This window comes from Bradyrhizobium cedriense (assembly GCF_054602315.1).
Window position 1 is genome coordinate 165,511 of the sequence record NZ_JBTSWB010000011.1, and the last position, 42,934, is coordinate 208,444.

A 42,934-nucleotide genomic window follows, 5' to 3' on the forward strand; every position below is an offset into this window, starting at 1 on the left:
GACAGGCGGTGGAAAGCTGCCCATTTTTGGCCTTTTCGGGATGCTTAACGAATTCCCCACACAAGTATGACCAAAGAGTATTGGGTTAAGAATCCTGCCGCCGTCCCCCGGGATCACTTGCGGGTCCTTCGAGGTCGGTGCATTCCTGAAGGCCATCGCCGTCATCTCACCATGCGCATCACGCTTCTGAGTCTGCTGTTGCTCTCCGTCGCCGCCGCCACGCCGGCGCGCGCCGAGTTGCACATCACCCGCGACCATGGCGGCTATGTCGAGGAATACAAGGCCAAGTACAAGCGCGTCCGCGAGAAGGGCGAGCGCGTCATCATCGACGGCATCTGCAACTCAGCCTGCACGCTCGTGCTCGGCATCGTGCCGATGAACAAGATCTGCGTGACGCCGCGCGCCAGCCTCGGTTTCCACCAAGCCTATTACGACAAGGCGTTCACCTTCGGCATCAAGGTCACCAGCGCCGAAGGCACCTCCGATCTCATGTCCTACTATCCGGACAAGGTGAAGGACTGGATTCGCCGCAATGGCGGGCTCACGACCGACATGAAGAAGATCAAGAACGGGGTCGAGCTCTGGAAGATCGTCGATCCCTGTCCGGAAGAATGGTAAGCGGCTGAGCTGCCATCCGTCGCAACGCAGCATCGCCCGTCCGGAAATTCGCATTGCCGCATAAGCTCCTCATCAGGCAAGAGGGGGGCAATGAATCATAATCAAGAAGCCCTGACTCCCCGTGCCGCGCCGGTCCTGTTCGTCCTGCTCTGGAGCACTGGCTTTATCGGCACCAAATACGTCGTCGACAACGCCGATCCCTTGACCTATCTCGCCATCCGCATGGCGATCGTGGTCGGGCTGATGGCGATCATCGCGGGCATCGCGCGGCCCAAATGGCCGGATCGTGCGGGCATCGCGCATAGTGCGGTCGCCGGCATCCTCGTCCACGGCTTCTATCTCGGCGGCACCGCGATCGCGATCGCGCATTCGATTCCTGCCGGCCTTTCCGCGTTGATTCCGGGCCTTCAGCCGATCCTGACCTCGACCATTGCCAATCGCTGGCTTGGCGAACGGGTGACGCCGGTGCAATGGGCCGGCCTCGTCCTCGGCCTCGGCGGCGTGGTGCTGATCCTGCACAATCGTCCCATGACCGGCGAAGCGGGGCTCGGTTGGCTGGCGTCGGTGGTCTCGCTGATCAGCATCACGCTCGGCACACTCTATCAGCGCCGCTACTGCAATCATATCGACTGGCGTGCCGGCAATCTCGTGCAATATCTCGCCGTCACCGTCTTCTTCGCGATCGGCGCCTTCCTGTTCGAGGACCGCGTGGTGCACTGGACGAGGGAGTTCGTGCTCGCGCTCGCCTGGCTTGCCGTAGCCCTCTCGATCGGATCGATCGGGCTGTTGTATTGGCTGATCCGCCACGCCGCAGCGACCTCGGTCGCGAGCCTGTTCTATCTGGTGCCGGCCGTGACGGCGCTGATGGCCTATCTTCTGTTCGGGGAAAAGCTGGACGCAGTTGCCATTGCCGGCATGGCGCTCTGTGCCGCGGCGGTCTTCGTGGTCAATCAACGCTCTTGGCAGCGTACACAGCCCTGACGTGTGTTGACCGTTTCGTGCGAGGCTGGAGCTTTCAACCCGTTTCTTTTCAGCACAGAGCGGCGGCGCCTCAACGCCGAGGACCGGCGCGTCCATCGCAGTGAATTCCGCGATCCCGACGGCAAGCACCACCCCGGCCGGCGTGCGGCCAATCGAGGGTCGGCTGCCGACGTCTCCGGGTGCGTCCGCAGCCGGAGACGTCTCTCAGCATTGCGTTCAGCGCTTGGCCTTTTTGGCCTTCTTCGACTTGGTGGCTTTCTTGGCGGCCTTCTTCGTGGCCTTTTTCGCTTTTTTCTTGGACGACTTCTTTGCCGCTTTCTTCGGGGACTTCTTCACAGCCTTCCCGGTTTTCTTTTTGGCAGCTTTCTTCGGCGCGACTTTCTTCGCGACCTTCTTGGCTGCTTTCTTCACCTGCTTGACGGCGGTGACCGCGGCGTCCTTGGTCGCTTCCACCGCATTGGTGATCGTGTCCATCGCCTGCTCGGTGATCGGCTTCTCGTCGTCCATGTCGTCCCCCATTGTTTGAACGGAGCGATGACGATAGCCGGTTTCGAAATTGTGTCAAAGCAACGCTCAACCTTTGCGGATCTTCGCGTAGGCCGCGAGCGCGCGCTCGCGCCCCCTGGCATGATCGACGACCGGCGGCGGATAGGTCTTGCCGATCGTGATGCCCGCGCTCGCAAGCTCGATCGGCGTCGCCTTCCACGGCTGGTGGATCAGCTTCGCCGGCAGGTTCTTCAGCTCCGGCACCCAGCGTCGAACGTAGGTTCCATCCGGATCGAACTTCTCGCCCTGGAGTTGCGGATTGAACACGCGGAAATAGGGCGCGGCGTCGGCGCCGCAGCCGGCGACCCACTGCCAGTTGGCGGGATTGCTCGCGGCGTCCGCATCGACCAGCGTGTCCCAGAACCAGGCTTCCCCCTCGCGCCAGTCGACGAGGAGGTGCTTGACCAGGAAGGAGGCCACCACCATCCGGACGCGGTTGTGCATCACCCCGCTGTGCCAGAGCTCGCGCAGGCCGGCATCGACGATGGGATAGCCAGTGCGCCCGCGCTGCCAGGCGGCGAACGCCTTGCTATCGCGCGTCCACGGGAAGCCATCGAAGTTGGTCTGCAGGTTTTCGCTGGCGAGGTTGGGGTGATCGTGGAGAAGGTGGCGGCAGAATTCGCGCCAGCCGAGCTCGCTCAGGAATTTTTCGACGCCGGGCCCGCGTGCGGGATCCTCGGCCGCGGCGAACCGTGCGGCGTGCCAGACCTGGCGCGGGCTGAGCTCGCCGAACCTCAAGTGCGGCGACAGCCGTGAGGTACCGTCTCGGTCCGGACGGTCGCGGTCGTCGACATAGGTCCGCGCTGTGTGCCTGAGGAAGTCGCGCAGGCGCCCTCGTGCGGAGGCTTCGCCGGGAATCCATGCCTGCCGTAGGCCACCCGCCCAATCGGGCTTGCTCGGCTCGAGCTTCCAGCTCTCCAGCCGATCGCTGGCGATCCTCGGTGCTGGGCGCAGCGCCTTCGGCGCGGGCAACGGCTTTGGGGGATCGCCGAGCGACAGCACGCGCCGCCAGAATGGCGTGAACACGCGCAGGCCCCGGCCCTCCTTGTTGCGGATTGCCGAGGGTGGGACGAGCAGATCGCCGGGAAGGATTTGCGAGTCTGTGCCGAGCTTTGTCAGCGCCGATTCGAGCGCTCGCTCGACCGACCTATGCGACGCCTGGGCGATCCCATTCCAGTAGACGGCGCGGGCGCCGCTCTCGCGCGCCACCTCGGGGATGACCCGGGCGGCCGGCCCCCTGCGCAGGACCAGCGATCCGCCGCGCTCGGCGATGTCGGCCCCGAGCGCCCGCAGCGACTGCGCCAGCCACCAGCGCGCCGCGGCGCCCGGCGCCCGCGCGACCGCATCGTCGAGGACGTAAAGGCAGACCACCGGCGCTGCAGTCTTCGAAGCAGCGTGCAGGGCGGGGTGGTCGGACAGGCGAAGGTCATCGCGAAACCAGACGATGACAGGCGGCGGGCTTGGCATGATCGGGCGTGTATCTCGCTGAGCTGATCCTCAATATACGAGACACACGCGCAGAGTTTCAGCAGATCATCCCGAGGAATATGAGCTAGGGGATGACGCTCGCCCAATTACCGAAGTTACTTCGGCTGCGGCACGATGCGGATGTAGGGCTTCGGCTCCTTCCAGCCCTGTGGATAGATCGTCTTCGCCTCGTCATTGGAGACCGAGCCGGCGATGATGACGTCGTCGCCCTGGGTCCAGTCGGCCGGCGTCGCGACGCGATGCTTGGCGGTGAGCTGGAGCGAGTCGATGACGCGCAGGATCTCCTGGAAGTTTCGCCCGGTGGTCATCGGATACACCAGCACCAGCTTGATCTTCTTGTCGGGCCCGATGATGAAGACGTTGCGGACGGTCTGGTTGTCGGCGGCGGTGCGGGTGAGGGGATCGCCCGAGATCGCGGCCGGCAGCATGCCGTAGAGCTTTGAGACGTTGTAATCGGTATCGCCGATCATCGGGTAGTTCGGCGCGGCGCCTTGGGTCTCCTTGATGTCTTCAGACCATTTGGCATGGTTGTCGACCGGATCGACCGAAAGTCCCATCAGCTTGACGCCGCGCTTGTCGAATTCCGGCTTCAACCTTGCGAGCGCACCGAGCTCGGTCGTGCAAACCGGCGTGAAGTCCTTGGGATGCGAGAACAGCAGCGCCCAGCTGTTGCCGATCCAGTCGTGGAACTTGATCTTCCCTTCGGTGGTGTCGGCTTCGAAGTCGGGGGCGGTGGCGCCGATCGGAAGTGTCATGGTTCTACCTCATCGCATTGAATTTGCTTATGAATTCGTCTCTGACCCGTCGCCGCCAGTATAGTGGTTCAGAGAGGTCATGTGAACGGCGACTGAACCGCTTCAAGTAAAATACGAATTCCTTCTCGGAAGAGCCGATCTCCTAGCACTTTTTTGTTACAGCGGCGCCTGCGACGAAACATCTCCACCGGGGCCGCACGGGCTCGCTTGCCCCGATAATGCCCTTTATGACCTCCATCACGCTCGCCCGAAGCGCCTAGAACCAGGTTGGTGCTTACAGCGACCAATTGGCAACCATCTCGAAAAGTCGCGATCCCCGTATCGAATCGTTAACCACCTCTTTACGCCGGCATGAAAATGCTGGCCGGTCAGAAGAAATCTGGAAGTGAACTATGTCTGCCGCCGCTCCCAAGTCTGTTGAGTCGCCGTCTCTCGAACCTTCCTGCCGCGATACTGCGGCTCACGCACTCTCCATCGTGCGCGACGGCGTGATCACGGGCGAAGGCCCGACTACCAAGGGAAGAGTCCACTTCTCCCGCTCGCTCGATGCCGATGACACCGCCTGGTGCATGCGCATTCTCACGGCCACTGCGGTCAACGAGCAGCCGGTCAGCCGCGCCGAGGCCGAGGCCCTGTTCGAGATCAACGAGGCTGCGACCGAGCGCACCGACGGCGGCCGGTTCGACGACCTGCTCGCCAAGGCGGTGGCCCATTATGCCGCCAGCGCCTCGGGCCTGAAGGTGCCGCCGCGTAGCGTGGCGCTTTCGGCCGACACCGAGATCGAGAGCTGGGCGCCGTCCTATGCCTCCAAGGTCAACAGCGAGATGCTGGAGTGGATTGCCGGCCAGATGCGCGGCAAGCGCCAGAACAATCGGCGCCTGATGGCGATGGTGGCGACTTTCGTGGGTGCCACCGCCCTGCCTCTGGCGGGCCAGTTGCCGAACGTCTTCGACATCGGCATGTAAGATTGACGCGCCCCTGATGAGGACGCGGTGAGGCGGCGGGGTTATTTCTCCGCCGCTTTTTGTTTGCCACCGTCGGGCTCGGGCCCCAGCGTGCGGCCGGGGAGGCCGGCGGCATCGAAATAGCGCTGGCTGCGGACGCGCTGGAAGTTCAGCAAGGTAGGTCACCTCGGCGGGGTTCGCACTTCGAAGTGCCGAACATCGGTTTTCGGCACGACCGTTGGGCATGACCTCGGACATCACACGTCTTGTTTTGTTACGACCACGGAAGGTCTGCAAAGAGGGCGGTGTGCATACCGAGCGTGGGGTGCGGCGTTGTTCGTTTCACATCTTCATTGAAGACACACGGGCGCATCCTCGCGGCTCATCTCGCCCGAGCTTTGCGTCGATGCCTCACCCTCGGTGAAAAGGGCGCAGGGAAGGCCGGGAGCCGGTTGGCTCCCATCGACCGCCATGCCGGACGCAAACTGCGTGCGCTTCGATGCACAGCGGGTAACAGGGCAACCGGAGACATCCCGGCCTTCCCTGCGCAGTGGTTGGAACGGCTTATGTCGTGCTCTCCTCGGGGAGCGATGCACTATTGCCCCCGTCGCCTTGCGGAGGGTTGATGTGCGTATCCGGTTGGAAAGCACACATCACCGCAAGACTTGGCGCACAGACCCCGGGCGCCAGGACCACACGATTTTGCCGTACGCCGATGACACCGGTCGTGTGCGCGACGCCTTCGCTCACGGTTGCCCGCCCTGCGATGCCTTCGCGCCGGTGTCACCTGCGTCCACCGCCACCCGGCCCGCGTGTCGTGACGATCGCGATACGCCCCTCTTCCTCGGGCCGGGTTGCGGCGATAAGTACGCCGTTTCCGAAATTCGGTAAAGTGGAATATTTTCGTCGGCGCCTCTTGACCGATGTCTCGGGTGTTTTGCCCGACGGCTACACCAGGTCCAGGACGAGAACGGATGTCGTTCATTGCGCGCAGCGGGGGGCGGAGCGCAGCGGAAACCCGCAGGACATGCTCGAGCGGCTGCGTAAGCAGCAGGGCAGCCGACGAACGAAAGCCCACCGCCCGTTACGGACGGTGGGCCTCACGTCAAGCATCCTTACCAGCGATATCTGCCCGTCAGCGTGCCGTTGTTGTTTCCGCCAGGGCCGACATCACCCTGCGTTGAACTCGGAGTTGGATGGTTGCTGCCGTTGAGTGCGCCATACGGCCCGGGAGCGTCAGGATAGTATGCGCGCGGCTGAACCGGTTCATAGGCGGGCGCCGTGCGGTCCCAGCCAACGGACGGTCCGTTCCAGCCGTAGCCCTGCGCCGAGGCGGCCGCGGTGCCGGCCACAAGCGATGCGGCAATCAGGCAAAGGAGTTTCGACTTGTTCTGCATTGGAGATGCTCCTTTCTTTTGTCGGGAGCCAACGGTCGCAGCGCGGGAGCGTTCCGGAACCCATTTACGAAGCACGATCAAATCCGATCAACTGGATATGAGCCGTTGCCCCGGAACAAAATGATCGAACGAGGGAAGTCCGGGCGTTCTGCCACACCCTTTTTTCCGGCTAATCCCGTGCCTTAACCAACAATTAATAATACGTTTGCCGGCGGGCGACAGCCCGGCCTAGCGTGCGGTGGGGAGCCGTTATTCGCGAAGCCAAACGAGTTGGTGCGTATCATGATGTCCAGATCATCCGGGGCGTTGTTTGCCTCGCTCAGCGCAGCCGCGCTTCTCCTCGCTGCCAGTGACAGCTCTGCCAGACCCGCCGGCGCCACAGCGCCCGGCGTCGTTTCTGTCGGCGCACCGCCGGCAACCGCACGTCCGCCGATCGGTCCAGGCGCCCGGTTCCACCGCCGTGGCGCTCCGTGGGTCTATTGGCCGGGCGGCGGCGGATTCTTCTACGATGGCGCCGGCTACAGCCAGCCCTTCGTCGATGCCGGCCAGCAGCTCCCGAGCGACGTGCGTTACACCTACACCTATGATGTCCCCTGGGACTGGACGCATCGCTATCCGCCGAACGTCGTGCCGTCCAACCGGCCCTATGTGCCGAGTTGCCCGACGGAGCAGGTAACGGTGCCCGGCCGCGGCGGCAGCGAGCACACTGTCAACATCATGCGCTGCTACTGAGCGCGTAATCGGCTGGTCGAGCATGATCTGCTCGGAAAACCGTTTCACGCCTTTCCGGAGCATGCTCTAGCCCAGCTCGAAGCTGGTGACGCCGAAGACGCGATCGAGCCGCAGCTCCGGGATCGGCCCCGTGTACATCCGCGCCGTTTCGAACACCGGCTTGAGGCCGAAAGAGACCGCGAGCGCAAGTGCCTCGCGATTGATGGCGGGGACATCGAGGAAGATTTCGCCGCCGCCCACGCTTTCGAACAGGGCCCGCAAGACCGCATCCGCCGTTCCGCGATCGTCGGCGACGAGTGGGCCGATCTTGTGTCCCGTGCGGCACGGACGGATCACGCCCCATGCGGCGAGCCTGCCGTCGCGGACGAGCGCGCGGCCGGCATGACCTGACGTATTGATCCATGCGCGCAGGAAGGCGCTGCGCCGGGCCGGGAAGACGGTGGCGTCATCGGCTTCGACGGCTGCAAACGGGATCTTGTCGAGGCCGATGACGTCGTCAATAGGCTTCGCTGGCACGGTCACGACGCCGCCGTAGCGGATATTGGCGTAAGCGAGCTTGAAGCCGGACTTCTTGTAATTGTCCTGCTGCGCCACGACGCCGTCGAGCCCGATCGCGCGCGCGCCCGCATGGGCGATCGCCGCGTTCCATATGCGCAGGCCGTGGCCCGCACCGCGAAAGCGCTCGCGCACGATGTAGAAGCCGAGGAAGGCGAAGCGGTCGTCGTAGTTGACGCAGGATACGGTCGCGACCGGCTCGCCGTCGATCTCGCCGACGAAGAAGCCCTGCGCGTCGGGTATCGCGAAGCAGGCGGCGTCCGTCAGGCCCGGATTCCAGCCCTCGGCCGCGGCCCAATCGACGGCGAGGGCGATCTCGTCGCGGCGCAAACTGCGGATATGCAAATCACTCATCTCGAGTCGCTCCTGACGGAGGCCGTCGACCATGGACCTGCCGACAGGTCTGGCTGTAGAAGGCCTGATGATAGGCCGAGCCTGCGGCTCGCCTCAATACAGGGATGATCGGTCATGGCAGCAGAGAAGGTTGCGCTCGTTACCGCCGGCGGCAGCGGCATGGGGGCTGGGGCCGCGCGGCGGCTGGCAGCGGATGGGTTTCGCGTCGCGATTCTATCGTCCTCGGGCAAGGGCGAGGCCCTGGCAGCCGAGCTCGGCGGCTGCGGCGTCACCGGCTCGAACCAGTCGAACGACGATCTGAAGCGGCTCGTTGATGTCGCGATGGCGAAGTGGGGACGGGTCGACGTGCTCGTCAACAGTGCCGGGCACGGGCCGCGTGCGCCCATCACCGAGATCACCGACGAGCAGTGGCATACCGGCCTCGACACCTATCTGCTGAACGTGATCCGTCCGACGCGGCTGGTGACGCCGCTGATGCAGGCGCAGAAGGGTGGCGCCATCATCAACATCTCGACGGCCTGGGCGTTCGAGCCGAGCGCGATGTTCCCGACCTCGGCGGTGTTCCGCGCGGGTCTTGCCGCCTTCACCAAGATCTTCACCGACACGTATGCCGCGGACAACGTTCGCATGAACAACGTCCTGCCGGGCTGGATCGACAGCCTGCCGCAGCTGGACGCGCGTCGCGACAGCGTGCCGATGAAGCGCTACGGCAAGGTCGAAGAGATCGCGGCGACGATTTCGTTCCTGGCTTCCGACGGGGCGGCCTACATCACCGGCCAGAACATCCGCGTCGATGGCGGATTGACGCGCTCGGTCTGAGGCGGCGACTGCGCCTCCAAGATTACTTAGCTTCCGAGCTAACAATCATTGACGCCGTATGGCAGCGGCGCTATAGTTAGCTTCATGGCTAACCAATCGTCCCGTCTCGACCATGTTTTCGCAGCGCTCGCCGATCCCACGCGGCGCGCGATCGTGATGCGGCTCTGCGCGGGCGAGGCGTCGGTCGGCGAGCTCGCCGATCCCTTCGACATGGCGCTCCCGAGCTTCATGAAACACATCCACGTGCTGGAGACGAGCGGGCTCGTTCTGTCGGAGAAGACCGGCCGCGTGCGCACCTGCCGTCTCAGCCCGGATGCGCTTCTCGGCGCGGAGGATTGGCTCCAGCAGCAGCGCGCGGTGTGGGAGGCGCGGCTCGACCGGTTCGAGGCCTATGTGATGAAGCTCAAGAAGGAGAGGGCGGGCGCCAGGCGGCCGTCCCGAACAACCAAACGGAAAGGTTCCTGACGATGACGAGTTCTGTCAATCCCGCTCTGTCGCAATGGTCTCTCGACCGCGAGATCGTGATGTCGCGCGTGATCGACGCGCCGCGCGAACTGGTTTTCGAGGCATGGTCCGACCCGAAGCATCTGCCGCAATGGTTCGGGCCGAAGGGATTCAAGATCGAGACCTTCGAGATCGACGTGCGGGTCGGCGGCGTCTGGCGCTTCAACATGATCGGGCCCGACGGCACGGTCTACCCGAACCGCATGCGGTTCCGCCGCATCGAGCGGCCTTCTCTGATGGAGATGGATCACGGCACCGACCAGGACGATGATCCCGGCATGTTCCGCTTCACCGTCACCTTTGCCGAGCAGAGCAACGGCAAGACCGTTCTGATGCTGCGCCAGCTGGCCTCGAGCACCGAGCAGCGCGATGGCATGATCGGCTTCGGCGCCGTCGAATACGGCTACCAGACGATGGACAAGCTGGCGGCGTATGTGGCGGGGATGAAGGGATGAAGACCGCCGTCATTCCGGGACGCTCACCAGGCGGTCCCGGAATGAGGGAGTAGGCAGACGTATCGGGCTGGCTGAACCGCAGGCAGCCGTGCGAATACCAATGCGGCCCCGGCGGAGGGAGGATCCGCCGAGGCCGCTTTCGCGCGCACCATCAGAAGAAGATCGAGCGCGAACTGAACGCGATCGCCGCTGTCCTCAGCGCCGCGTCGTACCGTCCGATCGTGGGGTGGTCTCGTTGCGCATGCCCGGAGGACTGGAGGCGCCTTGTCCGCCACGCTCCACATGCGTGATGCCGCCGCCACCGCCAGCGCTACCTCCTGCGCCGGAACCGCCGCCGTCACCCGAGCCGCCGCCGGCTCCTGCGCCGCCCGCTCCTGCGCCGCCCGCACCACCTGCACCTGCACCTGCACCTGCTCCGCCGCCAGCACCGCCACCGGCACCACCGCCCGCGCCTTGCGCGAACGCTCCGCCGGCCGAAGCGCCGGCCAGTATCGCGGCTGTGAAGATCGTGAGAATTGTCTTACGCATGTCGTTTCTCCTTGGGGTTCTCTCGTTAGGGTTTACGACGGTGCAATCGCGCATGAGGCCAAGCGTTCCTACGCTTGTTGATGGAAAGGCACGGCAACCTCGTCGAACCGCTCGGCGAGAGCATCGAGCGCCACGCGCATCTCTGGTCCCTGCATCGCCGCACCATGGCCGGTCACGACGATCTCGGGAGCAAGCGCGGCAAGTTCGCGCACCGATCTTTTCGCGCTCGCCCAATCCGGCGTGAAATACATGGGGGGCCCATGCATCTCCGGCGTTTGGGTCATTGCCGCGTAGACGGACTCTTGCCGCGTGGTGATGAAGGCATCGCCGGCGATCAGAACGCGGTCGCGCTCACGCCAGAACGAGACGTGACCGGGCGTGTGGCCGGGGGTTGGTATCCATCGCCAGTCCTGCATGAAGGGCACGCTGTGGTCTGACGGAAGGTCATAGAGGTGGGATGCGACGTTGACCGGGCTTGTCGGAAACAGCGGGGATAGCCGGGCGAGCAGGCCGCCACCGACGTTGGGATCGGCCGGCGGGTAAGATCGGGTGCCTTCGAGATAGGGATGTTCGGCATGATGCGCATAGACCGGCACGTCCCATGCGCTCGCCAGCGTCTCGAGCGCACCGACGTGATCGAAATGAGCATGCGTCATGATGATGCAGGCCGGACGGCCGTGTCCGCCGAACCGCGCGCCGGCCGCGGAGCGGATGGCCTGAGCGGAGCCGGGAATGCCGGCATCCACCAGCACCCAATTGCCGTCGCCAGCGCCCTCGAAGCCGACGAAGGTCACGTTGACGATGGCGAGTTGTCGGTAGGCGACGTCGGCGACGATCTGCCGCGTGTTGTCGTTGCGCTCGATATCGGATTCGGGGTGTTCCGCTTCTGCTGCGAAGGAGAGAGGAATTTGTGTCATGCCGCTTCGGCCTGGCCAGTCTGGAGCCTCATCTTTCGATCGTTCCGATCCGCCGGATCTTCTGCTGGAGCAGCAGCACCCCGTAGAGCAGCGCTTCCGCGGTCGGCGGGCAGCCGGGGACGTAGATGTCGACCGGCACCACGCGATCGCAGCCGCGCACGACGGAATAGGAGTAATGATAGTAGCCACCGCCGTTGGCGCAGGATCCCATCGAGATCACGTAGCGCGGCTCGGGCATCTGGTCGTAGATCTTGCGGAAGGCCGGAGCCATCTTGTTGGTCAAGGTGCCTGCCACGATCATCACGTCCGATTGCCGCGGCGAGGCCCGCGGCGCGAAGCCGAAACGCTCGGCGTCATAACGCGGCATCGACATCTGTATCATCTCCACCGCGCAGCAGGCGAGCCCGAACGTCATCCACATCAGCGATCCGGTTCGCGCCCAGGTGATCAATTCCTCCGCGGTGGCGGTGAAGAAGCCCTTGTCCGCGAGGTCGTCGCGGATCTGCATGAAGTACGCGTCGGAGGAGTTGTCTGGCGGTCCTTGTCCGGGACTCGAGGAAGAGAACTTGCCCGCTGCTAAGGTGCCGTCCGTCATCAGATCACGTTGTCGCTGGGGCGAAGCCGCAACTCCCGGTATCGCCATGTGCTGTGAATCGAACCGCCCGGCGGGCGTCACGTTCCTGCCGCCTCGTATCTTTTGCGTCCTGCTATCGCAGGTTAGCGCCGGGTCCTTCGGCCGGAACACTCGTTGAGATACTCAGGTCTCCTGCGGCAATCAGCGCGGCCCTCCTAGGAACAATCGCTCGTGCTTCCCTGTTGCGCGAACGAAGCCAGTCAAAACGGAGGACAGGAAATGGCCAATGCAGCCCGCGATACGTTCGTGGTGGGATTACGCAACGCGCATGCGATGGAAGTGCAGGCGCGAGAGTTGATGGAGCGCCAGTCGGAGCGGCTGGACGACTATCCGGAGGTCAAGGCGAAGGTCAGCGCTCACCTTCAGGAGACCAACGAGCAACTGCGCCGGCTGGAAAAATGCCTGGAAGCCTGCGGTGAGAGCACGTCGACCTTGAAGGATACGGCGCAATCGGTGATGGCCAACATGATGGCCATGGCGCATTCGGCTGCCGGCGACGAGATTCTCAAGAACACTTTCGCGAACAACGCGTTCGAGAATTTCGAGATCGCCGCCTACAAGTCGCTCCTCGCGCTCTGCAGCGCCGCCGGCATGCCGGAGGCCAAGGAACCGCTCGAGACCTCGTTGAAGGAGGAGCAACGCATGGCCGCCTGGATCGACTCCAATGTCGAGAAGGTCACGATGGAGTACCTGACGCATCAGCGCCAGGCCGCGTAGCTTCGCACGCCTCTCGGCTGATATCGAACCACCGGCGCGCCGAAGCGGCCGGTGGTTTTTTCGCGCCTTCGGCTTGGGCGCGTTGACCGACAGGAACGATCATGGCTCTCGGGCTTTTTTCGGTGATGACCCACATCATCTTCAACGACTACCGTAATCCCGCCGCGGAGCAGGCCTACGAGATCGCCTGGGAGTTTCTCGCGCGCACGGGCGCCATCCGCGACGAGTTCGAGGCCTGCGTCTTCCTGGCGCAGCGCATCACCATGATGGTCGAGGAGGGGCAGACGAACCGGATCCGCATGGCAAACCGTGCGATCTCCGAATATCAGGAGCATGTCGACGATAGCGACGACTTGATCCGCCGCGGCGGCCGTCGCGCCGAAGGGCGTTGAGCGCCGGCCAGGCGGCCTTTCGCCGTCTCACTCCCTGACCTCGTCCGTCACGATGTCGCCGAGCTTCTGCCAGCGCTGGCCGTCGAACTGTACCATCTGAAACTGCTTGTTGACCCGATAGTCGGTCGGCGTGGTCGTGACCGAAATTCCGGGGAGCGTCAGGTCGAGCTCGACGTTCTTGAGGTTGGCTGCCTGTCGCATGACGTTGTCGCGGGTGAGATCGTCGCCGCACTGCTTCAGCACCTGCACCAGCAGCTGCGCGGTGATGTAGCCGTAGACGTTCAGGTTCGAGTCTCTGTCGCCCTCCGGGTAGTACTTCGCCATGAAGGCGAGATATCGTTTCATGCCGGCATCGTCCTTCCACTCGGGATCGGCGGCGTCCTTGACGTAACCGACGCTCACGATGCCCTTGGAGTTGTCGAGGCCTGCCGGCTTCAGCACGGCGCTGACCGAGGAGGCGTTGATGTCGATGATGTGCAGCGGCTTCCAGCCGATCTCGGCGACCTTCTTGATCCCCTGTGCCGCCTGCTTCGGCGTGGTAGCGCTGAACAGCACGTCGGCGCCCGCATCCCTCAGGCGCAGGATCTGCGAGTCGATCGTCGGCTCGGTGATCTCGTAGGACGTCTCGGCCACGACCATCTTCGCGGCCTTGTCGCCGAGGCCGGCCTTGAGGCCGGCGAGATAGTCCTTGCCGAGGTCGTCGTTCTGGTAGAGCACGCCGATCTTCGCGTTCGGGTGATTCTTCAGCAGGTACTGCGCGTAGATGCGGCCCTCGACGAGGTAGGACGGGTTGAAGCCCATGGTCCAGGGGAAGTTCTTCGGGTCGGTGAAGCGCGCCGCGCCGGTTGCGGCGAAGAGCTGCGGGATTTTCTTGGTGTTGAGATATTTCTGTACGGCGACGTTCGGTGCCGTGCCGATGATCTGGAACGTCAGCAGCACTTCGTCGCTTTCGACCAGACGGCGGGTCTGCTCCACCGTTTTCGGCGGCGAGTAGGCGTCGTCATACTGGATCAGCTCGACCTTGCGGCCGTTCACGCCGCCCTGATCGTTGATCATCCTCATATAGGCGGCCTGGGTCTTGCCGATCACGGCGTAAGCCGAGGCCGGACCACTGAGCGGCACGGTCTGACCGACCTTGATCGCGGTATCGGATGCGCCGGGATCGTACTTCTTCTGGGCCTGCGCTGCCGCGCTCGAGAGCGCCAGAAGCAGCGCGGAAGCTGCGATGCGTTTGAGAAGAATGCTTTTCATGTTTCCTGTCCCTCCTGCTTGTTATTCGCCCTTGAGCCCGGCTTCGCGGATCAGCTTGGTCCACTTCTGTGTCTCGTTATCGATGAACCGGCCGAACTCGGCCGCGGTGCCGGCGCGCACTTCGAGACCCTGGGCGGTCAGCTTGTCCTTGATCGCGGGTTCAGCGAGCGCGCGCAGAACTTCGGCCTGGAGCTTGTCGACGACCGCGCGCGGCGTCGTGGACGGCACCATGAAGCCGTACCAGCCGGCAGCGGCCACGTTGGGAAAGCCCTGCTCGCGCAGCGTCGGTGCCTGCGGGTAGAGCGCGCTGCGCTCGGCCGAGGCGACACCGAGCACGGTGAATTTGCCGCTCTGGATGTAGGGCAGGGCGGTCGGCAGCGCCGTCAGCGTCGCATCGACACGGCCGGCGAGCAGCTCGGTGTAGGAGGCCGCATCGCCCCGGAACGGGATGTTCAGCCCCTTGACGCCGGCATCGCGGAACAGGAGCTCTCCGGCAAGGTGCGGCTGCGAGCCGGCGCCGGGAGAGGCGAAGGTCAGCCCGTCCGGTTTTGATTTGCCGTAGGCGATCAACTCGGGCAGCGTCTTGAACGGCGCGTCGGCACTGATGATGAGGAACAGCGGCGCGATCACGGCCATCGCGACCGGCTGCAGATCCTTGCGGTCATAGGTCAGCTTGCCGAACAGCGCCTCGGCGGTCGCATAAGGCGCCGCGACGTACAGGATCGTATAGCCGTCGCCCGGCGCATGGGCGACCATATCGTTGGCGATGCGCGTTCCGGCACCCGGCTTGTTCTCGACGATGAACTGCTGGCGCAGGCTGCGGCCGAACTCCTCGGCCAGCAAGCGCAGCGAGATGTCGTTAGAGCCGCCGGGGCCGTAGGGCGAGATCAGCCGCACCATGCGCGACGGCCAGGCGTCCTCGGCATGCGCTGCCAAGCCTGATCCTGCTGCGACGCCGCCTGCGATTGTGCCCAGCAGGGTTCGGCGTGTGACCTTGAATGATGCCACCGTTTTCGTCCTCCCTCTTGTTGTTGGTCTTCTTGTGTTGTTGATCTTCGACGTCAGATCACCTTTCGCTGGGTGAGCTGTTCGATCTCGTGGTCCGAAAGGCCGAGCCAGTTCCGGAAGACCTCGTCATTGTCCTGGCCGACGTCGCCCGCGGCGTGGCGCAATCGCGCGGGGTCGACGGTGAAGCGAGGAACGGCATTGGTCATGGCAACCGTGCCGAAATCCCGGTCGGCAACGCGGGTGATCACCTCGCGCGCCTGCACTTGCGGGTCGCCGGCGATCTGATCGATCGAATAGATCGGGGCGAGCGTTCCCTGCGCGGCGTTGAATCTCGCGAGGACCTCGTCGAGGGGATGCGCGGCACACCAGGCCGCGAAGACGTCGTTGAGCTCGGCGGCGTGCTTGACGCGCTGGCCATTGGTGGCAAATCGCGGATCGTCGAGAAGGTCGGGCCGGCCGATTGCTCGGCAATTCGCGGCAAAGAGGGCGTTGGTCGAACCTGCGAGCGTCACCCAGTGATCGTCGCTGGTGCGAAACACGGCAGCCGGCGCCGAATAGCCGTTGGCGTTGCCGATCCGCTCTCGAACAGTGCCGAGTTGGTCGTGCTCGATAGCGAGGACGTCGAGCAGGCGGAACACGGCTTCTGTCAACGCGAGATCAATCTCCTCGCCCGGCGCATGCGGGTCGCGCGCCCGCTTCCACAGCGCCGCGAGCACGCCGACGGCGCCGAACAGGCCGCCGATCGAATCCCCGATCGGGTAGCCCGGATGGGTCGGCTCGCCGTCGCGCTCGCCCGTGATGTAGGTGAGGCCGCCCATGGCCTCGAAGATGCGGGCGAAGCCGGGGCGCTCGCGATAGGGGCCGTCCTGCCCGAAGGCGGTGGCGCGCAGGATCACGAGGCGCGGCTGGATCGACCACAGCACCTCCTTAGAAAGGCCCCAGCGATCCAGCGTTCCCGGACGAAAATTCTCGATCAGCACGTCGAAGCGCGGAAGCAGCTGCTTGAACAGCGCAAGTCCTTCCGGCGTGCGCAAATCGAGCGTGGCAAACTTCTTGTTGCGGTTGGCGGCCTTCCACCAGAGCGGCTTGCCATTCTTGAACGGCGGAAAGGACCGGACGCCGTCGCCGGGCCCGGGCATCTCGATCTTGAGCACGTCCGCGCCGTAGTCGGCCAGAAGCGTGGCAGCGAACGGCGCGGCGATGATCGTCGCGATGTCGAGAACCTTCAATCCTTCGAGCGGCCCAGCCATGTCATGTTCCGGCGCTTGTGATTTTCTTGGTTTTGCGCGTCGGCGCCGCGAGTTCGACCTGCCCGACGATGGCGCGGATGCTGTCGGCTAGCGCCGCGATGCGCGGACCGATCTCGCCCTCGAGCTGCCCTGGCTGGAGCCGGAAGGCGGGGATGCCGCAGTTGATCGAGAACGACTGCTTCGATTCGCTTGCATGAAACAGCGGCGCGGCGACGGCATGGATGGAAGCCATGTACTCGCCCCAGCATGTGCAGAAACCGCGATTTCTACATTGCGCGATCCCGGCGCGGTATTTGTCGCGCATCACTGACCACAGCTCAGCGTCTTCGGCAGCGATGTTCCGTTCCAGCCGGTCTGCATCGACCGGCGGCAAGGTCGACGCCGCGGCGCGGCCCATGGCGGTCATCACGACGGGAATGGGCATGCCGATGTCGGGCGCGTGCGGTCCGACATCGCCGGAGCGCGCGGTCTCCACATAGATCATCGAGGTAGCGTCGAGCAGGCCGATCGAGACCGTGCCGCGGACGCTGTGCGCCAGCTCCTGCATCATGGGCCGCGCCAGCTGGCGGAATTGCATTCCGGCGAGCAGAGGATGCGCCATCCGCAGCGCCCGCGCGGCGACGCGGTACTTCGCCCGCTCGGCGTCGTAACGGAGGTAGCCAAGCTCGGCCAGCGTATGGGTCAGTCTCGCCACCGTCGGCCGAGGGATGCCCGTCAGCGTCGACAGCTCCATGTTGCCCAGCAGCGTGCTCCCAGCCTTGAACGCCTCCAGCACGACGAGCCCTTTTGCCAGCGTCGTGGCGAAGGCCGCATCGTCGGCGCTCTCCGCCAGCACTGCGGCGGCGGAGGAAAGAGGATGTCGTGGCTTGGATGAGCTAGTCGGGGCCATTCCTAATTATCAGACAGGCGGAGCTCGTATGTCCAATAGATTCGCAATATCCTGTGACTTGTCCCTGAGAGGCAGCTCTTCAAACGACCGAGAACACAGATTTTTGTCGTGATTGCATGCCGTCCTGTGACAAGATTATTACGACGACATGTCAGATCGATTATTTTGCGGAGCGGCTCATGTTGCAGTGGCAGGCGCGGTCAAATCCCCTCGCGTGGTGGTGGGGATCCCTTACGCTTGTGAGCAGCGCCAACATCCTCGTCTGGTTCATGCTCTATCGGGAATTCTATCCGACGGTCGCGGGCAGCCTCGGTGGCGGCTCGGACATCGGGCTGATGTTCCTGCTGTGCGCCGGCTATGTGTTCGGCTGTGCCTTCCGCTCGGTGCTGCCGCGCGCTGACGTGCAGCGCATCTGCCTGTTCGACACCTGGCTATCGAGCGTCGTCGTCGGACGGTCGGTCGCGACCGTCGCCGAGGTCTGCTTCGCGGCGCAATGGGCCATCATCCTGCATCAGCTCGGCATCATGACCGGCGCCGAAACGGTGGTGAACATCGCGTGGGTGATCGTCCCGGTGATCATCATCGCCGAGTGCTTCTCCTGGTACGCGGTGGTGACCACCAACTATCTCTACAACGCGATCGAGAATTCGCTGTGGGCGGTGACCTTCTTCCTCGCCGGCATTGCGCTGTGCCGCCTGATGCCGGAATTCCAGGGCGTGGTGCGCTGGGCGCTGATGTCAGGCGTCGTCGGGATCGCCTGCTTTCTCGCCTTCCTCATCACCGTCGACGTGCCGATGTATCTCAGCCGCTGGCGCGCAGGGCATGAAGAAGGCAACAGGTTCCTCGGGTTTCTGGAAGGCCTGCACGACGTCTCGACGCGCTGGGTCGTGACCCACGACATCGCGCATTGGAGGGGCGAGCTGACCTGGATGTTCCTGTATTTCAGCGCCGCCGTCTGGTCGAGCCTGGCGCTCTGTGCGCTCTACGCCATGGAAGGCTATCTCACGCGTTATCTGGCCTGACGATCGGAACGGCGCTCTGGATTGCTTGACGCGCTTTCTTGACGCGAAGCGGGACACACTTTGAAAAACATTACTTGCCGACCAGGCTGCACTTGCTGCGGTCGAGCGGACGAAAGGCCTGGTCGGGCGGGATCGTCGCGACCAGCTTGACGAAATCCCATGGGCCTTTCGATTCCTCCGGCGTCTTGACCTGAACCAGATAGAGATCGTGCACCATGCGCTGGTCCTCGCGGATGCGGCCGTTGTGCGTGTAGGCATCCGACACCGGGGTCGCCTTCATCTTCGCCATCACGGTCGCGCTGTCGTCGGAATCGGTGTCCTTGATCGCTTGCAGATAATGGCGCACGGCGGAGTAAACGCCGGCCTGGATCTGCGAGGGCATCGCCTTGCGCCGCCCATAGAATGCATCCGAGAACTTGCGGGCGGCGGGCGAGACGTCCTCGAAGAACGAGGTGACGATGAGATCACCGCGCGTCGCCTTCAGCCCGACCGATTCGATGTCGACGTTCTGGAACGACATCGGCACGATCTTCATGCCTTGCGCGGCCAGGCCGAATTCCTCGGCCTGCTTGATCGCGGTGGCATTATCGCCGGCGACGTTGATCGCGAGGATCTTGGCGCCCGACGACTGCGCCTGGAGCAGGAACGAGCTGTAGTCGGGCGTGCCGAGTTGCGCTTTGACGCTGCCGGCGACCTTGCCGCCGAGCGCGGCGATGCGGTCGCGGGCGGTCGCCTCGATCGAATGGCCGAAGGCGTAATCGCCGGTGATGAAGAACCACGGCTCCTTGCTGGTCTGCATGATGCCGGAGACCACCGCAGTCGCCGTGGAGAAGGCGTCCTGGGTCCATTGCACACTGGTCGGCGCGCAGGCTTCGTCGGTGAGCTGGTTTGCGCCAGCTCCGGAGATGAGGAATATCTTGCCGTTGCCGCGCACCAGCTCCTGCACCGCCAGCGCCGCGCCGGAGCTGCCGCCATCGGCGATGGCCTGGACCCCGTCGCTGAACCACTTTCGCGCGAGGGACGCCGCAAGGTCCGGCTTGTTCTGGTGATCGGCCTGCAGGATCTCGATCGGCTTGCCGTTGATCCTGCCGCCGAACTCCTCCGCCGCCATCCGCGCCGCCTCGACCGAGCCCGGGCCCATCGCGGTCGCGAACACGCCGTTCATGTCGGTGAGGACGCCGATGCGGATGGCGTCGCCCTTGATTTCCGCCCGCGCAGCGGAGCCCGCGAGCGTGAGTGCAATCAGCAGGGTGGCGGCGGAGGTGGTGCGGGTCGTGCCCATGGCGTTTCCTGAGATTATCGTTGATTGATCGGTCTTGACGGTCAGGCCGGTTCGGCGACCACCGTGTTGCGCAAGGTGCCGATGCCCGAGATCTCGACCTCGACGGTGTCGCCGGGGCGCATCCACAGCGGCGGCGTGCGCTTGGCGCCGACGCCGCCCGGCGTGCCCGTGACAATGACGTCACCGGGCACGAGCGGGCAGATGGTGGAGATGTAGGCGATCAGTTCAGGAACGGCGGTGATCAGGAGATCCGTGGTGGTGTCCTGCACCACCTTGCCGTTGAGGCGGGTCTGCAAGGTGAGCCTCGACGGATCGGGGATCTCGTCCGCCGTCACCAGCCACGGACCGAAACTGCCGCTCTCCGCAAAGGACTTGCCCGAGAGGAACTGGCTGGTGTGGCGCTGCCAGTCGCGCACGCTTCCTTCATTGTAGCAGGAATAGCCTGCGATATAGCCGAGCGCGCGGCTGGCGGGGATGTGGCGGCCTTCCTTGCCGATGACGAGGGCGAGCTCGCCTTCATAATCGAAATCGTCGCTGACCTTCGGCTTCACGATGGGCTGGAGATGGCCGACCTGGCTGCATGGGAAGCGAACGAACAGAGCCGGCTTCTCGGTCACGGTGCGGCCGGTCTCGGCGACATGGTCGCGGTAGTTCAGACCGACGCAGATGATCTTGCCGGGATCGGGAATGACGGGGGCGAAGGTAATGCTGTCGAGCGGATGGTCGGGCGCGGTGGACGCCACCAGCTCGGTCGCCTCGGCAACGCGACCCGCTTCAAGCAATTGCCGCAGCGTGGTGCAGGGCGCCAGGCGCGCGCCGAGATCGACGACGCCATTGGCCTTGAGGGCTCCGAAGGAGGCGCGTCCGCCGGCGATGAAAGAGAGAAGCTTCATGAGATGTCCTCGAGATTTTCGGTCAGGCCGCGGACGGCACGTTGGTCGGAGGCGTAAGGGCGGCGACGAGCCGGTCGAGCTCGGCATCGTTACGGGCGGTGCCGCGGATATAGCGGTCGGGGCGAACGAGGGCGGCCGTGAGGCCGTGCTCACGGAGCCAGTCGCCGACGCCGTCGGCATCGTCGCTGGTCAGGATTCTGACTCCTGCTTGCGAAAGAACGAGACGCGAGGGAATCGTGGCTGCGCTGTCGACGACGAGTACATGGCTGTAGCCGATCCGGTCGTCGCCGCGGCTGCCGTCTCGCAGCACGAACTGCGGCGCGAGATGTCCGGCGAGAGGCACATCGCCGAGCGCAAGCCCGGGGCCGAGCAGGGGCTTTTTCACCTCCAGCTTGACCGGCGCATTGTCGCGCGCTTGGCCGGCGGCAAGGCCCGCCTCGATCGCCTTGGTGTTGATGACGCCGCCGAGGCGAATGGCGAGCTCGATGAACTCGCGTACATGCGGCTGGCGCTCGCTCTGATAGGTGTCGAGCAGGTGGGGCGGGGCGCCGCCGCGGATCACCGCGGCGAGCTTCCAGGCCAGATTGGCGGCATCGCGAATGCCGGCGCACATGCCCTGGCCGAGAAAGGGTGGCGTCTGGTGTGCGGAATCACCCGCGAGCAGCAGTCGATCGCTCCGCCATTGTTGTGCGATGACGGAATGAAACGTGTAGACCGCGGCGCGCTCGATTTCGGCGTCGTCAGAGGTGATCCAGCGCGACAGCAGCTCCCAGACCGTCGCCGGCTGTGCGACGTCCTGGGAGTCTTCATCGGGAAGCACCGTGATCTCCCAACGCCGCCGCGTGCCGGTGCCGCGCACGTAGGTCGCCGGGCGGCGGGGGTCGCAATGCTGAAGGCTGTAGTCGCCGAGATCGTCGCGGTCGCGCTTGAGCAGAACGTCGATCACCAGCCAGCGCTCGTGGAAGCCGAGATCCTCCATCCCTGAGCCGATGAAGCGGCGTACCAGCGAGCGGGCACCGTCGCAGCCGATCACATAGCCGGCGCGGACTTCGGTGAGTTTTCCGTTCGACAGGTCTTCGTAGCGGACGCGCACGCCATGCTCGTCCTGGTCGAGCGCAAACACGTCGCAGCGGTTGCGCAGGGTGACGTGTGGCCAGCGGGCGAGACCTCCGATCAGTACGTCCTCGAGGTCAGGCTGGTGAAAGCGGTAGCTGAGATTCCAGCCCATCGGCGTCAACGTCTGCGGCCGTGACCAGTCCAGCAGCATGCGGCCGTCGGCATCCAGAAAGAGCATGCCGGGGCTGAGAATGACGTGCGGCAGGATCGCGTCGGCAAGGCCGATGGTCTGGAACACGCGCATGCATTCGTCGTCGAAATGCACCGCGCGCGGGAGATGATAGGTCCGCGCCTCGCGCTCCAGCACCAGAGTCCGTACGCCGCACAGGCCGAGCAGGTTCGCGAGTGTCGCGCCGACCGGGCCGCGGCCGACGATCACGACGTCGAAATGGTCTTGGTCGGATTTATCTTGCATCGTCTCTCTCTTCCCCAGACAGGCCATCGCATCAACGCTTCCGCGCCAAGTGTCCACACAGCGGACGCCCGGGGGCGCGAGCGGGTAGCCCGGCGCCGCACCACCAGTCATGAGACTCAGCTGTCCGCCAGCCGGACACCTCGTCGATATCGCTACGCGCCGGAGCTTCCGTTGCTTAGGGAGGAGTCAAAGGAAATAAGATTCAGGTCGCCGGCAGGCGGTCCAAGGAGGAAACGACGATGCTGCGATCTTTGCTTGGCGCGTGCCTTGCGCTGCAATTGTTTGGGGCGCCACTCCTTGCCGCCGACCTGAATGTCGGGATCATCCTTTCGGCCACGGGGCCTGCGGCTGCGATCGGCATCGCCGAGCGAAACGGGGCGGCCTTTGGTCCGGCCGAGATCATGGGCAGGAAAGTCAATTATCTGTTCCTCGACGAGGCCTCCGACAGCACGGCAGCCGTCGCGGCACTGCGCAAGCTCTATCAGGAAAGCAGGATCGATATTCTGGTCGGCCCCACCACGACGCCCGGCTCCTTCGCGGTGATCGACCCGGCCGTCGAGTACAAGGTGCCTGTGATCACGCTCGCGCCGGTGAATGCGCTGGTCGCACCGGTCGACGCGCGGCGGCGCTGGATCTTCAAGACCACGACCAATGATGATCACGAGGCGGTACCTCTGTTCGCAAACATGAAGAAGACCGGTGTCAAGAAGCTCGCGCTGATCGGATTTGGCGATTCGTATGGCGACGCCTGGAGCAAAGTCAGCGCCGACTTGTCCGCGAAATCCGGAATCGAGATCGTCGCAGACGAGAAATATGCGCGGACGGATACGACTGTCGTCGGACAGATCCTGAAAATCATCGCAGCGGGTCCCGATGCCGTGCTGATCGCCGCTTCGGGTGCGCCGGCAGCGCTGCCGCTGCTGCAACTGCGCGAAAAGGGCTATTCCGGGCAAATCTACGGGACCCTCGGCGCGACCTTCGGCGATTTCCGAAAGCTGACGGGGACGCAAGGCGACGGCATCTTCGTCCCGCTCAGCCCGGCGGTCGGGGCCGCGTCTTTCCCGGACGAATACTCCGCCAAGAAATCAGCGCTTGATTTCATCCAGCGTTACGAGACCAAGTTCGGGCCCGACAGCCGAAATATCTTCGCGGGCTCCGCCTACGACGCGCTTCTCCTGATCGAACGCGCGGCGCCCACGGCACTGAAGACGGCAGAGCCGGGGACCGCCGAATTTCGTGAAGGCCTGCGCAGCGCCATTGAAGGATTGAAGGGCATCGCGGGCTCCCGCGGCATGTACAATTACGGTCCCGACGACCACACCGGCCTGGACCAGAGTGCCTTGATCCTCGGCAAGCTTGAAAAAGGCCAATGGGTGGCAGTGCGCTGATCGGGAGACGGAAGATGATCTCACCGGAAGCGGGCTGCCCGGTCTACGATGTCGATCTCTATGAGGACGACGTCCTCAACGATCCCTATCCGCATTACCGTGCGATGCGCGATCTCGGCGCTGTGGTTTGGCTGCCGCGGAACGGGCTGTTTGCGCTCGCCCGTTTCGATGACGTACGGGCGGCCTTGCGCGCTCCGGGACTGTTCTCGTCGGCGCAGGGCGTGGCCGCCAACGACCACGTCAACGAGATGTCGCGCGGCACGACGCTCGCGAGCGACGCGCCATTGCACGACCGGCTTCGCGCGATCATCGCCGCGCCGCTGCTGCCGCGCGCGCTCGAGGAGATCGGCCCGCAGATCAGGGCCGAAGCGCGGCGGTTGGTCGATGACCTCGTGGATCGCCGTGAATTCGACGCCGTCACCGACCTCGCGCAGCACCTGCCGCTCACCATTGTCTCCAAGCTCGTGGGACTTGAAGACTACGGCCGCGGCAGCATGCTGCGCTGGGCTTCGGCCACCTTCAACGTGCTGGGTACGATGAACCCGCGCGGCTGTGCCGCCTTGTCCGATGTCCATGAAATGCGCAGCTATCTCGGCGGCCCTGCGATCCGTGAGCGGTTGCGGCCCGGCAGCTGGGGCGACCGCATCTTCGCAGCCGCCGATCGCGGGGAGGTCGAAGCAGAGCGTTGCCCGGTGCTGATGCGCGATTATCTCGGGCCGAGCCTCGACACCACGATCTTCGCAACCGCGAACCTGATCATGCTGTTCGGCCGCAATCCCGAGCAGTGGGATCTCGTTCGCGAAGATCCTGCGCTCATACCCGGCGCCATCAACGAGGCGCTGCGGGTGGAGTCGCCGATCCGGGGCTTTACGCGCCATCTCACGGCCGCGGCAAAGATAGGTGATGCAACCATTCCAGCCGGCAGCCGCGTCCTGTTGCTCTATGCCTCGGCCAACCGCGACGAGCGAAAATGGCATGATCCGGAACGCTTCGACGTGCGTCGCCGCGCCAGCGACCACCTCGGCTTCGGCAACGGCGCGCATATGTGCGCCGGGCTGCATCTGGCCCGGCTGGAGATGACAGCGTTGCTCGAAGTGTTGGCGCAGCGGGTTGTGCGATTCGAGATCGGCACGCCCGTATTGGCGCTGAACAACGTGCTGCGGGGCCTTGCCTCGTTGCCGGTCCGGGTGGGCTGAGGCATATCCGGACCCGAACGGCCATGTTGAAGAATGATCCGGAAAGTGCGTAGCAGTTTTCCGAAAGATCATGCTCAGGCAACAATCTAAGGGCGCGATGACGATCCAGCCAAATCTCGTCGCACGTTAGTCGACCACCTGAATGGCCGCAGCCGCCTCGTGCAACGGCGCGACGAAAGCGGCAATTGCCTCGTCCAGGTCGAGCGCCGAGCGGATCCAGATGATGGATATGCAGCCGAATACGGCGCCGTTCCGCACGATGGGCACGGCAATCGAAGCCGTCTTCGGATTGTACTCGCCCTCGCTGCGGATCGCGTAGCCGCGCTCCTGCGTTTCCGCGATCATGCGGTCGAGACGGGCTCGATCCAGGAAGGGCCGGTCGTCGGCCTCGTCGATGCGGCGGAGATGACCGACGATGAGATCGCGTTCGCGCGCGGCGCAGGCGGCGAGATAGGCCCGGCCCGCGGACGTTCGCAGCATCGGCAGGCGCTTGCCGATCATGCCGCGATCGATCGAGAGGGGGCTGCGCGAATGCGTGGTTTCCTGCACCACCATGGCTGCATTCTCGTACGTCGAGAGATCCACCGGCCAGACCAGGCTTTTGCCGAGCTCGGCGAGAAAGGGCGCCGCCGCCTGACAGATCACCACGCCGGGATCGTAGCCGTCTCCGAGGCTCAGCGCTCGTCTGGTCACGCGAAAGCGGTCGTCGCTGGCACTCCGCGCGATGTAGCCGAGTTCCTCCAGCGTTTCGAGCAGGCGGTAGACCGTAGGGCGAGGCAGGTCGAGCGCGCGGGCAACGTCGCCGGCGCGGATGCCGCCGGAGCGGTTGACCTCCTGCAGCACGTCCAGCCCTCGCTTGAAGGCGCGGACACCCTCCGACTGCCGCGGCTGGCCGTTCCGCGTCCGCTCCTTGGACACTTCGTATTTCCTCCCTTGTAGCCGATGGCCCCGCGATTATCGTCCTTGCGACCGCGAAGCGATAGCATGACGGCACCGTAGGATCGTGCGCGGCCGGTATCAAGTTCACCGCGCTGCGGCGGGCACGATGCCCTCGGGAGGATGTCGATGGAAATCACCGCGCTCGGCTATATCGGGATCAATTCATCCCAGCTCGACCAATGGGGCCGGATGGCGACCGGGCTGCTCGGCATGCAGCAGGTCGACCGCGGCGGCAAGATGCGAGCCTATCGTATGGACGACCGCAGGCAGCGCCTGATCGTCGACGGCAGCAGCGATGCCGGCCTTGCGATGATGGGCTGGGAGGTTCCTTCGACCGCCGAATTGGACCAGTTGGCAGGACGGCTGGAAAGCCATGGCATCAAGGTGGTCCGAGGCTCGCGCGCGCTCGCTGACGAGCGGCATGTCGCCGAGCTCATCGCGTTTGCGGACCCCGCCGGCAACCGCTTGGAGGCGTTTTGCAAGCCGGAGCTTGCGAGCGAGCCCTTCAAGCCGGGACGACCGATCTCGGGCTTCCGCACCGGAGCGCTCGGCATGGGGCATGTCGTGCTCAATGTGGAGGATGTCGAGCCTCTGTTGCCGTTCTATCGCGACGTGCTCGGCTTTCACGTCTCCGACTTCGGGCTGAAGCCGTACGGGCTCTATTTCTTTCACGTCAATGGCCGCCACCACTCCTTTGCGATGGTCGGCTCCGGGCGGAAGGCGATGCATCACTTCATGGTCGAGCTCGGCAGTCTCGACGATGTCGGACAGGGCTATGACCTCGCGCAGATGGAGGAGGGGCGCATCGCCTATACGCTGGGCCGGCACACCAACGACCACATGACGTCGTTCTATGTGAATACGCCCTCCGGCTTCTTCATCGAATATGGTTGGGGCGGGCGCGTGATCGATCCCCAGACCTGGCAGCCGCACGAGACCTTCGACGGGCCCTCGCTGTGGGGTCACGAGCGGCTCCATATGCCGGAAGAGCAGCGCAAGCGCCTGCGCGACATGCGGCTCGATGCGGCCGCCCGGGGCGTCCGCGTCGCCGATCCGCGTGTGCCGCCACTCAACTGCGCGTGGCTGGACCAGGTGGTTGCGCGCGAATGATCCGCGGCCAGGCAGCTCAGGCCTCGCCGAGATCGACCTCGGTCAATATCCCCTGGCGCAGCGCCAGCCGGACCAGCTCGATGTCGGAGCCGACGCCGAGCTTGTCCTTGATCAGGGAATGCAGGTTCGCCACCGTCTTCGGGCTGACATGCAGCGTCTCGGCGATCTCCTCCGTCGTGTTCTCGGCGAGCAGCAGCCGCAGCACCTCGAATTCGCGCGGCGTCAGCACGTCGGCGGCCGAGCTCTCGCCGCTGATGCGGCTGAGCGCAAGCTCGTGGTCGATGTCGGGGCTGATGGCGATCTTGCCGGCGAGCACGTCCTTCACCGCCTGCACCAGCGTCTCGGGCGGGCTGGTCTTGGTGACGTAACCTCTCGCACCGGCCCGGATCGCCTGCACGGCAAAGCTTGCATTCTCGTGCATGGTGAAGACGAGGATTCGGGCCGCCTTGTCCCACTGCCTGATCCGCCTGACGGCCTCGATGCCGCCGATGCCGGGCATGCTGAGGTCCATGATGACGAGGTCGGGCGCCTCGGATTTGTACAGCCGGTAGGCTTCCGCGCCGTCGGCCGCCTCGGCGACGACGCGCAAGCCGGGCTGCTTCTGGAGCACGGAGCGATAGCCCTCGCGGACGACGGAATGGTCGTCGACCAGCAGGATGGTGGCGTCGGCCGCGCTCATGCCGCGTGCTCCAGCGCGTGCCGATCGGCGGCCGCGAGCGGAATGAACACGCGCAGCGCGGAGCCGTGGGGGCCGGTCTCGAAACTCAGCCGGCCGCGCAGCGCGGCGACGCGCTCGCGCATGCCGAGCAGGCCCATGCCGGATTTGACGGCGGCATCGTTCGGCCGGCCGTCGTCCTCGACCGCGAGTGCGATCTCGCTTTCGGCCATCGTCAAATGCACGCCGACCTTCGTTGCGTCGGAATGCTTGGTCGCGTTGGTGAGCGCCTCCTGCACGATGCGATAGAGGTTGGCGCTGACGGAGGCGGGCACGCGCTCGAAGGCGCCATCGAACCGGATCTCGAACCGGGTCTGGCCGCGGCTGCGGCCGTTCCACCCAGACACCAGTCCTTCGAGACTCGCGACCAGGCCGAGCTCCTCGACATCGGGCGGCCGCAGCCGGAACAGCGCGCCGCGCAGCGTCTCCATCATGCCGGTCGCGGTCCGGGCAATGCCGTCGCACTCTCCCAGCAATCCGGGACAGTCCTGCGCCGCCGTCTGGCGAGCGGACGCGGCGAGCGCGCGGATGGCGGCGAGCGACTGGCCGAACTCGTCATGCAGCTCGCGCGCGAGATGGCGGCGCTCCTCGTCCTGGAGCGCGATCAGCTTCCGCGTCAGCTCGCTGCGCTCGGCGAGCGCGGTGTCGAGGCTTTCGGCGAGGTGGTTGAAGACGTCGCGGATGGCGGAGAGCTCGGCGAGGTCGAACGGCGGCAGCCGCGCGGTGAGGTCGCCGGCGGCGATCCGCTCCAGGCCGTTTCCGATCATGCGGGTGGAACGCAGTGCGCGCGCCAATGCGGCGTAGACCAGCGCACACAACAGCGGCAATGCGATCGCAAGCGCGATCATCAGGCGGCCGGCCTCGTGCCAGGCCTCGGCGGTCTGGACGGCGGGATCAACCCAGACCACGGCTTCGCCAAGCTTCGCCCCGCGCGCGATCACCGGCCGTGCCGCCTCGCGGCCGGGATCGAACAGGCTGCGATAGAACGCCGCGAAGGCCTGCGGCGGCGGGCTCGCCGGGTTCGGCGCGCCGCTACAGAAGCGTTGCTGCATCTCGCCGCTCGCGCCGCGAAACGCCAGACACAGGCCCGGCGTCATCACATACGCCGCGACCGGGTCGAGGTTCGGAAAGTCGGCGCGCGGGCCTGCCACCCATTGGACCTTGCCCTGCTGCAGCTCCAGCGACTTCGCCACGATGGCGGCGATACCGTCGGTCCGCGCATGTACCGCGCGGTCGGCCGCGATCAGGAAGTAGGCGGAGATCGCGGCGAAGCAGACGGCCGAGATGGCGGCGACGCGCAACGTCAGACGGACCTTGAGATCGAACCTCGGGCGGTTCCACATCGGCGGCACCTGGTGCGAGCGGGTTTGTCGCTTGCGCATTAAACGGCAGAACGCCAGCGGCGGGAAGCGTTCCCGCCTTGCCGCAGTGCAACCGTGAAATTTTCCCGGAATTCGTCGGGATGGACACGGTTGTACGGCCTAAGTTGCCCCATCCAGATTGAGGAGCCGTTCCATCCCACGAGGTCCGTTCATGCGCCGCTGCCGGTTGCCTCTCGCTTTCCTTCTCTTCGTCATCTCTTATTCGTCGGCCGATGCCGAGGCTGCCATTGGCGTTGCCATGGACGATTTCAGCTATACCGATACCTCGGCTGAGCCGGCCGACCAAACCGCGGCCCACGAGCGGCGGCTGGCGGCGTTCATGGCCGCGCTTCGAAGGGACATCGGAGCGGACCCCCGCTATCGGCTGGTTCCGTCCGCCCAGGACGGCGCGGCGTTCAAAGTCATCGGCGGCATCCAGAAGACGAGCACGCTGGTGCAATGGGCCAAGGTCGCCGTGATCGAAATCGGCGCCAAGAAGCTCGTGATGGACAAGCTCTACAGCTTCCGCGGCGACAATGATGAGGCATGGGAGCGCGCGGAGATCTTCGTGTCCCGCGAGATCATGGCTGCGCTCGCGACGCCCGCGCCGGTCGCGCTCGCCGTGTTCGACTTCGAGCTCGAGGATACGACCGCCGCCTCGGCCGGCGCATCGGCGGCGTCAGACAAGTCATACATGGCCGAGGTCACCGGCAGCGTGCGCGAGGCGCTGGGCCAGTCCGGCCGCTACCGCATCGTCGATGTCGGCAGCAAGGCGGGGAAGGGGCGTGCCTTGCGCGACTGCGGCGGTTGCGAGGCGGCGATCGCGAAAGAGCTCGGCGCGGACCAGTCGCTGATCGGCGTGGTACGGCGGGTGAGCCGAACCGAATACACGCTCGGCTTCCAGGTGCGCGATGCCAGGACTGGCGCAGTGCTGATGCGTGGTGACAGCGGCCTGCGCATGGGCGCGGACTATTCCTGGAAGCGCGGCGCCGTGCGGCTGGTCAGCGACCGGCTGATCGAGAGCCGATAGCGCGGTTCAGAACGTCAGCTGCACCTTCAGCGATTGCGAGCGGTCGCTGGCGAGCTCGAAGGCGGCGACCGCATTCTCGAACGGCATCGCGGCCGTGATCAGCGGCTTCACGTCGATCAGGCCTTCGCCCATCAGGCGTACCGCGAGCTCGAATTCGGGATCGAAGCGGAAGGTGCCGCGGAGCTGCAATTCCTTGGCGACGATGGAGTTGATCGGCAGCGTCATCTCGCCGCCGAGGCCGAGCTGCACCAGAGTCGCGCCCGGCCTGAGCACGTCGAGCGCGGTGCGCAGCGCAGCCTGATTGCCCGAGGCTTCGAACAGCGTGTCGAATACGCCCTTGCCGGCGCGCCAGGGATCGAGTGCGGCGGCGTCCGTGGCGACGTTGATGGCGTGGGTAGCGCCGAGCTTTCCGGCGACTGCGAGCGGTGCGTCCGCGACATCGGTCACCACGATCTCGGCGGCACCTCCGAAGCGCGAGACGAGGATCATCAATGCACCGATCGGGCCGCAGCCGGTGATCAGGACGCGCTTGCCGAGGAGGGGTCCGGCCTGCTTGCCGGCATGCAGGCAAACCGCCAGCGGTTCGGCGACCGCGGCCTCCGCGAGCGAGAGTTCGTCGGCGATCGGCACGGCCTGCGTCGCATCGACGGTGATGAATTCGCGAAAGCCGCCCTGCACGTGGGGAAAGCGCATTGCGCTGCCGAGGAAACGCATGTCGAGGCACTGGTTACGCATGCCCTCCCGGCAATGCAGGCACACTCCGCACGGCTTGCTCGGATTGACGGCAACGCGCGTGCCTGGCTTCACGCTGCTGACGCCGTCGCCGACGGACGCGACCACGCCGGCGATCTCGTGTCCCAGCGCCATCGGCTGCTGGATGCGCACGACGCCGAAACCACCGTGGTGGTAGTAGTGCAAATCGGAGCCGCAGATGCCGCCATTGGCGATCTTGACGCGGACTTCGCCCGGACCCGGCGCCGGATCGGGATAGAGGTCGATCCGCAGGTCTTTCGGTGCGTGGATGACGACGGCGCGCATGGGCTGCTCCTGGTTCGCGGTCACATCGCGGCGATCATGCCGCCATCGACATAGATGATCTGGCCGTTGACATAGGTCGAGGCGTCCGACGCCAGGAAGATTGCCGCGCCCACCAGCTCGTCCGGCTTGCCCCAGCGCTTGCTGGGGATGCGGCCCATCAGCCAATTGTTGAAGTCGGCGTTGTTGACCAGCGCCTCGTTCATGTCGGTGAGCATGTAGCCGGGGCCGATCGCATTGGCCTGGATGCCGTGCTGGGCCCATTCCACCGCCATCGAGCGGGTCAGGTTCTTGATACCGCCTTTTGCCGCCGTGTAGGGCGCGATGGTGGGGCGCGCAAGCTCGCTGCCGAGCGAGCCGATATTGATGATCTTGCCGTGCTTGCGCGGGATCATGCGCTTGCCCGCCTCGCGGCCGATCACGAAGGCGCTGGTGAGGTCGGTCTCGATCACCTTGCGCCATTCGTCGGTGGTGAACTCGACCAGCGGCTTGCGGTGCTGGATGCCGGCGTTGTTGACGAGAATGTCGACCTCGATTCCTTCGCGGTCGAAGCGCTCGAAGGCGGCGACGATCGCGGGCTCGTCGGTGACGTCAAAGGCTGCGCCTTCGGCCTGATGACCGAAGGCACGGAACTCGGCGACGGCTTGCTCGACGCGCTTGGGATCGACGCCGTTGACGATGATCTTGGCGCCGGCCTTCGCCATACCTTCGGCGATGGCGCGGCCGAGGCCGCGGGAGGAGCCGGTCACGAGTGCGGTGCGGCCGGAAAGATCGAAAAGGGAAGTGCTCATCTCGAGAAATCCTTAGACGTTGGAACGGCGCACGGCGAGATCGGAGCGGTCAAAAACGGCGGGCAGCAGGTCGACGCCGAGGCCGGGCCCTTCCATCGGATAGACGAAACCATCCTTGATCACCGGCATCGTGGTGACGAGCTCATTGTACCAGCCATTGTAGAAAGCGCGCACCGATTCCTGGATCAGCGTGTTGGGCTGGCTGAACGACATGTGGATGGCGGCGATGAAGCCGATCGGGCCGATGCAGTCGTGCGGCGCAAAGGGCCGGTGATAGGTCTCGGCCATCGCCGCGATCTTGCGGCCCTCGGTGAGGCCGCCGGTCCAGCACAGGTCCGCCATCACCACGTGCATGGCGTCTCTGTCGAGCATGTCCTTGTAGGGGAAGCGTGAGCCCAGCGTCTCGCTGGCGCAGACCCAGACGTCGGTCGAGCGCGCATACTCGGCCAGCGCCTGCGGTGAGTTCATCCGGATCGGGTCTTCGTACCAGGTCGGCTTGTAGGGCTCGAGCGCGCGCGCGATCTGCTTGGCCGTCGGCAGGTTCCACAGCGAGTGGAGCTCGACCATGATCTCCATCTGGTCGCCGACCGCCTTGCGGATCTTCTCGAAAGGCTCGATCGCCTGCTTCATCTGCGCGGCGGTGATGTAGAGACCCTTGTTCTCCTGCGCGGCCGGATCGAATGGCCAGATCTTCATGGCGGAGATGCCGCTTTCAAGGAGGCTTTCGGCGAGCGCATCGGCGCGATGCATGAAGCCGTCGAGATCCTCGTAAGGCCCCTTGGAGGCGCCGAGATTCCAGTTCGCGACCGGGCTGATATTGGTCGAGCGGACATATTGAGTGCCGGCGCAAGTGTTGTAGATGCGCTGCTTGTCGCGGCAGAGGCCGCCGAGCATCTGGTGCACCGGCTGGCCGCAGACCTTGCCGAACAGATCCCACAGTGCGATGTCGATCGCGGAGGCGGCGCGATATTCGACACCGGTTGAGGACTGCGCCATCGGCAGGTTCAGCATGTCGCGATGGATGGCTTCGATGTGCAGGGGATTGCGGCCGAGCAGGCGGGCGGCAAAGGTGTCGTGGATCTGGGCCTCGACCGCGCCCGCGCCGTAGAACGTTTCGCCGAGCCCGATCACACCGGTGTCGGTGTGGACGCGGACCCAGATGACGTTGGAAAATTCCTCGGTACGCAGCGTCTCGATCGACGTGATCTTCACGGCAATTGTCCTCCCCTCACAGACGTCGTGCGTCCGTCGTCTCATTTTGCGCTGCAGCATGTTGCAGTTCGCGTGGGAGTCTTACGCTGGCTTGTAATATATCACAACATGTTTTAAGGCTCGACCAAATAGGAGGGCGCCATCCAGCAACGAGAGCGCGGGCCAACGGGAGGGAACGACATGGCAAAGCGCAAGCGCGCGCTCGAGGTGGTGAGAAACGACGACGACGGCGAGGGCAAGCCCTCGCGGCACAACCGGCTCAATTTCTTCGAGCTGGCCTATCAGAAGATCGAAGAGCTCCTTGTTCACTGCGAGCTCAAGCCCGGACAATTCATGACGATGCTGGAATTGCAGCACATCACCGGCTTCGGGCGCACACCGGTGCATCACGCCGTCAATCGTCTGTCCGCCGATACCCTCATCATCATCCGGCCTCGTCACGGCCTGCACATCGCGCCGATCGATCTCGCGCGAGAGCGCATGCTGCTGGCCCTGCGCCGCGACATGGAGCGCTTCGTCGTCCGGCTCGCGGCCGATCGCGCCAGCCTCTCGCATCGCAATCAGGCGCTGCACATCGAACGTGTCTTGCGTGAACGCCGCGCCAACCTGACCCTCGACGAGTTCAACAGTATCGACCGCCGCATCGACGCGCTGGTGCTGGACGCGGCCGGCGAGCCGTTCCTGGTGCACACGCTGCGGCCACTGCACACGCTGTACCGCCGCATCGGCTACATCCATCACCGCTTCATGCCGGGGCAGGCGGATCTGTCAGGGACGATTGATCGTCACCTCGCCATTCTCAGTGCCATCGCCGGCCGCCACGTCGAGGACGCCGTGAAGGCGAGCGACGCCCTGATCGACTACATGGACCAGATGTTCACCGGCATGGAGGCGGGGATCGATCCGCGGCTGCTCGATTGCAGTATCGAGCCGCTGCTCGACACGTAGAGAGTTTCGAAGAGAGGACCCAAGAAAATGTCAACGATGGCGATGCCACAACCTACCGCGAGCGAGGCAGCGGTCCGCTACCTCATCACGAACTACAGCCCCAAGGGCAACAAGGTCGGCTGGCTGATGATGGCCTCGATCCTGGTCGAGGCCTGGGACCTCTATTCGATCGCCTTCGTGCTGATCTTCATCAAGGAGCAGTACAATCCGGATCCGCTGATGCTCGGCCTTGCCGCGGCAGGCACGCAGGGCGGCGCCATGATCGGCGCGCTGCTCGGTGGCTGGCTGTCCGACAAGATCGGCCGCCGCGTCATGTTCCTGGTGACGATGGTGATGTTCATCGTGCTGGCACTGGCGCAGGCTTTCGTGCCGAATGTTGCGTGGCTGGTCGTGATCCGCTTCCTGCTCGGCATTCCGCTCGGCTCCGACATCTCGACCGGCTACACCTACATCATGGAATCCATGGCCAAGGGCGAACGCGAGGTCATGGGCAACCGCTGGCAGTTCATGTTCGCCGTCGGCGAGGTCCTGACCATCGGCGTCATCGTGATCTTCCTCCTGATCGACATGAACCACGAGATGCTGTGGCGCGTGACGCTCGGTCTCGGCGCGGTGCCGGCGCTGATCATCCTCATCATGCGGCACGACGTGCCGGAGACGGCGGTGTGGCTGGTACAGAAGGGGCGTTACCGCGAGGCCAAGCAGGTCGCGCGCGAGATGTTCAACGACAATCTCGACATGCTGCCGGACCGGGACGTCCAGGTGCCGAAGACCAGCACGCGTGCTTTCCTCGCCGACCTCAAGAAGGATCCGATCCGCTGGCGCGCGACGATCTACGGCTGGATCGCCTGTTTCGCACAGGCGAGCGAGTTCTCGACCTTCGCATTCTACCTGCCGGTGATGTTCGCCATGGTCGGCGTCTCCTCGATCCTCGGCAACAACCTGGTGACGATGGCGCTGTTCTCCTTCGCGGCCCTGTCGGGCTGGGTCGGACCCCTGCTGACGCCGAAGATAGGCCATCGCGGCATCTCGATCGCGGGCTTCTCGATCGTGCTGGTGTCGCTCCTGATCGCGGCTTTCGCGCTCTACACCGACAACAAGATGCTGTTGCCGTTCGCCGCGGCCGGCATGCTCTGGGGCCATTATTGGGATGCCTCGAACTGCATGACGATCCCGACGATGGTCGCCCGTCCGCAATACCGCGGCACCGCCAGCGGCTTCGCCTATATGTTCGTGAAGCTGCCGTCGTTCCTGGCGATCTTCCTGTTCCCGTCGCTGTTCGCCGCGATCGGGCAGGCCAACGCCACGCTGTTCGTCGCGATCTTCCCGGTGATCGGATTGCTTGCCGCGATCTTCATCCTGCCGGAAGTCTACGGCTACGAGAACGACTGACGATGCGCGCTCCCGGTCGCGGCCTTGTGTCCGCGATCGGGCTCTACGGGCTCAGGAAGACGGGATCGATCCCGGTGCCATGGCCGAGCAGGCCGATGGCCTGAAGCTGGGCCGTGTGCAGGTCGATCTCCAGGATGGCGAGCAAGGCCAGCAGCACCACGACGGAAAGGACGAGAACGGGATGGGACGTCTCCGTACGGCCTTTGCCGGGCGCAAAGAAGCTCTGAATTCCGCGACGCAGCGAGAAGCCCTGCGGCAGCGACTTTGATCGAATCTGCATGATCAACCTTCCTTGCCGCGGCCTGTCCGAAGCACGCGGCCAGTGAACTCTATCCGCCGCCGCACCGCCGGCATTGATGCACCGCAAACGGCTGCACTTGTGCGGACGACGCGCTTGTGCCGCTACCTGATCGCAGCCGCCAGTGCACCGATCAAGGCAGGCGGCGTCACCAGCAGACCGAGCTTGAGGAACGGCCAGGCGCCGACCTCGATCTTCTCGCGCCGAAGCGCGACCAGCCAGAGGATGGTGGCGAGCGAACCGGTTACCGACAGATTGGGGCCGAGATCGACGCCGATCAGGATGGCGCTGACGACCGGAGCGGGCAGATGATCGCTGGCGGCGACCGAGCCGGCGACGAGGCCGACAGGCAGATTGTTGGCGATGTTGTCGGCGAGCGCGGTGGCGATACCGACGCTCCAGGCGGCCTTCGTCACGGATTGTCCGATTGCCTCCTGCAGCAGCGCGCTGAGCTGCGCGATCACGCCGGTCTTCACCAGCGCTTCCACCATGACGAAGAGGCCGCCGACCAGCGGCAGTACGCTCCAGGACACACCCCGCAGCACGGGCAAAGGCGATTGCCGGCCGATCAGCAAGACGAGAGCAGCCGTCACCACGCCGCAGACGAAGGTCGGCAGGCCCAGTTGCTTGTCCAATGCGGACGCCGAGACCAGCACGACGCCGACCGCCACGATGCCTATTGCCGTGAGCTTGCCGCCGCGTCCAAGCTTCGGGTGCGGCACGCTCCGCGCGATCGTCTCTTCCTTCAGTGCGCGGTGCTGGGTCAGGCGCAGCACCATGTAAGTGAGCAGGATCGAGGCCGCCGAGGGCAGGGCGAACAGGCGAAGCCATTCGGCGAGCTCGGGCATGCGTGCGCCGAACACGACGAGATTGGCGGGATTGGAGATCGGCAGGACGAAGCTCGCGGCGTTGGCAATGAAGGCGCAGACGAACAGATAGGGCAGCGGCTTTGCGCCGGCCGCGCGCGTCGCGGCATAGACGGCCGGCGTCAACACGATGGCGGTGGCATCGTTGGAGAGCAGCACGGTCACGAGCGTGCCGACGACGTAGATCAGCAGGAACAGCCGCTGCGGCGAGCCACGTGCATATTCCACCGCGAGCGCGGCCAGATAGTCGAACAGGCCCTCGAGGCGCGCCAGCTCTGCGATCAGCATCATGCCGATCAGGAAAAGATAGACGTCGACGCCTTTCTCGATGCCCGTCAGCGCGTCCGGCCACGGCAGCAAGCCAAACAGCACCAGCGCGCCGGCGCCGATCAAGGCCCAGATCGCCTCGGGCAGGCGAAACGGACGGATGATGACGCCTGCGGTTGCGACGACGATGATGCTCCAGGCCCAGATGGCGTCAGACGGCAAGGTCAATCCTCGAATGCAAGGGGATCATTCGGCAGCGATAGCCGAAGCCGACGCCGCTGTCTTCCCCTGCGGGCGCTGATCGCCATCGTCGCTTTGCCGCGTCTCTGGCAGAGCAAGGAGGCAGATGACCGCGCCGATCGCCGCCACGGCGCCGAGCGAGATGAACGCAGCATTGTAACCGGCGCCGACGACGACGAGGCCCGCCAGCGTCGTCGACAGCGCTGCGCCAATGCTCTGGGCGGTGATGACGGCGCCCTGCGCGACGTTGAAGCGGCCGGTGTTGCGCATGAGGTCGGCGACGATGACGGGAAAGATTGCCCCGAAAATGCCGGCACCGACACCGTCCAGAAGCTGCACGCCGACCAGCCAGAACGGATTGTCGCCGAGCGTATAGAGCGCACCGCGGATCGGCAGGATCAGCAATGCCGCGAGGAAGAAGCGCTTGTGGCCCCAGCTGTCGGCCCGCGCGCCGACCAGCATCGCGAACGGCACCATGACCACTTGCGCCGCAACGATGCAGGCCGACATCAGGCTGGTACCCATGTTCTTGTCCTGGAGCGCAAGCTTCTGCCCGACCAACGGCAGCATCGCTGCGTTGGACAGGTGAAACAAGACGACACAGATCGCGAAGACCAGAAGTGGGCGACAGGTCAGGAGTACGCCGAGGCCGGATGGGTGTTCGGGTGCGCTATCGATGCGAGACCGGTGCAGTCCGCGCGCGAGACCGTGGTCGATGGCCCGTTCAGGGATCGTCAGGACGCTGACGAGGCTCGCGATTGCCATGGCCCCGAGAAGGTAGAACACGACGGTCGGTCCGAACCAAAACGCGGAGAGGCCGGCGATGCCCGCTGCGACCGCGTTGCCGGCGTGGTTGAAGGTTTCGTTGCGGCCGATGCGTCGGGTAAACGCGGCATGCCCGAAGATGCCGAGCGAAACGGCGGCGATTGCTGGCGGGAAGACCGCGGCAGCGGCTTGCGCGATGCCCTGCGAGACTACGACCGGCAGGAAGTCTGGAAACAACGGCAGTGAGAGCGAGGCCACCGTCACCAGAATCGCAGCGGTTGCCATGACCAGCCGTTTCGCCCGCGTGGCGTCGACCAGCGCACCGGCCGGCGTCTGCGCCACGATGCCGGCGATCGTCGCAATCGACATCACGAGGCCGATGCGAGCCTCGTTCCAGTGCTGCTCGGTGAGCAGATAGACCGCCAGATAGGGGCCGAGCCCATCGCGGACGTCGGCGAGGAAGAAATTGGCCGCGTCCAGCGCACGGCCGGCGCGCCTCGCCTGATCAGGGTCTTGGCTCGACATGCATCCTCGATCGAGGCTGGGAAGCGCCCCCGGCGAAAACCGATCTCACGGCAGCTTTGCTCCGTCAGGTGGCGTACTCACCGCGCCACCGACAGCTTCTCCGTGATCGCCTTGCGCAGGATGCGCGACAGCGATTCCACCGAATACGGCTTCTGGATCAGCTCGAAGCCGCGATGGGCGCTTTCGGCGAGCACGTTGCTGTAGCCGCTGGTGAGCACCACGGGCAGGCCCGGATAGCGCTCGCGGATGATGCCGGCGAGCTCGACGCCGTTCATGCCGGGCATGATCACGTCGGAGAAGACGAGGTCGACGGCAAATTCGTTCTCACCGAGGATCGCGAGCGCCGCGTTGGCGTTGGCGACGCGGCGGACGACGTAGCCGAGGTCTTCCAGAAGCTCGGTCGAGAACCGGCCGACATCGTCGTTGTCCTCGACCACCAGCACGCGATAGCCGCGCCCGGTGGTCGCGGCCTCGCTGGTGAGCGCCGCGGCTTCCTTCTCCGTGGCCGGGCTTTGCGCCTGCGGCAGATAGATGGTGAAGGTCGCGCCTTTGCCTGGCGCGCTCGTCACTGCGATGTCGCCTTCGGACTGCTTTGCGAAGCCGAAGGCCTGGCTGAGACCGAGGCCGGTGCCCTTGCCGACCTCCTTGGTGGTGAAGAACGGCTCGAAGATCGAGTCGAGATGTTCCGGAGCGATGCCGCTGCCAGTGTCGGAAACGGAGATCGCGACATAGTCGCCGCCGCGCGCCGATTGCGCGCGCAGGCTCGGAATCCCGGAGACCTTGCGGACGGCGATGGTGAGGCGGCCTTCGTCCTCCATGGCGTCGCGGGCGTTGATGGCGAGGTTGATCAGGGCGGTCTCGAACTGGGCGATGTCGGCCACGGTGAAGCAATCGGCTTCCTGAACGTCCACGGCGATTTCGATGCGGCCGCCGACGAGCGGCCGGACCAGCTGCGCCACGCCTTCGACCTGGCTGCCGACATTGAATATCTGTGGCTTCAGCGGCTGCCGCCGCGCGAACGCTAGAAGCTGCGCCGTCAGCTTGGAAGCGCGCTCGACCGTGTCGGAGATGGCGTCGACATAGCGGCGGCGGCGCTCCTCGGGCAGCTCGCGGCGGCGCAGGAAATCGGTCGCCGACCGGATGATGGTGAGGAGATTGTTGAAGTCGTGCGCGACGCCGCCGGTGAGCTGGCCGATCGCCTCCATCTTCTGCGACTGCCGCAGCGCTTCTTCGCCGCGACGGCGCTCGGTGACGTCGACGGCCTCGGGCACGGCGCCCGTGATGTTGCCGTGGCGGTCGAGCACGGGGCGCATGCCGAAGTCGAAATCGCGCTCGCCGACGGGGAGGCGCAGCCGCATCTCCAGCCGGACCGCTTTACCCTCGAGCACGGTGTGGAAAGCATCGCGCACCAGCGCACTCATGCCCTCCGTTGCGCTGAACCAGGGCGTGTCCCAAAACGGCTTTCCAATGACATCCGACGAGTCGGCCTTGATGTCGTCCAGTGCGGTCTTGTTGGCGTAGAGCAGCTCGCCCCTGAGATTGACCAGGCCCTGATACTGATTGCTGGTTTCCAGGATCGCGCGCAGCCGCGCCTCGTTCGCCTCCAGCTCGGCGGTGCGTTCGGCAATGCGCTCTTCCAGCGTCTCGTTGAGCCCGCGCAGCTCGATCTCGGCCTGCTTGGCCACGGTAATGTCGTGGGCGACGCCGATGAAGCCGATATGCTTTCCGGTCGGATCCCAGCGCGGCTGCGATTCCGATCGAAGCCACCGCCATTCGCCGATCGCGTTCCTGTAGCGCGCTTCCAGCACGAATGGCTTGAGGGACGCTTCACCATCGACGGATTGCTGGAGCACGCGCGGCAGGTCGTCGGGATGCAACACCTTGCGCCAGTCGAAATCGATCGCCTGCTCGTAGGGCAGGCCGACGAAGTCGACATAGGCGCGGTTGGCGAAGGACCGCTTGCGGTCGAGCTTGGTCACCCAGATCGGCACCGGTGCGCTGTCGGCGATCAGCCGGAAGCGCTCTTCGCTTTCGCGCAGTGTTTCGCGAGCCAGAGCCTGGTCGGTGATGTCGATATGGGCGCCGACGAGGCGAATGGCCCGGCCGTCCTTGTCGCGCTCGATCTTGGCGACCACGCGGATCCAGCGGGTCTCGCCGTCGCTGGGGCGGATGATGCGGTATTCGGCGGTGTAGTCTTCGTTCGTTCCGGCGAGAGCATCGAAGAAACGCCTGACAGTCGCGTCGCGATCGTCGGGATGGATGCGATTGACCCACTCTTCGTGCGATTCCTCGGCAGCTTCCGGCGGCAGGCCGTGGATCATCAGATATTCCGGCGAGCGACGGTTCTTGAAGCCTTCGCGGAAATCGACCTCGACGCCGCCGACCTTGCCGATGCGCTGAATGCGCGCGAGCTCGGCCTCGCGCTCCTGCAACGCGCGATAGGCGTTGTCGCGCTCGCGCGCGACGTCTTCGAGGTGCTGGCGCAGCCTTTCGGCGGCGACGGTCTCGGGCAAGGGTTCGTTCAAGACATCGGCCGTTGTCATGCAGGTGCGCACGTGCCGGACCGATATTCACACAGACGGAGCGTGATGGCCATTGTTTAAAGGGTAAAGTATCGGGAAATAGGGCGCGTGCTTGAACGCGGAGACGACGCGGTGGCAACGTTCGGCCGGGCAATTTGTTCCGGACACTGGAACGATCGGCCGATCGAGGAGTCTTCGCGAGACGCGCACTCTTTCATAAAGCTCCCTTTCCGAAGAGGCTAAATCTTGAAGCTCTTTGTCTGTCAGGCCTGCGGTAATATCCTGTACTTCGAGAACCGCGCCTGCGAACGCTGCGGACATCGGGTCGCCTTCATGCCGGAAAAGGAGACAATGTCGGCGATCGAGCCAGCCGGAGAGGACTGGCGGACGCTGGCCGACAATGGCGAAGGCCGGATGCTGTGCCGAAATGCCGAGTACGACGCCTGCAATTGGCTGACGGACGCGGGCGATACCACCGGCTATTGCCGCGCCTGCCGCCACAATGGGACGGTGCCGAACCTCTCTGATCCGGTACAGCTCGCCGGATGGCGCGAGCTGGAGGTGGCCAAGCACCGTCTATTTTATTCCCTGATCCGCTGGAAGCTGCCGCTCCAGACCCGGCAGGATAATCCCGGACATGGCCTGATCTTCAATTTCCTCGCCGACGACCCGCACAGCGGACAGAAGGTGATGACCGGCCACGACAACGGTCTGATCACGATCGCGCTGACCGAGGCCGACGATATCGAGCGCGAGCGGCGCAGGCTGGAGCTGGGCGAGCCCTACAGGACGCTGCTCGGACACTTCCGCCACGAGGTCGGGCACTATTTTTGGGATGCGCTGGTGCGCGACGGCGGCAAGCTCGACCAGTGTCGCGCCATTTTCGGCGACGACGCGGCCGACTACGGTCAGGCCTTGCAGCGGCACTATGCCGAAGGCCCGCCGGCCGACTGGCAGCAAAGCTACGTCTCGGCATACGCCACCACGCATCCCTGGGAAGACTTCGCCGAGACCTGGGCGCACTACCTCCACATCGTCGACACCCTGGAAATGGCCGCCGAGTTCGGCATGGAGGTGCGCCCGAAAGTCGACCGCGACGGGGAGTTGACCGCGCGCATCCGCTTCAACCCTTACGAGGCAAGGGATGTCGAGGCGCTGGTCAATGCATGGCTGCCCTTCACCTTCGCCATGAACAGCGTCAACCGCGCCATGGGCGTGCGCGACCTCTATCCATTCATCCTGTCGCCCGTGGTGATCGCCAAGCTGGGGTTCATTCACGACCTGATCCGGGATGTGGCCAAGGCCGGGCAGCCTCAAGCAGCCGCACGGCGTCCCTAGGGCTCATCGGGTCCATTTCGGTCTTGCGCTGGTACGCCAGGAGCCCCGGATTTAGACCGTTGCCTCCGGCCAATTTTGATGTACCACGGGGGCCACACGGCCCGTCCCACAGGTCGCAACGGCCAGGGGAAGGGTCCCGCCCAAGGTCGAGACTCAAGAAAAGCATGTTCAAACGCATTCTGATCGCCAATCGCGGCGAAATCGCCTGCCGGGTCATCAAGACCGCCCGCAAGATGGGAATTCAGACGGTTGCGGTCTATTCCGAGGCCGACCGCGATGCCCTCCATGTCGAGATGGCCGACGAGGCCGTGCTGATCGGCCCGCCGGCAGCGGCCGAGAGCTATCTGGTGATCGAAAAGATCGTCGAAGCCTGCCGCAAGACCGGCGCACAGGCGGTGCATCCCGGTTACGGCTTCCTGTCCGAACGCGAGGCGTTCCCGCGCGCGCTGGAAGCCGCCGGCATCGTCTTCATCGGCCCGAACCCGGGCGCGATCGCGGCGATGGGCGACAAGATCGAATCGAAGAAGGCGGCCG

43 protein-coding genes are annotated in these 42,934 nt (G+C 64.9%); 18 read left to right on the plus strand and 25 right to left on the minus strand.

Annotated elements, in window-relative coordinates:
- Positions 1–171: 171 nt before the first annotated feature.
- Positions 172–618, plus strand: a complete 447-nt coding sequence (locus tag ACYCVF_RS34660; RefSeq protein ID WP_061027138.1) for a hypothetical protein — start codon at positions 172–174, stop codon at positions 616–618.
- 90 nt (positions 619–708) lie between these two features.
- Positions 709–1,599 carry a DMT family transporter gene (locus ACYCVF_RS34665; protein ID WP_459604171.1) on the plus strand — a complete coding sequence of 297 codons (891 nt, stop codon included), beginning with the start codon at positions 709–711 and terminating at the stop codon, positions 1,597–1,599.
- 216 nt (positions 1,600–1,815) lie between these two features.
- On the opposite strand, the gene ACYCVF_RS34670 is transcribed toward ACYCVF_RS34665, so the two are convergent.
- The 3 genes from ACYCVF_RS34670 to ACYCVF_RS34680 all read right to left on the minus strand — a co-directional run bounded on the left by ACYCVF_RS34670 (position 1,816) and on the right by ACYCVF_RS34680 (position 4,388).
- A complete protein-coding gene (locus tag ACYCVF_RS34670; protein ID WP_459604172.1) occupies positions 1,816–2,106 on the minus strand; it encodes a histone in 291 nt (96 codons plus the stop codon).
- Between the two features lie 66 nt (positions 2,107–2,172).
- Positions 2,173–3,612: a cryptochrome/photolyase family protein gene (locus tag ACYCVF_RS34675; protein WP_459604173.1), complete on the minus strand. Its 1,440-nt coding sequence runs from the start codon at positions 3,610–3,612 to the stop codon at positions 2,173–2,175.
- 116 nt (positions 3,613–3,728) lie between these two features.
- Positions 3,729–4,388: a peroxiredoxin gene (locus ACYCVF_RS34680; RefSeq protein WP_459604174.1), complete on the minus strand. Its 660-nt coding sequence runs from the start codon at positions 4,386–4,388 to the stop codon at positions 3,729–3,731.
- A 392-nt stretch (positions 4,389–4,780) separates the two neighbouring features.
- Between ACYCVF_RS34680 and ACYCVF_RS34685 the strand changes: the two genes are divergently transcribed.
- On the plus strand, positions 4,781–5,353 hold the full coding sequence (locus ACYCVF_RS34685; RefSeq protein ID WP_459604175.1) for a hypothetical protein: 573 nt from the start codon (positions 4,781–4,783) through the stop codon (positions 5,351–5,353).
- Between the two features lie 1,094 nt (positions 5,354–6,447).
- Here ACYCVF_RS34685 and ACYCVF_RS34690 read toward each other — a convergent pair.
- The gene (locus ACYCVF_RS34690; RefSeq protein ID WP_459604176.1) at positions 6,448–6,729 is read right to left on the minus strand and encodes a hypothetical protein; all 282 of its coding nucleotides are present in this window, start codon (positions 6,727–6,729) and stop codon (positions 6,448–6,450) included.
- Between the two features lie 282 nt (positions 6,730–7,011).
- On the opposite strand from ACYCVF_RS34690, the gene ACYCVF_RS34695 reads away from it, so the two are divergent.
- A complete protein-coding gene (locus ACYCVF_RS34695) occupies positions 7,012–7,461 on the plus strand; it encodes a hypothetical protein (protein ID WP_459604177.1) in 450 nt (149 codons plus the stop codon).
- A 66-nt stretch (positions 7,462–7,527) separates the two neighbouring features.
- Here the strand turns inward: ACYCVF_RS34695 and ACYCVF_RS34700 are convergent, their stop codons facing one another.
- Positions 7,528–8,370, minus strand: coding sequence for a GNAT family N-acetyltransferase (locus ACYCVF_RS34700; RefSeq protein WP_459604178.1), 843 nt, complete (start codon positions 8,368–8,370; stop codon positions 7,528–7,530).
- A 114-nt stretch (positions 8,371–8,484) separates the two neighbouring features.
- On the opposite strand from ACYCVF_RS34700, the gene ACYCVF_RS34705 reads away from it, so the two are divergent.
- The 3 genes from ACYCVF_RS34705 to ACYCVF_RS34715 all read left to right on the plus strand — a co-directional run bounded on the left by ACYCVF_RS34705 (position 8,485) and on the right by ACYCVF_RS34715 (position 10,148).
- Positions 8,485–9,189 carry an SDR family oxidoreductase gene (locus tag ACYCVF_RS34705; protein ID WP_459604179.1) on the plus strand — a complete coding sequence of 235 codons (705 nt, stop codon included), beginning with the start codon at positions 8,485–8,487 and terminating at the stop codon, positions 9,187–9,189.
- A gap of 84 nt (positions 9,190–9,273) precedes the next feature.
- Positions 9,274–9,654 carry an ArsR/SmtB family transcription factor gene (locus ACYCVF_RS34710; RefSeq protein ID WP_459604180.1) on the plus strand — a complete coding sequence of 127 codons (381 nt, stop codon included), beginning with the start codon at positions 9,274–9,276 and terminating at the stop codon, positions 9,652–9,654.
- 2 nt (positions 9,655–9,656) lie between these two features.
- On the plus strand, positions 9,657–10,148 hold the full coding sequence (locus tag ACYCVF_RS34715) for an SRPBCC family protein (RefSeq protein ID WP_459604181.1): 492 nt from the start codon (positions 9,657–9,659) through the stop codon (positions 10,146–10,148).
- A gap of 195 nt (positions 10,149–10,343) precedes the next feature.
- Here ACYCVF_RS34715 and ACYCVF_RS34720 read toward each other — a convergent pair whose 3' ends face one another.
- The 3 genes from ACYCVF_RS34720 to ACYCVF_RS34730 all read right to left on the minus strand — a co-directional run bounded on the left by ACYCVF_RS34720 (position 10,344) and on the right by ACYCVF_RS34730 (position 12,188).
- Entirely contained in the window at positions 10,344–10,676 is a 333-nt protein-coding gene (locus tag ACYCVF_RS34720; protein ID WP_459604182.1) for a hypothetical protein, read from the minus strand.
- Positions 10,677–10,744: 68 nt separating this feature from the next.
- The gene (locus ACYCVF_RS34725) at positions 10,745–11,593 is read right to left on the minus strand and encodes an MBL fold metallo-hydrolase (RefSeq protein WP_459604183.1); all 849 of its coding nucleotides are present in this window, start codon (positions 11,591–11,593) and stop codon (positions 10,745–10,747) included.
- Positions 11,594–11,621: 28 nt separating this feature from the next.
- The gene (locus tag ACYCVF_RS34730; protein ID WP_459607325.1) at positions 11,622–12,188 is read right to left on the minus strand and encodes a NuoB/complex I 20 kDa subunit family protein; all 567 of its coding nucleotides are present in this window, start codon (positions 12,186–12,188) and stop codon (positions 11,622–11,624) included.
- Positions 12,189–12,446: 258 nt separating this feature from the next.
- Between ACYCVF_RS34730 and ACYCVF_RS34735 the strand changes: the two genes are divergently transcribed.
- Positions 12,447–12,944 (plus strand): ferritin-like domain-containing protein, encoded by a 498-nt coding sequence (locus tag ACYCVF_RS34735; protein WP_459604185.1) that lies wholly within the window; start codon positions 12,447–12,449, stop codon positions 12,942–12,944.
- A gap of 125 nt (positions 12,945–13,069) precedes the next feature.
- Positions 13,070–13,336, plus strand: a complete 267-nt coding sequence (locus ACYCVF_RS34740) for a hypothetical protein (protein ID WP_459604217.1) — start codon at positions 13,070–13,072, stop codon at positions 13,334–13,336.
- Positions 13,337–13,363: 27 nt separating this feature from the next.
- Here the strand turns inward: ACYCVF_RS34740 and ACYCVF_RS34745 are convergent, their stop codons facing one another.
- Genes ACYCVF_RS34745 through ACYCVF_RS34760 form a run of 4 tightly spaced genes read right to left on the minus strand, consistent with a single transcriptional unit; the run spans position 13,364 to position 17,734 of the window.
- Positions 13,364–14,587 carry an ABC transporter substrate-binding protein gene (locus ACYCVF_RS34745; protein ID WP_459604186.1) on the minus strand — a complete coding sequence of 408 codons (1,224 nt, stop codon included), beginning with the start codon at positions 14,585–14,587 and terminating at the stop codon, positions 13,364–13,366.
- Positions 14,588–14,608: 21 nt separating this feature from the next.
- A complete protein-coding gene (locus tag ACYCVF_RS34750) occupies positions 14,609–15,595 on the minus strand; it encodes a Bug family tripartite tricarboxylate transporter substrate binding protein (RefSeq protein ID WP_459604187.1) in 987 nt (328 codons plus the stop codon).
- A 53-nt stretch (positions 15,596–15,648) separates the two neighbouring features.
- Complete coding sequence (locus ACYCVF_RS34755) at positions 15,649–16,845, minus strand: CaiB/BaiF CoA transferase family protein (protein WP_459604188.1); 1,197 nt, start codon at positions 16,843–16,845, stop codon at positions 15,649–15,651.
- 1 nt (position 16,846) lies between these two features.
- A complete protein-coding gene (locus ACYCVF_RS34760) occupies positions 16,847–17,734 on the minus strand; it encodes an IclR family transcriptional regulator (protein WP_459604189.1) in 888 nt (295 codons plus the stop codon).
- A gap of 179 nt (positions 17,735–17,913) precedes the next feature.
- On the opposite strand from ACYCVF_RS34760, the gene ACYCVF_RS34765 reads away from it, so the two are divergent.
- A complete protein-coding gene (locus ACYCVF_RS34765; RefSeq protein ID WP_459604190.1) occupies positions 17,914–18,756 on the plus strand; it encodes a hypothetical protein in 843 nt (280 codons plus the stop codon).
- Between the two features lie 70 nt (positions 18,757–18,826).
- Here ACYCVF_RS34765 and ACYCVF_RS34770 read toward each other — a convergent pair whose 3' ends face one another.
- Genes ACYCVF_RS34770 through mhpA form a run of 3 tightly spaced genes read right to left on the minus strand, consistent with a single transcriptional unit; the run spans position 18,827 to position 22,462 of the window.
- Positions 18,827–20,038 carry an ABC transporter substrate-binding protein gene (locus ACYCVF_RS34770; protein WP_459604191.1) on the minus strand — a complete coding sequence of 404 codons (1,212 nt, stop codon included), beginning with the start codon at positions 20,036–20,038 and terminating at the stop codon, positions 18,827–18,829.
- Positions 20,039–20,079: 41 nt separating this feature from the next.
- On the minus strand, positions 20,080–20,931 hold the full coding sequence (locus ACYCVF_RS34775; protein ID WP_459604192.1) for a fumarylacetoacetate hydrolase family protein: 852 nt from the start codon (positions 20,929–20,931) through the stop codon (positions 20,080–20,082).
- 22 nt (positions 20,932–20,953) lie between these two features.
- Positions 20,954–22,462: a bifunctional 3-(3-hydroxy-phenyl)propionate/3-hydroxycinnamic acid hydroxylase MhpA gene (gene mhpA / locus ACYCVF_RS34780; RefSeq protein WP_459604193.1), complete on the minus strand. Its 1,509-nt coding sequence runs from the start codon at positions 22,460–22,462 to the stop codon at positions 20,954–20,956.
- 239 nt (positions 22,463–22,701) lie between these two features.
- On the opposite strand from mhpA, the gene ACYCVF_RS34785 reads away from it, so the two are divergent.
- Both ACYCVF_RS34785 and ACYCVF_RS34790 read left to right on the plus strand, forming a co-directional pair.
- Positions 22,702–23,850, plus strand: a complete 1,149-nt coding sequence (locus tag ACYCVF_RS34785) for an ABC transporter substrate-binding protein (RefSeq protein ID WP_459604194.1) — start codon at positions 22,702–22,704, stop codon at positions 23,848–23,850.
- Positions 23,851–23,864: 14 nt separating this feature from the next.
- Positions 23,865–25,046 (plus strand): cytochrome P450, encoded by a 1,182-nt coding sequence (locus ACYCVF_RS34790; protein ID WP_459604195.1) that lies wholly within the window; start codon positions 23,865–23,867, stop codon positions 25,044–25,046.
- A 126-nt stretch (positions 25,047–25,172) separates the two neighbouring features.
- Here the strand turns inward: ACYCVF_RS34790 and ACYCVF_RS34795 are convergent, their stop codons facing one another.
- On the minus strand, positions 25,173–25,964 hold the full coding sequence (locus ACYCVF_RS34795; RefSeq protein ID WP_459604196.1) for a DNA-binding transcriptional regulator: 792 nt from the start codon (positions 25,962–25,964) through the stop codon (positions 25,173–25,175).
- Between the two features lie 147 nt (positions 25,965–26,111).
- Here ACYCVF_RS34795 and ACYCVF_RS34800 point away from each other — a divergent pair, with 147 nt between their 5' ends.
- Positions 26,112–27,095 (plus strand): VOC family protein, encoded by a 984-nt coding sequence (locus ACYCVF_RS34800; protein WP_459604197.1) that lies wholly within the window; start codon positions 26,112–26,114, stop codon positions 27,093–27,095.
- Positions 27,096–27,111: 16 nt separating this feature from the next.
- Here ACYCVF_RS34800 and ACYCVF_RS34805 read toward each other — a convergent pair whose 3' ends face one another.
- Together ACYCVF_RS34805 and ACYCVF_RS34810 are read right to left on the minus strand one after the other, a co-directional pair.
- Entirely contained in the window at positions 27,112–27,774 is a 663-nt protein-coding gene (locus ACYCVF_RS34805) for a response regulator (protein WP_459604198.1), read from the minus strand.
- Positions 27,771–29,153, minus strand: a complete 1,383-nt coding sequence (locus ACYCVF_RS34810) for a sensor histidine kinase (protein WP_459604218.1) — start codon at positions 29,151–29,153, stop codon at positions 27,771–27,773. The genes ACYCVF_RS34805 and ACYCVF_RS34810 overlap by 4 nt, the downstream gene beginning before the upstream one ends.
- A gap of 190 nt (positions 29,154–29,343) precedes the next feature.
- Here ACYCVF_RS34810 and ACYCVF_RS34815 point away from each other — a divergent pair, with 190 nt between their 5' ends.
- Positions 29,344–30,201, plus strand: coding sequence for a DUF3280 domain-containing protein (locus tag ACYCVF_RS34815; RefSeq protein ID WP_459604199.1), 858 nt, complete (start codon positions 29,344–29,346; stop codon positions 30,199–30,201).
- A gap of 6 nt (positions 30,202–30,207) precedes the next feature.
- Here ACYCVF_RS34815 and ACYCVF_RS34820 read toward each other — a convergent pair whose 3' ends face one another.
- From ACYCVF_RS34820 to ACYCVF_RS34830, 3 genes are read right to left on the minus strand one after another with little or no spacing between them, the layout of a single operon-like run.
- Positions 30,208–31,239 (minus strand): L-idonate 5-dehydrogenase, encoded by a 1,032-nt coding sequence (locus ACYCVF_RS34820; RefSeq protein WP_459607327.1) that lies wholly within the window; start codon positions 31,237–31,239, stop codon positions 30,208–30,210.
- Between the two features lie 20 nt (positions 31,240–31,259).
- Positions 31,260–32,027 (minus strand): SDR family oxidoreductase, encoded by a 768-nt coding sequence (locus ACYCVF_RS34825; protein WP_459604201.1) that lies wholly within the window; start codon positions 32,025–32,027, stop codon positions 31,260–31,262.
- A gap of 12 nt (positions 32,028–32,039) precedes the next feature.
- Complete coding sequence (locus ACYCVF_RS34830) at positions 32,040–33,239, minus strand: mandelate racemase/muconate lactonizing enzyme family protein (RefSeq protein ID WP_459604202.1); 1,200 nt, start codon at positions 33,237–33,239, stop codon at positions 32,040–32,042.
- A 180-nt stretch (positions 33,240–33,419) separates the two neighbouring features.
- Here ACYCVF_RS34830 and ACYCVF_RS34835 point away from each other — a divergent pair, with 180 nt between their 5' ends.
- Together ACYCVF_RS34835 and ACYCVF_RS34840 are read left to right on the plus strand one after the other, a co-directional pair.
- On the plus strand, positions 33,420–34,187 hold the full coding sequence (locus ACYCVF_RS34835) for a GntR family transcriptional regulator (protein WP_459604203.1): 768 nt from the start codon (positions 33,420–33,422) through the stop codon (positions 34,185–34,187).
- A 27-nt stretch (positions 34,188–34,214) separates the two neighbouring features.
- Entirely contained in the window at positions 34,215–35,579 is a 1,365-nt protein-coding gene (locus ACYCVF_RS34840) for an MFS transporter (protein WP_459604204.1), read from the plus strand.
- A gap of 43 nt (positions 35,580–35,622) precedes the next feature.
- On the opposite strand, the gene ACYCVF_RS34845 is transcribed toward ACYCVF_RS34840, so the two are convergent.
- The 4 genes from ACYCVF_RS34845 to ACYCVF_RS34860 form a co-directional block, all read right to left on the minus strand.
- Positions 35,623–35,859, minus strand: coding sequence for a hypothetical protein (locus tag ACYCVF_RS34845; protein WP_459604205.1), 237 nt, complete (start codon positions 35,857–35,859; stop codon positions 35,623–35,625).
- A 122-nt stretch (positions 35,860–35,981) separates the two neighbouring features.
- Positions 35,982–37,232, minus strand: a complete 1,251-nt coding sequence (locus ACYCVF_RS34850; RefSeq protein ID WP_459604206.1) for an arsenic transporter — start codon at positions 37,230–37,232, stop codon at positions 35,982–35,984.
- 24 nt (positions 37,233–37,256) lie between these two features.
- The gene (locus ACYCVF_RS34855; protein ID WP_459604207.1) at positions 37,257–38,540 is read right to left on the minus strand and encodes an MFS transporter; all 1,284 of its coding nucleotides are present in this window, start codon (positions 38,538–38,540) and stop codon (positions 37,257–37,259) included.
- A gap of 77 nt (positions 38,541–38,617) precedes the next feature.
- Positions 38,618–41,095, minus strand: a complete 2,478-nt coding sequence (locus ACYCVF_RS34860; protein ID WP_459607329.1) for a PAS domain-containing hybrid sensor histidine kinase/response regulator — start codon at positions 41,093–41,095, stop codon at positions 38,618–38,620.
- Between the two features lie 213 nt (positions 41,096–41,308).
- Here ACYCVF_RS34860 and ACYCVF_RS34865 point away from each other — a divergent pair, with 213 nt between their 5' ends.
- The gene (locus ACYCVF_RS34865) at positions 41,309–42,400 is read left to right on the plus strand and encodes a zinc-binding metallopeptidase family protein (protein ID WP_459604209.1); all 1,092 of its coding nucleotides are present in this window, start codon (positions 41,309–41,311) and stop codon (positions 42,398–42,400) included.
- Positions 42,401–42,564: 164 nt separating this feature from the next.
- On the plus strand, positions 42,565–42,934 hold a 370-nt coding region (locus ACYCVF_RS34870; RefSeq protein WP_459604210.1), incomplete at its 3' end, for a biotin carboxylase N-terminal domain-containing protein.

What these genes read in the sequence shown, in the direction of transcription:
- ACYCVF_RS34770 (WP_459604191.1), bottom strand. Translation starts at nt 20,038, where the DNA reads ATGGGCACGACCCGCACCACCTCCGCCGCCACCCTGCTGATTGCACTC.
- ACYCVF_RS34665 (WP_459604171.1), top strand. Translation starts at nt 709, where the DNA reads ATGAATCATAATCAAGAAGCCCTGACTCCCCGTGCCGCGCCGGTCCTG.
- ACYCVF_RS34705 (WP_459604179.1), top strand. Translation starts at nt 8,485, where the DNA reads ATGGCAGCAGAGAAGGTTGCGCTCGTTACCGCCGGCGGCAGCGGCATG.
- ACYCVF_RS34670 (WP_459604172.1), bottom strand. Translation starts at nt 2,106, where the DNA reads ATGGACGACGAGAAGCCGATCACCGAGCAGGCGATGGACACGATCACC.
- ACYCVF_RS34730 (WP_459607325.1), bottom strand. Translation starts at nt 12,188, where the DNA reads ATGACGGACGGCACCTTAGCAGCGGGCAAGTTCTCTTCCTCGAGTCCC.
- ACYCVF_RS34855 (WP_459604207.1), bottom strand. Translation starts at nt 38,540, where the DNA reads ATGTCGAGCCAAGACCCTGATCAGGCGAGGCGCGCCGGCCGTGCGCTG.
- ACYCVF_RS34715 (WP_459604181.1), top strand. Translation starts at nt 9,657, where the DNA reads ATGACGAGTTCTGTCAATCCCGCTCTGTCGCAATGGTCTCTCGACCGC.
- ACYCVF_RS34690 (WP_459604176.1), bottom strand. Translation starts at nt 6,729, where the DNA reads ATGCAGAACAAGTCGAAACTCCTTTGCCTGATTGCCGCATCGCTTGTG.
- mhpA (WP_459604193.1), bottom strand. Translation starts at nt 22,462, where the DNA reads ATGCAAGATAAATCCGACCAAGACCATTTCGACGTCGTGATCGTCGGC.
- ACYCVF_RS34805 (WP_459604198.1), bottom strand. Translation starts at nt 27,774, where the DNA reads ATGAGCGCGGCCGACGCCACCATCCTGCTGGTCGACGACCATTCCGTC.
- ACYCVF_RS34820 (WP_459607327.1), bottom strand. Translation starts at nt 31,239, where the DNA reads ATGCGCGCCGTCGTCATCCACGCACCGAAAGACCTGCGGATCGACCTC.
- ACYCVF_RS34740 (WP_459604217.1), top strand. Translation starts at nt 13,070, where the DNA reads ATGACCCACATCATCTTCAACGACTACCGTAATCCCGCCGCGGAGCAG.
- ACYCVF_RS34840 (WP_459604204.1), top strand. Translation starts at nt 34,215, where the DNA reads ATGTCAACGATGGCGATGCCACAACCTACCGCGAGCGAGGCAGCGGTC.
- ACYCVF_RS34710 (WP_459604180.1), top strand. Translation starts at nt 9,274, where the DNA reads ATGGCTAACCAATCGTCCCGTCTCGACCATGTTTTCGCAGCGCTCGCC.
- ACYCVF_RS34735 (WP_459604185.1), top strand. Translation starts at nt 12,447, where the DNA reads ATGGCCAATGCAGCCCGCGATACGTTCGTGGTGGGATTACGCAACGCG.
- ACYCVF_RS34695 (WP_459604177.1), top strand. Translation starts at nt 7,012, where the DNA reads ATGATGTCCAGATCATCCGGGGCGTTGTTTGCCTCGCTCAGCGCAGCC.
- ACYCVF_RS34745 (WP_459604186.1), bottom strand. Translation starts at nt 14,587, where the DNA reads ATGAAAAGCATTCTTCTCAAACGCATCGCAGCTTCCGCGCTGCTTCTG.
- ACYCVF_RS34815 (WP_459604199.1), top strand. Translation starts at nt 29,344, where the DNA reads ATGCGCCGCTGCCGGTTGCCTCTCGCTTTCCTTCTCTTCGTCATCTCT.
- ACYCVF_RS34725 (WP_459604183.1), bottom strand. Translation starts at nt 11,593, where the DNA reads ATGACACAAATTCCTCTCTCCTTCGCAGCAGAAGCGGAACACCCCGAA.
- ACYCVF_RS34685 (WP_459604175.1), top strand. Translation starts at nt 4,781, where the DNA reads ATGTCTGCCGCCGCTCCCAAGTCTGTTGAGTCGCCGTCTCTCGAACCT.
- ACYCVF_RS34790 (WP_459604195.1), top strand. Translation starts at nt 23,865, where the DNA reads ATGATCTCACCGGAAGCGGGCTGCCCGGTCTACGATGTCGATCTCTAT.
- ACYCVF_RS34680 (WP_459604174.1), bottom strand. Translation starts at nt 4,388, where the DNA reads ATGACACTTCCGATCGGCGCCACCGCCCCCGACTTCGAAGCCGACACC.
- ACYCVF_RS34675 (WP_459604173.1), bottom strand. Translation starts at nt 3,612, where the DNA reads ATGCCAAGCCCGCCGCCTGTCATCGTCTGGTTTCGCGATGACCTTCGC.
- ACYCVF_RS34785 (WP_459604194.1), top strand. Translation starts at nt 22,702, where the DNA reads ATGCTGCGATCTTTGCTTGGCGCGTGCCTTGCGCTGCAATTGTTTGGG.
- ACYCVF_RS34660 (WP_061027138.1), top strand. Translation starts at nt 172, where the DNA reads ATGCGCATCACGCTTCTGAGTCTGCTGTTGCTCTCCGTCGCCGCCGCC.
- ACYCVF_RS34760 (WP_459604189.1), bottom strand. Translation starts at nt 17,734, where the DNA reads ATGGCCCCGACTAGCTCATCCAAGCCACGACATCCTCTTTCCTCCGCC.
- ACYCVF_RS34775 (WP_459604192.1), bottom strand. Translation starts at nt 20,931, where the DNA reads ATGAAGCTTCTCTCTTTCATCGCCGGCGGACGCGCCTCCTTCGGAGCC.
- ACYCVF_RS34700 (WP_459604178.1), bottom strand. Translation starts at nt 8,370, where the DNA reads ATGAGTGATTTGCATATCCGCAGTTTGCGCCGCGACGAGATCGCCCTC.
- ACYCVF_RS34835 (WP_459604203.1), top strand. Translation starts at nt 33,420, where the DNA reads ATGGCAAAGCGCAAGCGCGCGCTCGAGGTGGTGAGAAACGACGACGAC.
- ACYCVF_RS34720 (WP_459604182.1), bottom strand. Translation starts at nt 10,676, where the DNA reads ATGCGTAAGACAATTCTCACGATCTTCACAGCCGCGATACTGGCCGGC.
- ACYCVF_RS34765 (WP_459604190.1), top strand. Translation starts at nt 17,914, where the DNA reads ATGTTGCAGTGGCAGGCGCGGTCAAATCCCCTCGCGTGGTGGTGGGGA.
- ACYCVF_RS34755 (WP_459604188.1), bottom strand. Translation starts at nt 16,845, where the DNA reads ATGGCTGGGCCGCTCGAAGGATTGAAGGTTCTCGACATCGCGACGATC.
- ACYCVF_RS34810 (WP_459604218.1), bottom strand. Translation starts at nt 29,153, where the DNA reads ATGTGGAACCGCCCGAGGTTCGATCTCAAGGTCCGTCTGACGTTGCGC.
- ACYCVF_RS34825 (WP_459604201.1), bottom strand. Translation starts at nt 32,027, where the DNA reads ATGAGCACTTCCCTTTTCGATCTTTCCGGCCGCACCGCACTCGTGACC.
- ACYCVF_RS34800 (WP_459604197.1), top strand. Translation starts at nt 26,112, where the DNA reads ATGGAAATCACCGCGCTCGGCTATATCGGGATCAATTCATCCCAGCTC.
- ACYCVF_RS34845 (WP_459604205.1), bottom strand. Translation starts at nt 35,859, where the DNA reads ATGCAGATTCGATCAAAGTCGCTGCCGCAGGGCTTCTCGCTGCGTCGC.